At 70.4% G+C, this 57,671-nt stretch carries 41 protein-coding genes and 3 pseudogenes (2 of these 44 only partly in view); 22 read left to right on the plus strand and 22 right to left on the minus strand.

Annotated elements, in window-relative coordinates; all coding sequences use genetic code 11:
• The 8 genes from ABZ919_RS02605 to ABZ919_RS02640 all read left to right on the plus strand — a co-directional run.
• Positions 1 to 271 carry the final stretch of an MCE family protein gene (locus ABZ919_RS02605; RefSeq protein ID WP_361241620.1) on the plus strand. It extends 986 nt beyond the left edge of the window, so the window shows 271 of its 1,257 coding nt (coding positions 987–1,257); the start codon falls outside the window, past its left edge; it ends in the stop codon at positions 269 to 271.
• A complete protein-coding gene (locus ABZ919_RS02610; protein ID WP_361241623.1) occupies positions 268 to 1,308 on the plus strand; it encodes an MCE family protein in 1,041 nt (346 codons plus the stop codon). The genes ABZ919_RS02605 and ABZ919_RS02610 overlap by 4 nt, the downstream gene beginning before the upstream one ends.
• 257 nt (positions 1,309 to 1,565) lie before the next feature.
• Positions 1,566 to 2,546 carry an MCE family protein gene (locus tag ABZ919_RS02615; RefSeq protein WP_361241821.1) on the plus strand — a complete coding sequence of 327 codons (981 nt, stop codon included), beginning with the start codon at positions 1,566 to 1,568 and terminating at the stop codon, positions 2,544 to 2,546.
• On the plus strand, positions 2,543 to 3,652 hold the full coding sequence (locus ABZ919_RS02620; RefSeq protein WP_361241625.1) for an MCE family protein: 1,110 nt from the start codon (positions 2,543 to 2,545) through the stop codon (positions 3,650 to 3,652). Before ABZ919_RS02615 ends, ABZ919_RS02620 begins: the two co-directional genes overlap by 4 nt.
• Positions 3,649 to 4,941, plus strand: coding sequence for an MCE family protein (locus ABZ919_RS02625; protein ID WP_361241628.1), 1,293 nt, complete (start codon positions 3,649 to 3,651; stop codon positions 4,939 to 4,941). The genes ABZ919_RS02620 and ABZ919_RS02625 overlap by 4 nt, the downstream gene beginning before the upstream one ends.
• Positions 4,938 to 6,212, plus strand: a complete 1,275-nt coding sequence (locus ABZ919_RS02630) for an MlaD family protein (RefSeq protein WP_361241630.1) — start codon at positions 4,938 to 4,940, stop codon at positions 6,210 to 6,212. Before ABZ919_RS02625 ends, ABZ919_RS02630 begins: the two co-directional genes overlap by 4 nt.
• Complete coding sequence (locus ABZ919_RS02635) at positions 6,185 to 6,697, plus strand: hypothetical protein (protein ID WP_361241633.1); 513 nt, start codon at positions 6,185 to 6,187, stop codon at positions 6,695 to 6,697. The genes ABZ919_RS02630 and ABZ919_RS02635 overlap by 28 nt, the downstream gene beginning before the upstream one ends.
• A 34-nt stretch (positions 6,698 to 6,731) precedes the next feature.
• On the plus strand, positions 6,732 to 7,514 hold the full coding sequence (locus tag ABZ919_RS02640; protein ID WP_361241636.1) for a hypothetical protein: 783 nt from the start codon (positions 6,732 to 6,734) through the stop codon (positions 7,512 to 7,514).
• 143 nt (positions 7,515 to 7,657) lie between these two features.
• Here ABZ919_RS02640 and drmC read toward each other — a convergent pair whose 3' ends face one another.
• Genes drmC through drmA form a run of 3 tightly spaced genes read right to left on the minus strand, consistent with a single transcriptional unit; the run spans position 7,658 to position 14,141 of the window.
• Positions 7,658 to 8,422 (minus strand): DISARM system phospholipase D-like protein DrmC, encoded by a 765-nt coding sequence (drmC, locus tag ABZ919_RS02645; RefSeq protein ID WP_361241639.1) that lies wholly within the window; start codon positions 8,420 to 8,422, stop codon positions 7,658 to 7,660.
• Entirely contained in the window at positions 8,419 to 10,314 is a 1,896-nt protein-coding gene (locus ABZ919_RS02650) for a DUF1998 domain-containing protein (RefSeq protein ID WP_361241641.1), read from the minus strand. Before ABZ919_RS02650 ends, drmC begins: the two co-directional genes overlap by 4 nt.
• Positions 10,311 to 14,141 (minus strand): DISARM system helicase DrmA, encoded by a 3,831-nt coding sequence (gene drmA, locus ABZ919_RS02655; protein ID WP_361241644.1) that lies wholly within the window; start codon positions 14,139 to 14,141, stop codon positions 10,311 to 10,313. The genes ABZ919_RS02650 and drmA overlap by 4 nt, the downstream gene beginning before the upstream one ends.
• 182 nt (positions 14,142 to 14,323) lie before the next feature.
• Here drmA and ABZ919_RS02660 point away from each other — a divergent pair, with 182 nt between their 5' ends.
• On the plus strand, positions 14,324 to 16,495 hold the full coding sequence (locus tag ABZ919_RS02660) for a UvrD-helicase domain-containing protein (protein ID WP_361241647.1): 2,172 nt from the start codon (positions 14,324 to 14,326) through the stop codon (positions 16,493 to 16,495).
• A gap of 58 nt (positions 16,496 to 16,553) precedes the next feature.
• On the opposite strand, the gene ABZ919_RS02665 is transcribed toward ABZ919_RS02660, so the two are convergent.
• Entirely contained in the window at positions 16,554 to 22,427 is a 5,874-nt protein-coding gene (locus ABZ919_RS02665) for an AAA domain-containing protein (protein ID WP_361241650.1), read from the minus strand.
• Positions 22,428 to 22,824: 397 nt separating this feature from the next.
• Here ABZ919_RS02665 and ABZ919_RS02670 point away from each other — a divergent pair, with 397 nt between their 5' ends.
• The 3 genes from ABZ919_RS02670 to ABZ919_RS02680 all read left to right on the plus strand — a co-directional run bounded on the left by ABZ919_RS02670 (position 22,825) and on the right by ABZ919_RS02680 (position 26,283).
• Positions 22,825 to 23,226: a hypothetical protein gene (locus tag ABZ919_RS02670; RefSeq protein WP_361241653.1), complete on the plus strand. Its 402-nt coding sequence runs from the start codon at positions 22,825 to 22,827 to the stop codon at positions 23,224 to 23,226.
• 105 nt (positions 23,227 to 23,331) lie between these two features.
• Positions 23,332 to 25,878: a DUF262 domain-containing protein gene (locus ABZ919_RS02675; protein WP_361241654.1), complete on the plus strand. Its 2,547-nt coding sequence runs from the start codon at positions 23,332 to 23,334 to the stop codon at positions 25,876 to 25,878.
• Positions 25,879 to 26,088: 210 nt separating this feature from the next.
• Positions 26,089 to 26,283 carry a hypothetical protein gene (locus tag ABZ919_RS02680; RefSeq protein WP_361241657.1) on the plus strand — a complete coding sequence of 65 codons (195 nt, stop codon included), beginning with the start codon at positions 26,089 to 26,091 and terminating at the stop codon, positions 26,281 to 26,283.
• Here the strand turns inward: ABZ919_RS02680 and ABZ919_RS02685 are convergent.
• The gene (locus tag ABZ919_RS02685; protein WP_361241660.1) at positions 26,268 to 27,824 is read right to left on the minus strand and encodes a hypothetical protein; all 1,557 of its coding nucleotides are present in this window, start codon (positions 27,822 to 27,824) and stop codon (positions 26,268 to 26,270) included. The two genes, ABZ919_RS02680 and ABZ919_RS02685, sit on opposite strands and share 16 nt — an antisense overlap.
• Positions 27,825 to 28,393: 569 nt before the next feature.
• On the opposite strand from ABZ919_RS02685, the gene ABZ919_RS02690 reads away from it, so the two are divergent.
• Both ABZ919_RS02690 and ABZ919_RS02695 read left to right on the plus strand, forming a co-directional pair.
• Positions 28,394 to 30,406 (plus strand): serine/threonine-protein kinase, encoded by a 2,013-nt coding sequence (locus tag ABZ919_RS02690; protein ID WP_361241663.1) that lies wholly within the window; start codon positions 28,394 to 28,396, stop codon positions 30,404 to 30,406.
• Between the two features lie 90 nt (positions 30,407 to 30,496).
• A complete protein-coding gene (locus ABZ919_RS02695) occupies positions 30,497 to 31,510 on the plus strand; it encodes an EcsC family protein (protein ID WP_361241665.1) in 1,014 nt (337 codons plus the stop codon).
• A 219-nt stretch (positions 31,511 to 31,729) separates the two neighbouring features.
• On the opposite strand, the gene ABZ919_RS02700 is transcribed toward ABZ919_RS02695, so the two are convergent.
• Positions 31,730 to 33,385, minus strand: coding sequence for a hypothetical protein (locus ABZ919_RS02700; RefSeq protein ID WP_361241668.1), 1,656 nt, complete (start codon positions 33,383 to 33,385; stop codon positions 31,730 to 31,732).
• A gap of 181 nt (positions 33,386 to 33,566) precedes the next feature.
• Here ABZ919_RS02700 and ABZ919_RS02705 point away from each other — a divergent pair, with 181 nt between their 5' ends.
• Positions 33,567 to 33,935 (plus strand): hypothetical protein, encoded by a 369-nt coding sequence (locus ABZ919_RS02705; RefSeq protein WP_361241671.1) that lies wholly within the window; start codon positions 33,567 to 33,569, stop codon positions 33,933 to 33,935.
• A gap of 45 nt (positions 33,936 to 33,980) precedes the next feature.
• Here ABZ919_RS02705 and ABZ919_RS02710 read toward each other — a convergent pair whose 3' ends face one another.
• On the minus strand, positions 33,981 to 34,439 hold the full coding sequence (locus ABZ919_RS02710; RefSeq protein ID WP_361241674.1) for an ATP-binding protein: 459 nt from the start codon (positions 34,437 to 34,439) through the stop codon (positions 33,981 to 33,983).
• A 283-nt stretch (positions 34,440 to 34,722) separates the two neighbouring features.
• Here ABZ919_RS02710 and ABZ919_RS02715 point away from each other — a divergent pair, with 283 nt between their 5' ends.
• Positions 34,723 to 35,544 carry a helix-turn-helix transcriptional regulator gene (locus ABZ919_RS02715; protein ID WP_361241824.1) on the plus strand — a complete coding sequence of 274 codons (822 nt, stop codon included), beginning with the start codon at positions 34,723 to 34,725 and terminating at the stop codon, positions 35,542 to 35,544.
• Positions 35,541 to 35,747, plus strand: coding sequence for a DUF397 domain-containing protein (locus tag ABZ919_RS02720; protein WP_361241677.1), 207 nt, complete (start codon positions 35,541 to 35,543; stop codon positions 35,745 to 35,747). The genes ABZ919_RS02715 and ABZ919_RS02720 overlap by 4 nt, the downstream gene beginning before the upstream one ends.
• An 82-nt stretch (positions 35,748 to 35,829) precedes the next feature.
• Here ABZ919_RS02720 and ABZ919_RS02725 read toward each other — a convergent pair whose 3' ends face one another.
• The 4 genes from ABZ919_RS02725 to ABZ919_RS02740 all read right to left on the minus strand — a co-directional run bounded on the left by ABZ919_RS02725 (position 35,830) and on the right by ABZ919_RS02740 (position 45,914).
• A complete protein-coding gene (locus ABZ919_RS02725) occupies positions 35,830 to 40,029 on the minus strand; it encodes a DNA methyltransferase (RefSeq protein WP_361241680.1) in 4,200 nt (1,399 codons plus the stop codon).
• Positions 40,030 to 40,145: 116 nt separating this feature from the next.
• Positions 40,146 to 43,391: a DISARM system SNF2-like helicase DrmD gene (drmD, locus tag ABZ919_RS02730; RefSeq protein WP_361241683.1), complete on the minus strand. Its 3,246-nt coding sequence runs from the start codon at positions 43,389 to 43,391 to the stop codon at positions 40,146 to 40,148.
• 143 nt (positions 43,392 to 43,534) lie between these two features.
• On the minus strand, positions 43,535 to 44,797 hold the full coding sequence (locus ABZ919_RS02735) for a protein kinase (protein ID WP_361241685.1): 1,263 nt from the start codon (positions 44,795 to 44,797) through the stop codon (positions 43,535 to 43,537).
• Between the two features lie 175 nt (positions 44,798 to 44,972).
• On the minus strand, positions 44,973 to 45,914 hold the full coding sequence (locus ABZ919_RS02740; protein ID WP_361241688.1) for a serine/threonine-protein kinase: 942 nt from the start codon (positions 45,912 to 45,914) through the stop codon (positions 44,973 to 44,975).
• A gap of 143 nt (positions 45,915 to 46,057) precedes the next feature.
• Here ABZ919_RS02740 and ABZ919_RS02745 point away from each other — a divergent pair, with 143 nt between their 5' ends.
• Both ABZ919_RS02745 and ABZ919_RS02750 read left to right on the plus strand, forming a co-directional pair.
• Positions 46,058 to 48,046: an N-6 DNA methylase gene (locus tag ABZ919_RS02745; RefSeq protein ID WP_361241691.1), complete on the plus strand. Its 1,989-nt coding sequence runs from the start codon at positions 46,058 to 46,060 to the stop codon at positions 48,044 to 48,046.
• A gap of 579 nt (positions 48,047 to 48,625) precedes the next feature.
• On the plus strand, positions 48,626 to 48,871 hold the full coding sequence (locus ABZ919_RS02750) for a Smr/MutS family protein (protein ID WP_311700782.1): 246 nt from the start codon (positions 48,626 to 48,628) through the stop codon (positions 48,869 to 48,871).
• A gap of 375 nt (positions 48,872 to 49,246) precedes the next feature.
• On the opposite strand, the pseudogene ABZ919_RS02755 reads toward ABZ919_RS02750, so the two are convergent.
• Positions 49,247 to 49,753 (minus strand): annotated as a pseudogene (locus ABZ919_RS02755) (transposase); the annotation flags it as partial.
• Between the two features lie 215 nt (positions 49,754 to 49,968).
• Here ABZ919_RS02755 and ABZ919_RS02760 point away from each other — a divergent pair.
• Positions 49,969 to 50,511 (plus strand): nuclear transport factor 2 family protein, encoded by a 543-nt coding sequence (locus tag ABZ919_RS02760; RefSeq protein WP_236041762.1) that lies wholly within the window; start codon positions 49,969 to 49,971, stop codon positions 50,509 to 50,511.
• Positions 50,512 to 50,651: 140 nt separating this feature from the next.
• Here the strand turns inward: ABZ919_RS02760 and ABZ919_RS02765 are convergent, their stop codons facing one another.
• The gene (locus ABZ919_RS02765; RefSeq protein WP_361241695.1) at positions 50,652 to 51,089 is read right to left on the minus strand and encodes a cupin domain-containing protein; all 438 of its coding nucleotides are present in this window, start codon (positions 51,087 to 51,089) and stop codon (positions 50,652 to 50,654) included.
• 408 nt (positions 51,090 to 51,497) lie between these two features.
• Between ABZ919_RS02765 and ABZ919_RS02770 the strand changes: the two are divergent.
• A pseudogene (locus ABZ919_RS02770) lies at positions 51,498 to 51,740 on the plus strand (IS630 family transposase); the annotation flags it as partial.
• A 94-nt stretch (positions 51,741 to 51,834) separates the two neighbouring features.
• On the opposite strand, the gene ABZ919_RS02775 reads toward ABZ919_RS02770, so the two are convergent.
• Complete coding sequence (locus ABZ919_RS02775; RefSeq protein ID WP_361241698.1) at positions 51,835 to 52,767, minus strand: LysR family transcriptional regulator; 933 nt, start codon at positions 52,765 to 52,767, stop codon at positions 51,835 to 51,837.
• A 71-nt stretch (positions 52,768 to 52,838) separates the two neighbouring features.
• On the opposite strand from ABZ919_RS02775, the gene ABZ919_RS02780 reads away from it, so the two are divergent.
• Positions 52,839 to 53,828 carry a dihydrodipicolinate synthase family protein gene (locus ABZ919_RS02780; protein ID WP_361241701.1) on the plus strand — a complete coding sequence of 330 codons (990 nt, stop codon included), beginning with the start codon at positions 52,839 to 52,841 and terminating at the stop codon, positions 53,826 to 53,828.
• A gap of 142 nt (positions 53,829 to 53,970) precedes the next feature.
• Here ABZ919_RS02780 and ABZ919_RS02785 read toward each other — a convergent pair whose 3' ends face one another.
• From ABZ919_RS02785 to ABZ919_RS02820, 8 genes and pseudogenes are all read right to left on the minus strand, one after another.
• Positions 53,971 to 54,234 carry a hypothetical protein gene (locus tag ABZ919_RS02785; protein WP_361241704.1) on the minus strand — a complete coding sequence of 88 codons (264 nt, stop codon included), beginning with the start codon at positions 54,232 to 54,234 and terminating at the stop codon, positions 53,971 to 53,973.
• Positions 54,235 to 54,322: 88 nt separating this feature from the next.
• Entirely contained in the window at positions 54,323 to 54,589 is a 267-nt protein-coding gene (locus ABZ919_RS02790; protein ID WP_361241707.1) for a DUF4235 domain-containing protein, read from the minus strand.
• A 5-nt stretch (positions 54,590 to 54,594) separates the two neighbouring features.
• Positions 54,595 to 55,074: a DUF3618 domain-containing protein gene (locus ABZ919_RS02795; protein ID WP_361241710.1), complete on the minus strand. Its 480-nt coding sequence runs from the start codon at positions 55,072 to 55,074 to the stop codon at positions 54,595 to 54,597.
• Entirely contained in the window at positions 55,071 to 55,442 is a 372-nt protein-coding gene (locus tag ABZ919_RS02800) for a phage holin family protein (protein WP_361241827.1), read from the minus strand. Before ABZ919_RS02800 ends, ABZ919_RS02795 begins: the two co-directional genes overlap by 4 nt.
• Before the next feature lie 219 nt (positions 55,443 to 55,661).
• Positions 55,662 to 56,171 (minus strand): phosphatase PAP2 family protein, encoded by a 510-nt coding sequence (locus ABZ919_RS02805; protein ID WP_361241713.1) that lies wholly within the window; start codon positions 56,169 to 56,171, stop codon positions 55,662 to 55,664.
• 94 nt (positions 56,172 to 56,265) lie between these two features.
• A pseudogene (locus tag ABZ919_RS02810) lies at positions 56,266 to 56,481 on the minus strand (ribonuclease BN); the annotation flags it as partial.
• Between the two features lie 88 nt (positions 56,482 to 56,569).
• The gene (locus ABZ919_RS02815; RefSeq protein ID WP_361241716.1) at positions 56,570 to 56,857 is read right to left on the minus strand and encodes an STAS domain-containing protein; all 288 of its coding nucleotides are present in this window, start codon (positions 56,855 to 56,857) and stop codon (positions 56,570 to 56,572) included.
• Positions 56,858 to 56,972: 115 nt separating this feature from the next.
• A protein-coding gene (locus tag ABZ919_RS02820; protein WP_361241719.1) for a PP2C family protein-serine/threonine phosphatase crosses the window boundary here: on the minus strand, positions 56,973 to 57,671 show its 3' portion. It continues 525 nt past the right edge of the window; 699 of the gene's 1,224 nt are visible here — the last part of the coding sequence; its start codon lies off the right edge, out of view; it ends in the stop codon at positions 56,973 to 56,975.

Below are 57,671 nucleotides of genomic sequence, written 5' to 3' on the forward strand. Positions count from 1 at the left end.
GGTGTACGCAGAGCGGTCCGGCCCGAACTGCCGTGGCCTGCCGCATCCTCAGGTGCCCGGCCCGAAACCCCGTCTCGATGACGGTACGTCGGCCAAAGGTTCCGGCGGCGTACTCCCCGGAGGTGTCGACGTGTCCGCCACCCGGGCCGAACAGCGGGCCGTCGGCTCGCTCGTGGCCCCCGTCATGGGCGTCCCCGCCGACCAGGTGCCGCCCGTCGCGACCCTGCTGTTCGGCCCGCTCGCACGCGGAGCGGCGGTGAGTGTCGCATGAGCAGGTCAGGAGCCCGGCAGACCGCCGCCCCACTGATCAAGTTCAGCCTCTTCGCACTGGTCACGATCGCGGCGACGGCGCTGCTCGCCGCCACCATCGTCAACATCTCCTTCACCCCGAAGGACACCTACCACGCCGTGTTCACCGACGTCACCGGGCTGGAGACCGGCGACGACATCCGCGTGGCCGGAGTGCGGGTGGGAGAGGTCGAGGGCATCCGGGTCAAGGACCGGACCCTGGCGGAGGTCACCTTCACCGTCAGCACGGACCGGCCCCTGCTCGCGGGCACCCACGCGGTCGTCCGCTACCGCAACCTGGTCGGGCAGCGGTACATCGCACTCACCGAAGGCCCCGGCGACATCACCGCCCGGCTGCGGCCGGGCGGCACCATCCCGCTGTCCCGGACCCAGCCGGCGCTGGACCTCAACGCCCTGCTGAACGGCTTCAAGCCGCTGTTCGCCGCGCTCAGCCCGAACGACGTCAACCAGCTCGCCACCGAGATCGTCCAGACCCTCCAGGGCGAGGGTGGCACGGTGAACAGCCTCCTCGCGCACACGGCCTCGCTCACCACCGCCCTCGCCGACCGCGACAAGCTGATCGGCTCGGTGGTCGACAACCTCAACACCGTCCTGGACACGCTCGACAAGCGCGGCTCCCGCTTCTCCGGGCTGCTCACACAGCTGCGCCGGGTGATCTCGGGGCTGGCCGCCGACCGGGGGCCCATCGGAAAGTCGCTGGTGAGCATCGGCGACCTCACCGACGTGACGTCGGGGCTGCTGAAGGACGCGCGTCCACCGCTGAAGGACGACATCGCCGGGCTCGGCGATCTCACCGGAACGCTGAACAAGAACGAGCACACCGTGGAGGGCGTCCTGAAACGGCTGCCGAACAAGCTCAACGCGCTGACCGGGACGGCGTCGTACGGCTCCTGGTTCAACTTCTACCTCTGCGACTTCGACGGCCGGATCGTGCTGCCGAAGACCAAGCAGGTGATCACCCCGGACCTGCACGTGGCGCGGGCGAGGTGTGGCGGATGAGACTGCGTGTCCTGCGGAAGCGCCGTCCCGAGCCGCTGGTGAAGGTACGGGTCCTGCCCCCGAAGCTGCCGGGACTCCCCCGGCTGCTGGCGAAGCGCAAGCCCCGCCCCCAGCCGCTGGTCAAGGTGCGCGTCCTGCCGCCGAAGCTGCCGGGACTCCCCCGGCTGCTGCCGAAGCGCGAACCCCGCCCCCAGCCGCTGTTCACGGTACGCGTCCTGCCGCCGAGACTGCCCAGGATCCGGCTCGGGCGCCCACGCCTGAAGCCGTTCCGCGAGCGGAACCCGGTCGTCGTAGGGGCCGTCGGCCTCACCTTCCTCGCGCTGCTCACGTTCGCCGCCTTCAACGCCGACAGCCTGCCGCTGATCGGCGGCGGCGACACCTACAGCGCGGCCTTCTCCGAGGCCGGCGGGCTCAAGCCGGGCGACGAGGTACGGATCGCCGGGGTCAAGGTCGGCAAGGTCGAGGGCGTCGGCCTGGACGGCGACCACGTCAAGGTCACCTTCAAGGTGAAGGGCCACCCCGGGTTCGGCACCGAGACGGGCGCGGCGATCCGCGTCAAGACGATCCTCGGCGCGAAGTACCTGGCCCTGTACCCGAAGGGGCCCGGCCAGTTGAAGCCGGGCGGCGAGATCCCGCTCGGCCGGACCGTGTCGGCGTACGACGTCGTCCAGGCCTTCAGCGACCTGACGACCACCACCGAGGCGGTCGACACCGGCCGGCTCGCGAAGGCGCTGGACACCATCTCCCTCACCTTCCAGGACTCCCCCGAGGAGGTGCGGGCGTCGATCAAGGGACTGTCACGGATCTCCCGGACCGTCGCCTCCCGTGACCGGGCGCTGCGCGGGCTCCTCGACCATGCGAACGGGGTCACCAAGGTGCTCGCCGGTCACACCGAGGACTTCTCCGCGCTGGTGAAGGACGGTGACGCGCTGTTCAAGGAGATCGACAGCCGGCGCGCGGCGATCCACACCCTGCTCAAGAGTTCCGCGCTGCTGGGCATCGAGCTGTCCGGCCTGGTCGACGACGACAGCAAGGACATCGGGCCCGCACTGAAGAACCTCAACACCTTCCTGAAGATGCTCGAACGCAATCAGACGAGCCTCGACCGCAGCGTCCAGCTGCTCGCCCCCTACGTGCGGCTCTTCACCAACACCCTCGGAAACGGCCGCTGGTTCGACTCCTACGTCCAGAACCTGGTCGCCGCTCCGGTCACGCCACGGACGGGAGGCACCCGGTGACCCGCAGACTCCTGGCCCTGTTCACCGCGCTCGCGGTCGTCGCCGGCCTCGCGGTCGCCCTCTGGCCGGGCCCCGGCCCGGTCCGCGTCACGGCGTACTTCCCGCGCACCGTCGGCATCTACCCCGGCTCCGACGTCCGCGTGCTCGGCGTCCGCATCGGAGAGGTCAGGAAGATCAGGCCGGAGGGCGACCGGGTCCGGGTGGAGCTGGAGTACGACCGGGGGCGCAAGGTGCCCGCCGACGCACAGGCCGCCATCGTCAACTCCTCGGTGGTGAGCGACCGTTACGTGCAACTGCTGCCGGTGTACCGCAAGGGTGCGGTCATGCGGGACGGAGACGTCATCCCCGAGTCCCGTACGGCCGTCCCCGTCGAGCTGGACCGGATCTTCGACAGCCTGCACACCACCGCCGAGGCGCTCGGCCCGAACGGCGCCAACAAGCAGGGCTCGCTGTCCCGGCTGCTCGGGGTGAGCGCGGACAACCTCCGGGGGCAGGGCCAGAACCTCAACCAGACGGTGGACGACCTGTCCCAGGCGGTCACCACGCTGTCCGACGGGCGCGGCGACCTGTTCGGGACCGTACGGAACCTTCAGGTGTTCACGGCCGCGCTGGCGGCGGACGACACCAGCGTGCGGTCGTTCAACACCGACCTCGCCGACGTGGCCGGGCAGCTGGCCGGGGAGCGCAAGGATCTCGCCGCCGCGCTGAAGTACCTGGCTGCCGCACTCGGTGACGTGGCCGGCTTCGTGAAGGACAACAAGAAGGCGCTGTCCTCGGACGTACAGGGCCTGGCCAAGGTCACCAAGGTCCTCGTCACCCAACGGGCCGCACTGGAGGAGCTGTTGACCGTCGCCCCCACGGGCCTGTCGAACCTGCAGAACGCCTACAACCCGGCCGCCGGCACCCTCGACACCCGCAACAACGCGCAAGCCTCGCAGGATCCGTCGTCCCTTCTCTGCTCGATCCTGAAGACGACCGGCGACGACCACGACAACTGCGCCGGGCTGAAGAAGCTCTTCGGCTCCCTGCCCAAGGCGCCGTCGGCCCCGGTGTCGACGGGCACCGTCGACAAGACCCTCGGTGGAATCCTGGGGGCACCGGCATGAGCGTGAAGCGCCTGGGGCGGGTGGCCGCCTGGACGGCGACCGGCTCACTGCTGCTGACCGGCTGCGAGTTCAACGGCTGGTACGACGTCCCGCTCCCCGGCGGCGCCGCCTCGGACGGCCACGCCTACCACGTCACCGTCGAGTTCCGGGACGTCCTGGACCTGGTGCCGCAGTCGGCGGTCAAGGTCGACGACGTCACCGTGGGCACGGTCGAGAAGGTGGAACTGGACGGCTGGCACGCGCGGGTACGGCTGCGCGTCGCCGACTCGGTGAAGCTGCCCGGCAACGCGGTCGCCGACCTGAGACAGACCAGCATGCTCGGAGAGAAGTACGTCGCCCTGTCCGCGCCGACCGGCACCGCGCCCGTCGGACGGCTCCGCGACGGCGACCTCATCCCGCTGTCCCGCAGCGGCCGCAACCCGGAGGTCGAGGAGGTGCTCTCGGCCCTGTCCGCGCTGCTCAACGGTGGTGGAGTGGCCCAGCTGAAGACGATCACCGTCGAGCTGAACAAGACTCTCAGCGGCCGCGAGGACCGGGTCAGGTCCCTGCTGAAGCAGCTCGACACGTTCCTCGGCGGCCTGGACGGCCAGCGGGCGGAGATCGTGCGCGCGCTCAAGGGCGTCGACCGGCTGGCAAAGCGGCTGAAGAACGAGAAGAAGACGATCGCCCTCGCCGTCGACACCATGCCGCCCGCTCTGAAGGCCCTCGCCGACCAGCGCAAGGACCTGACGAAGATGCTCACCGCCCTGTCCACCCTCGGCAAGACCGGCACCAGGGTGGTGAACGCCTCCCACGACGACACCGTCGCCGACCTGAAGGAGCTCCAGCCCATCCTGCAGGAGCTGAACAAGGCGGGCGACGACCTGCCCGACTCCCTGGAGATCCTCACCACTTACCCGTTCCCGCGCAACGCGACGGACGCCGTCAAGGGCGACTACGTCAACCTGAAGATCACCGCCGACCTCGACCTGGCGGACCTGTACGGCAACGTCACCGGCAAGCCGGGCAAGGGCGGGAAGTCCCCGGCCCCCGGGGCCCCGCACCTTCCCGGCCTCCCCACTCCCACCCCTCTCCCGTCCCTCCCGTCCGTCCCGTCCCTGCCGGGCGCCCCGTCCGTGCCCCCCGTGCCCTCCACACCCGCCGTGCCCTCGACGCCCTCCGACGGCAGCACCCTGCTGTGCCCGCCCGTGTGCACCACGGCCTACAGCACCGCGGGCGGCTCGCGTCGCCTCCCGCCCGGGATCGATCTCGGCCTCGCCGAGCTGATGCTGAAGGGGATAATCCCGTGATCACACGTACGGTCAGGGCCCAGCTGCTCGCCTTCGCGGCCGTCACCGCCCTCGGGGTGTCGTACGTCGGCGCCCGCTACACGGGCCTCGTGGACGACGTCCTGCACCGCGGGTACACCGTGCGCGCCGACTTCGCCGAGTCCGGGGGCGTCTTCCCCGGCGCCGAGGTCACCTACCGGGGCGTCCCGGTGGGCCGCGTGGGTGATCTGCAGCTGACCGGGTCCGGGGTCTCTGTGGCGCTGAAGATCGAGGACGGCGCTCCGAGGATCCCGGCCGACACGCTCGCGGTGGTCGCCGACCGTTCGGCGGTGGGCGAGCAGTACGTCGACCTCCAGCCGCGGCGGTCGGGTGGGCCGTACCTCATGGACGGCAGCCCGATCCCGCGCAGCCGCACCCGGACCCCGCTGCCCGTCACCGACCTGGTCCTCAGCCTCGACCGGCTGGTCAACTCGGTCGGCAAGGACGATCTGCGGGTCACCGTGGACGAGTTGGGCAAGGCCTTCGCCGGCACCGGACCGAACCTGAGCCGGCTGGTGGACTCCGGCAACGCGCTGGTGGAATCGGCGTCCGAGTCGCTCCCCCAGACGGTCTCGCTGATCGAGGACTCGCGGAAGGTGCTCAAGACACAGGCCGACCAGGGCTCGTCCATCAAGTCGTTCTCCCGCGACCTGGCCACGCTCACCGAGCAGCTGAAGTCGAGCGACGGCGATCTGCGCAGGCTGATCGGCAACACCGCGCCCGCCGCCCAGCAGTTGGACTCCCTGCTGAGGTCCACCCGGCCGTACGTACCGGTCCTGCTGGCCAACCTCGTCAGCGGCGGTCAGATCACCCTGGCCCGGCTGCCCGGTGTCGAACAGGCCCTGGTCACGCTCCCGCTGACGGTCGCGGGCAGCTACACGGTCATCCCCGGTGACGGCACCACCCACTTCGGGCTGACCGTGAACGCCGACGACCCGCCCGCGTGCACCCAGGGCTACGGCACCCAGCGGCGCGACCCCGCCGACACCAGCAGGCGCCCGGCGGACACCGGCGCGCGCTGCACGGCACCGCGCGGCAGCACGACCTCGGTGCGCGGTGCCCAGAACGCGCCCGGCCCGACCACCGGTCGGTACGGCGCCGACCGGGCCGCGTTCGTGGCCCCGTACGACCCGGAGACCGGAACCGTGACCGGCCCGGACGGAACGCCCGTCGAGATCGGCTCGACGGGCGGCGAACAGACCTTGTTCGGAAAGGAGTCGTGGCAATGGCTGCTCGTGGGACCGATGGCCTGACAGGGGGCCGGGCGAGGCTGCTGACGGCGGGGCTCGCCGCCGCGACCGTGCTGACGAGCGTGCTGTGTGTCTGGCTGGGCCTGAAGCTGGCCGACCAGCGCGCGGCGGAGCATCGCCGTCAGGACATCCTGGCGGCGGCCCGCCAGTCGGCGCTGAACTTCACCTCGCTCGACTACCGGCACTACGACCGGGACAGCCGCACCGTGCTGCAGGGGGCCACCGGCGACTTCAAGAAGCAGTTCGCCGCGCAGACCGCGCAGCTGACGAAGCTCGTCGCCCAGAACAAGTCGGTGTCCGAGGGGCAGGTCCTGGAAGTGGGCATCGTGCGGTCCGGCGCGCGCTCGGCCCGGGTCCTGGTCGTGGCCGACGGCAAGGTGACCAACACCGCGGCGCCCGAGGGCCGGGCGCGCACCTACCGGCTCCAACTCGACCTCGTGCGCGTGGGCGGCCGCTGGCTGACCTCCGATGTCACGTTCGTGGGCTGACCCGGCCGTGAGGCGTTCAATGAGGAGAGACACCGTGGCGAACCCGACCTCCCGCACCCGCGGCACCGGCTCCCCGGCCCGCCGCACCATGACCGCGGCCGCCCGCGCGGCGGCCAAGCGTGCCGGGCGGCCGGCACGCCCGGAGCGCCCGGAGCGCCCGGAGCGCCCGGAGCGCGCTGCCCGCCAGGAAGAGGAAGCCTTCCCCGGCCGCACCCTGCTCGTCGAGCCTCCGGCGGACGGCTGGGAGGACCCGCCGGAGCCCGCGCCCGAGCCCTTCGAGGACGAGCCCGAGGAAAGCGCGCCCCCGCGCAGGATCGGACGGAGCGTGCTCACCGCGGTGCTTGCCCTCGTCCTCGTGGCGGCCCTGGTCCTGGCCGCCGTCCTCGGGTGGCAGTACCGGCAGGGGCGGCAGGCGGAGCAGGCCCGGGGCGAGGCCCTCACGGCCGCGCGGAAGGCGGCGCCGGTCGTGCTGTCGTACGACTACCAGCACCTGGACCGGGACTTCGCCCGGGCCCGCGCCCTGCTGACCGGGCACTTCCGCGACCAGTACGGCAGGACGACGAAGACGGTGGTCGCGCCTACGGCGACGGCGTACCACGGCGTGGTGAAGGCGACCGTGGCCACGCCCCCCGGCGGCGGTACCCCTGCTGCGTCCGTCGTGTCGGCCACACCGGGCAAGGCCGTCGTCCTGCTCTTCGTCAACCAGGTCACCCGGAGCACCCAGGTCCCGGAGCCCCGGCTGGACCTGAACCGGGTGCGATTGACACTCACGCGCACCTCCGACGGCTGGAAGGTGAGTGGCGTCGACGCCCTCTGACCAGGCGACCGCGTCAGATGCCTTGCCGGTCGGAGTGGCCGTGTCGTCGTACGCAGCACGCGGGTCAGCCTCCGAGGCGGTGTGCAAGGTGGAACAGGTCTGCCAGGTGCGGCACCCGTCCGGCGAAACCTGGAAGGGGCCGTTCAGCGCTGAAGAGGCTTCAGTACGCCCAGGCGTTGCAGCTCCACAATGTGTTCGGCCGCACGTCGGGGCGCTTCCCCGCCGGTGACCAGCACACCGGCTTCGATGTTGCGCCTGGCGGCGGACTCGGTCAGGTTGGCGCTGCCGAGGAAGAGGGTGTGGCGGTCGGCGACGGCGAGCTTGGCGTGCTGACGGGAGCGGGCCTGCCGGGCCGGATTCCGGGCCCAGGTCCACAGCTTCGCCCCGGGCGCCGACGCAAACGCGTCGGCGGGCTCCTTCCCCGAGAGAAGTCCGCCGGCGCCGGCCAGGGTCTCGACCACGACGTGCGTCTGCACGCCTCTGTCCAGGGCCTCGGTCAGAGCCCGGGTCAGGGCTGGGTAGGGACGGGCCGCGTACGTCATGGCCAGCAGCTCGTGCTGGGCCGCGCCGATGACCTCGATGAGCACCTGCGCGGTGGCGCGGACGGGTACGGCAGGCGTGGAGGGACCACTCCACACCGTGCGGACCCGGACCGTGTCCCGGGCCTTCTGCCGGGCGGCGACGTAGCCACGCAGATAGGCAGCCGCCTCGGCCGGCGGCACCGACTCCGACTCGATCACGTCGCACAGTCGCGCCACGGCCTCGCCGACCGCCGGTGTCGCCAGTGCGGTCAGTATCCGTTCCCTGGAGCGTGCCTGGGCGAGCAGCCCGGCGAGGTCCTTGCTGCGGGAGAGTCCGAGTGCCGCGACAGCGGCCTCGGCAGCGTTCTCGAACGCGGGGCGGCTCACGGCAGGAGACCGACCGGCGTCAGCACCGGATCCTTGTCCCCGGCCAACGGGACGAGGAAACGACGGTCCAGGAACCGGTTGCCGCGTTCGCACGTCGTCTCCGAGACGAAGAGGCAGACGTGGCACGCGGCTCCATGGAGGAAGTCGGCCGGATCGTGCGGCAGGCGCTCGGCGCAAAGCGGATCGGCCGAGCAGTGACCGGCGTCGGTCAGGGCCCGGCGCACGATCCGGTCGAACTCGCGCTCCTCGGCGAGGGAGACCAGACCACCCAAGGTGCCCTCGGAGTCGGGAACCGCGGTGTATATGAGGATGCCCGTCCTCGGGTTCTGCTCGTCTCCCGCGTATATACGCTCGGCGAGCGAGGCGGAGTTGTACCCGCATTCCAGGGCGATGGTGCGGATCAGCAGGTGGGACAGGGTGTGCAGGGCGATGTACCGTGCTCCGGGCCAGCCGTAGTAGGGGTCGAAGTCACTCGTCTTGCGGTCCGACTTCCGGTTGGCCCGGAATCGTGCGTAGGCCTCTCTGTGTGCCTCCATCTGTGCGGACTTCTCCATGCGGACGACCCACTCCGCCATCAGACCGTCCCGTACGCGCAGGAAGACACCCTCGCCGCGGACCTCACTCGCCGGCACCCAGTTGCGGACTCCGCGGGACAGTTCGACCCGCGTGGCGATCTCCGGGGATTCCGGGTCAGGAGCGTCGAGCCGGGTGAAACCGATCAGCGCCCGTGCCTCGCGCAGCCGCTCGACCTGCCTGATGTCGGCGAACAACTCGCTCAGACGGGCCGGCACCGGGACCTGCCGCAGCGCGAAGTCGTCACTGGGAGCAGGGACGGGTCCGGAGAGCGCGTCCCATTCCGGCCCGAAGAGGTCGGCCTGGACGTCGGGCGCGGAGGGAGCGGGTCCGGCCGTCCCCTGTTTGCGCGCTGCGATGGCCGCGACCGCTGCGTCGGCGTCGAAGTCCTTCAGGAAGGCGAACTTCGGCATGCGGGCCATGAAGTCGAACTGGTTCCGGTCCTCGATGAGTTCGAGGTCAGGCCAGTGGTCGTCGAGGAGCTTGTCGATGTCTCCGCCCTGGGCCTTGGGCAGGGCCAGCGCGCTGAGAGTCAGCGGGAACCACTGGTTGGAGGCGCCCGCCACCATCAGGACGGGCTCCTGCGCGCAGCCGTTCGACTCGAAGGTGCCCAGGTGCGGGTGCCGCCCGCGGCATGAAGGCAGGTTGCGGCGGCCCCGCTCCCCCATGGCCTCCCGGATGTTGCGCTTGACTCCGCAGGCGACGCATTCGATGGTGACGTTGGCGGCCTGGTTGCCGCCGTGGTCCTTCATGCGCAGCTTCGGCCGCGGTGTCTTGCCGCAGGCCTGGCCGTGGTGGACGTACGCGGTGTACGGGAACTCGTCGAGATGCCCTGCGGTGCAGACCACGGTGAAGCGGGCGGCCACAGCGAGTGGCTTGCCCCGCTTGCAGTCGTGGACGAACTTCGCCTCGTGCGGTGTCCGTGGGTTGGAGTTGAAGAACGCGAACTCTCCGGAGTCGACGGCCGCCAGCACGTTGCACGCGGTGCAGCGCAGCCACTGCGGGAAGGGCGTGACGGGCACGCCGACTCCCTGGGCCGCCCAGCCCTTCGGATCCGTGTCGGCCCCCTCGAGCCAGGGAGCGGCCCGCAACTGCTCGACCTGTCCGCGGCCGTAGCGCTGGAGGGACCGGTTGACCGCGGCGCGGAGGCGGGGCTCGTCGATGTCGTAGTCGGTGATCCCGGAATGGCTCCAGGAATCGATACCCCGGATGAGGACCGAGAAGTTCGGCAGGTCGACGAGGGCGCCGACACCGGCGGTGAACATGAGGTGGCTGGGCCGTACGGCACCGACCCTGCGGTTGCCGGCATGGGTGCTCATCGCTGTGCCTTCCTGGCCGTGTCGGCCGTGAGGGGCCCGTACTCGTCGCTGTCCACGGTGGTCACCGTGTCGGGGTCGGCCTCGGAGTCGGTCGCGGGCGTGCCGAACACCCAGTCGGGTCCGCCGCCCGAGGCTTCTTCCAGGAACGCTCCGCCGCCGGGCAGGAGCAGGTTGATCTCGTTCTCCGTCTCACGCATCGACATTCCGACGGTCAGCTCGGTCCACCGGGATCCGTCGGCCCGTCTGAGCAGTCCGTTCACGACGGTCGTCTTGTGCTTCTCCTTGCGGTAGCCGAGCGCCGAGCTGCTCTCGTCGCGCTTGCGGCGCCATTCGTCCTTCAGCCGGTCCAGCCGTTCGCTCAGGTACTGCCGCGGCCGGTCGCCGCCCACCCGTTCGGCGCGTTCGAGAAGCCGCCGTTCGACGTGCTGCGCGAGCGGTCCGTCGAGGTCGACGTGATGGGCGTCGAGGTTGCGGGAGGTGTCGTAGGCCGCGTGCCGCAGTGCGGCGACGTAGGTGGCGGCGACGCCCCGGTCGAGTGCGCGGCGGGTGTACGGGGTGACGGACAGGGCCTCCACCTGACGGTAGAACGTCGCGTGGTAGTGCTCGAAGTCCTCGTAGTGCGCGAGGTCGCGGGGTCGCGACCAGTTGTAGAGGGTCACCACCAGGCCTGGGCGCCTGGCGTCACGGCCGACCCGGGAGGACGCCTGGATGTACTCGGCGGTGTTCTTGGGCTGGCCGACGACCAGCATCAGGCCGAAGCGGGAGACGTCGACACCGACCTGCAGCATGGAGGTGGCGAGGACCACGTCGACGGCCTGCCGGACGGTCGGTGTCATGGAGGCGCGGGGCTCTCGCTTCTCTTTCATGGCGGCCGCGTACTCGCGGATGAAGGCGCGCCGTCGCACCGAGGTGTCACGCTCGGGGTCGAACTCGATCTCCAGCCGCTTCAGGGCGGCTCCGATGTCCGCCGAGGAGATACGGGAGGTCAGCTCCTGAATGCTGAGCATCCCCGTTCTGCTCACGATGCGGTCCGAGAGCGTGTCCTGGCCCTTGCGGCTGCCGTTGGCACGCACCCGGGTGGTGATGTCGTCGTCCATGTACCTTCGCATACCGGCGAGTTCGCGGGTCGCGTTGAAGTACCCGACGAGCGTCATGTACGGGTCCGCGGGGCTGCCGTAGTCGTCGAAGAGCTGCTGCCCGGCGAGCAGCAGGATCTCCGCGACGCGGATCTCGGCGGCTTTCAGTCGCGTGCCGTGCGCGCACACGCCGAGGTAGCGACGGCCCGGGTTCTCCCGGCTCAGTTCCACCTGCCGGGAGAAGAAGGTGTCACCGACGTCCAGCACCTGGGGCGGGAAGACGGCGACCTCACGGCCGAAGACACCGCGCACCTGGTCTGCGGCCCGCTTGGTGGTCGCGGTGGACGCGACGATCTTGGGGCCGGCCTCCTGCCGTCGTCCGTGGGCGTCGGTGAAGCTCCACGTGCACAACTGGTCGACGGCGCCTTCGAAGAGGCCCACGGTGGTGCCGAGTGCCCCGGATATCAGGTGCAGCTCGTCCTGGATGATCAGGTCCGGGGGCCGCAGGCGGGTGACGGGCTGGGCGGTGACGCCGGGCAGGGCGCCCCGGGCGTTGTGCCGGCCGCCGCAGCCGGTCTTGGCGTCCAGGTCGTCGTGCCGGTACCCGTGGCGGGGGCAGAGCTCGGTGACCCTGCCGAACAGCAGGCCCGCGTAGCCGTTCCACGGGAGCTGGGCGAACTTGTCGACCGTGGCGATCAGCATCGAGGGCGCCAGCCGGTAGATCTCCTCGTCGACGGTGAGGACCGGAATCCCCTCCCCGAGCGATTCGCGACGGGAGAAGGGGCAGCAGTCCTCTCCCTCCCCGCGCGGACAGTACAGCAGGATGCGACGGCGGCCTTCGTCGTACTCCATGTTCGAGCGGGCCGTCAGTCCGCTGCCGCACCAGGGGCAGGTGAGGACCTGAAGGACGCGGGCGTGCTTGTCGCTGGCGCTCTCCTTGGCCTCGGCGATCTGTTCCTTCGCCTCGTCGAACCAGTTCGGCGAGACGGAGGTGCCCACCCAGAGTCCGATGCGGAAGGGTGTCGAGCCCCAGCGCCGGTCCCGTGCGTACTCCGCGCGGCGCAGCACCTCGCAGGCGCTCACCAGGGCGGCGGCGCGCTGGAACTGCTGGGCAGTCAGCAGCCGCAGGGTGTAGCGCATGAGCACGCCCACCCCGGCCTCGCCGCTGCGGGCCTCGGCTCCCGAGCCGATCGTCCCCTGCAGGCGTCTGAGCGCGAAGGTGTAGGCGGCCAGGCCCAGATACGCCTCGGTCTTGCCGCCGCCGGTCGGGAAGAAGAGCAGATCGACGAGGGCTGCGCGGCCGGTGCCGCGGTGCGGGTGTCCGGGCTGGGTGAGGGAGGCGACGTTCAACAGTACGAAGGCGAGCTGGAACGGGCGCCAGCTGGCTGCCGCCTTGCCCTTGGCGTGGACCTCCTCCTGGGCCTCCCGGTAGGAGACGGGGTCGTTCTCGCGGCCGGCGCGGGCGGCCGCGACGGCGGTGTTGCGCCGCTGCAGGGCCATGGCCCGGTTGGCGAACCGGAAGGCCGCCAGAGCCGTTTCGTCGGCCAGGAGCCGGTCGATGCCGAGGGTGATGCGGTCACAGACCTCGAGTGCCTGCTCGATCGCGGCCTCCGCCGATGCGCGCAGGTCGCCGGGGAGTGAGCGGGCTGCCCGGCGCTGCTGTTCCAGCCAGGCGCCGTACCCGTCGGCCAGCGGAGCGAGGGCCGCGCCGAGATCGGACCGGCGGCCGGGCACGGCCAGCGCGGCCAGCTCGTCCATACCCAACTCCAGCCCCCGGAGCAGGTCCTGGTCCTCGAGTGCCGGGGCGGTCGTGGCCCTCACGTCGTACTCGGGGAGCCAGACGGTGGTCAGGCGATGGGCGTTGCGTTCGCCGTCACGGACGTGCGCGTGCACGGCCACGTTGCGGCCCTTCGCGTGGCTGAGACTGTCCCGGTAGAGGAGACGCAGCCGCCGCTCCTCGGGGTCCTCGGGCGCCTTGCCGGGGCCGGCCGTGTCGAGCGGATCGTCGACCGGCAGGAAGACCGCGGCCTGGTCGTCGGGGAAGGCGGTGACGTCGATCTCGGTCTGGAAGAGCCAGTGGGCGTCGCGTGCGTCCCGGCTGTCCTGCTGCCGGTTCACCAGGGCCAGCTCGACTATGCGGAGGTCTTCGGCGTCCGTGCGGCCAGTGTGCCGGCGTACCTGCACGTCGAGGACGACGGCTTCGCCGTCGAGTTCGACGGCCCGGCCGCTCCAGCCCGTCACATCGAGGTCCACCAGGTGCTCCACGGGCTCACGCGACCAGACCCTGCGGGTCGTCCCCCGCTCGGTGGCTTCCTCCGACTGCGTGTACCGCCCCCAGCGGACCACCGCACTGAGCGTGCCGACGGAGGCCGGGACGGTGAAGGACAGCCCCATGGACGACGCCCAGATGTGCCCGGCGGCCTGCGGGCTCAGCCGGTCCTGCAGGTCGCTGTCCTCACCTTCCTGCTCGTCGCCCGACTCGCCGTCCGCGCTCTGTGCCGCCGCCCGGGCGATCCGTTCCGTGGTGACGGCCTGCGGGCGGGGACCGAGCATGCCGACCAGGTAACGGTCACGCGGCCCGGAGGAGGCACTCGGCAGGGTCTCCGTCTCGCCGTCCCAGGGGCCGAGCAGGTCCCGGCGGATGTAGGTGACGAGTGCGTCCCGGACCGCGTAGGAGTCCCCCGCCCGGAACGTCTGGGGAACTTCGTCGAGGGGGTGAGGGACAGCGGCCTGGGCAGGCTGGGCCGGCATACGGTGGGTCCTTTCGGACAGTCCGTTGGGATTCGGGCGTGCGCCGATTGGTGTGACGGCATCAGAAATATAGATTGTTGACTGAGTTCACACAATGATTCCCGGAGGCTCCATCGCCCGGCATCCCGATCAGTCTCTAGTCTGGTGCTCGCCCGCCGCCGGCCCGTGACCCGAGGACGCCCATGCCCCGTCTCGCCCTCTCCGACGACTTCGTCGCGGATCTGATCTCGTTGCAGCGACCGGTTCAGAAGGACGTCAACGACGCGATTCAGATGTTCCGGGGCCTGACCGTGCCTCAACTGCACGCCAGCAAGGGAATGCACCTGGAGAAGCTCGAAGGAGCGCGCGACCCCCGGATCCGCACGATCCGGATCACCCGGTTCTACCGGGGGGTGCTCCTCGCCCCGGACGACGGGAGCGGGCTGTACACGCTGCTGCGGGTCGCACCGCACGACGAGGCGATCAACTGGGCCTGCAAACGCGCCTACTCGGTCAACGGGGCCACCGGCGGACTGGAGGTCCGCAATGTCGAGGCGCTCGAACAGATGGAGACCTACTTCGAGACGAAGGCGGTCGAGACACCGGCACGTCTGTTCGCCCAGCACTCCGACACCGTGCTGCGCGATCTGGGCATCGACGATCAGGTGCTGCGGCTGGCGCGGGTGTGCGTCACGGCGGACGACCTGACCGTCATGGCGCCGCCCATGATGCCCTCCGACCAGTACGAGGTGCTGGAGTACCTGGCGGCAGGCTACTCGCCCGAGGACGTCTGGGAGCAGCTGATCGCCCCGCGCGGGCAGACGGTTCGCACGGCCGAGGACCGGCCGGCCGTCACGCTCAGCGAGGCGATCCTCAACACGCCCAACCGCATCGTGGAAGTCACCGGCCCCGGTGAGCTGGAGCGCATCCTCACCGAGGATTTCACCCGCTGGCGCGTCTTCCTGCACCCCGCCCAGCGCCGGTACGCCTACCATCCCGGATTCAACGGACCGGCTCAGGTGACGGGCGGCCCAGGCACCGGCAAGACCGTCGTCGCGCTGCACCGGGTCCGGCATCTGCTGCGCTCCGGGCACGAGGACGACCGGATCCTGCTCACCACCTTCACCAACGCCATGGCGGCCGCCCTGCGGGACAGCCTCGCCCTGCTGCTCGGCGACGCCGACGCCCACCTGCTCGACCGGGTCGACGTCACGACGGTGGACTCGCTGGCCGCCCGGGTCATACGTGAGGCGAGGGGCAGTTCGCCGAAGCCGTTGTCGGCGGCAGCCGAGAAGAGCGCCTGGACCCGTGCCGCCGCCCGCGAGGACCTGCCCTGGTCCGAGCGCTTCCTCTCCCAGGAGTTCCGGGGCGTCGTCCTGGCTCAGGGCCTGCGGACGCCCGAGGAGTACCTGCGCTGCGTGCGCAGGGGGCGCGGGACGCAGGTCGGACGGGTGCAGCGGGCGCGGCTGTGGCGGGTGATGGAACGGTTCACGGCGGACCTGACCGCGCGCGACTCGGCGACGTACACCATGCTCTGCGACCAGGCCGCCCGGATCCTGGCCGAGAAGGGGCCGCGCTACCGTCACGTAGTGGTGGACGAGGCGCAGGACCTGCACCCGGCCCAGTGGCGGGTACTGCGCGCCTGCGTCGCCGAACAGGACGACGACCTGTTCCTCGTCGGCGACCCGCACCAGCGCATCTACGACTCCCGGGTCTCGCTTCGCTCGCTGGGCATTCATGTGCGGGGGCGCACGTCACGGCTGCGCATCAACTACCGCAGCACCGAGGAGATCCTGCGCTGGTCGGCGTCGCTCCTGGACGGTCAGCCGGTGGGCCGGCTCGGTGAGGACGACGACGATGAGGGCGGCCCCGACTCGCTGCGGGGCTACCGGTCCGAGCTGCACGGCCGCGTTCCGGTGGCCCGCGGCCACGCCGGCCAGGACGACGAGCTGCGGGCGCTGGTGGAGCAGATCCGGGTCTGGGTGGACCAGGACGGCGTCAAGCTGTCCGAAGTGGCGGTGTGCGCCCGGTTCAACACGCTGGTCGACGCCGTCATCACGCGTCTGCGCCGGGAGGGCGTACCGGCGGTCGCGGTCAAGGACGACCCGGGCCCGGACGTGTCGGGTGTGCGCGTGGCGACGATGCACGCGATGAAGGGACTCGAGTTCCGCTGCGTGGCCGTCGTGGGCGTGACGTCGAGCGTGCTCCCCTTCGCTCCGCAGGTGACGCCCCCCGACGAGGACGCCGTTCAGCACCGTTCCGATCTGCTGGCCGAGCACTGCCTGCTCTTCGTCGCCTGCACGCGGGCGCGTGACGCACTGGCCGTCTCCTGGAGCGGTCAGCGCAGCCGCCTGCTGGACCCGGTCGCCGACTGAGACACGCGCGGCCCTGTCACCAGCGCGGTACGTGTGACAGGGCCGACGGCCGAAGAGGTCAGGCCCTTATCTCCCGGACGACGACCGTGCGCTTCTTGCCCTGGGACGCGTCGTACGAGATCTCACGTCCGGCGGGCTGCCACATCAGCGCATGGCCGAGGGGGGACGACGGAGAGACGATGTCCGCCTCCTCGGTGGGCAGTTCGGCGACGGTGTACAGGGTGTCCCCTTCGAGTTCGCCGTCGAACTCCAGGACCAGCAGCGCGCCCGGGATCACCACGTCCGGGGCGGTCGGTTCCCGTCCGACGCCGACGGCGTCGAGGAACGTCCGCAGGAATGCGAGGCGCTTCGTGCGCCGGTCACGCTGGTCGGCCCGCGTCCTTCTGAGGAAGACGAGCTGCGCCGCGTCGGCCCCGTCGGGTGTCTCGTCGGGGGCGTCGAGGGCCGCCTGCAACTGCTGTGCCTCCCGCACCAGCCGCTGGAAGGCCGCGGCGGGGATCTGCCGGACCGGCAGTGAGCCCGGCGTGACCGGCGACGGCGTCACGTCGGGCTCCGCCGGCCGGGCCGGACCCTCGGAGGGTCCGGTGCCGGCGCGGTTCTTCGAAGACACCATGGACGGCTTCGCCGAGGCCGGCATCGCCTCCAGGGCCGGTCCACGCAGCGACTCGCGCGGATCCACGGGCGACGGTACGGCCTCCACGGCGACGGCTTCCGTCGCCGTCGCCGTACCGCCCGAGTCCTCGCTCGGTTCGCTCCCGCGCGCGGTCACCACGCTTTCGTCGTCCGGCTGCGTCCCGCCGCGCCCGGTGTCGGGTGCGGTGCCCGACGGCTCCGTCTCCTCCCGCACCGGCTCGATGCCCAGCCGTTCCAGCTCGGCCCACAGGGGCGCCAGCGCCTGCTCGCGGTCGAGGTGGAACCGGCTGCCCCGGATCCGGACGAACGTCCAGTCGACGCGTTCCAGGTCTCGCTGTCGGGCCGCCGCGGTGGAGGCGTCCTCGCCTTCGGCGAAGGCGTCACCGTCGCAGGCGACCGCGAGCCGGCGCGTCCCGCCCTCCACCACCAGATCGAGGGTGTGGCGCCCTACCTTGTACCCCGGACGGACGCGATAGCCCCGCGCCGTCAGTTCCAGGTAGACCTTCTGCTGGAACAGACTGTCGAACGCTTCGTGCCGGACGTCGGGCAGGACCTCGCCCTGGACGGCGGCGGTGTCCTCCTCCGCGGGCCGGGTGAGGTGGTCGAGCCACCGTCGGCGCAGGTCGTTCTCGTGGAACTGTTCCGCACGCGCGCTGTGGAACACCCACACCTGGTCCTGGGCGCGCGAGGCCGCGACATTGATCCGCTGCTCGTAGGTCTTGCCGTTGAAGCCGCCCGGGACGGATCCGCCGGCCGTGGAGGGTGAGTTGACACAGGAGACGAACATGACGTGCCGCTCGTCGCCCTGGAAGTCCTCGGCGTCGCCGACCCGGATGCGCCGCTCCTCCCGCTGCTCGTAGTCGAGGCGGTCGGTCAGCAGGTTTTCCAGTTCCGCCAGGTGGCCCTTGCCGGCGCGGAGACTGATGACCCCCATGGTCTTCCCGTCGTAGGCCGGATCGGCGCAGCACCGCACGATGGCGTCGACGAGCGCCTCGGCCTCGGCGGGGTTGCACAGCCGGGAGTTGGCGCCGAGGGCTTCACCGTGTTCGACGTGCACGGTGCGGACCGGGGGCAGCCGGTCGGCACCGTACTGTCGCAGGGGCAGCAGATCGCGGTTGTAGCAGAGGTCGTTGGAGAAGGAGATGATCTCCGGCATGCACCGGAAGTGCTCCTTGAGCATGAGCGTGCCGCGGCCCGCCGAGAGGGCTTCGGTGAGGTCGAAGAAGCTGGAGTCGGGGCCGAACAGGCTGCGGACGTCCGGTTCCAGCGCGGTGAGCAGGCGGTCTCTGAGGTGGAAGTACTCGTCCTGCTTGAGGCCGACGTTGGACGGGCTGACCTGCTTGCTGTCGCCGACGACGACCATGCGGTCGGCGAGCCAGCTCAGCAGCATGGCCTCCAGGCCGGACTGGCTGGCCTCGTCGACGATGACGACGTCGAACATGCCGGGCCGGTCCATGGGCACTGTCTCGGCGACCTGGTGCAACGGCATGATCCAGGCCGGCACCGCCGTCTGTGCCTTGCGGAGGGCGGCCTGGGCGTCGCGCCGGTAGCGGTGCTGGTACTTGCCCTTGATGCGCCGGGCGGCCTGCTGGTAGGCGCTGAGTGCCCGGGACTGGTCGCCGGTGAGCAGGCCGAGGCAGCGGTGCCAGGCGCGGGCGGCGGCGAGCCGGGCGAGCATGATGCGGGCCTCGTCGTCCGCCTCCGTGAGCCGTTTGCGCAGGGCGCGTTCGGCCTCGGGGTCGGTCAGCCGCTCCATGCGCTCTCGCCACGCGGACCAGGCCCAGGCCTTGGCGAGCGCGGGCAGCCGGGTGTCCCAGGCGGTGTCCTCGTGGGTGGCCGTGATGCGCTCGGCCAGAGCCGGGAACGCCTCGCGGACACAGGTGAGGGCCGTGTCCTGTTCGGCCCGCCGCCGCGCGGCTTCCCGCACCTCGGCCATCTCTTCGCTGAACGATCGGTAGCCGTCGGGGTCCCGGTCGCGTACGGCTTCGAGGGCGCGCACGACCGCGGGTGCGGCACTGGGCCGGTCGCTCCAGGCGCGCAGCAGTTCCTCGGTGTCCGCGATGACCTTGCGGGACTCTTCGGCCGCGCGCAGCGTGGTCGCCGCGCGCAGCGTGGTCGCCGCGCGCAGCAGGGTGCGCACGGCGTGCTCGACGGAGGCGTCGTGCCAGGTGGCGACGGCGAGCGCCGGTGAGGTGGCCGCGGCGGTCAGGACGTCGGTACGCGCGGCGGCGACGGCGAGCAGCGCGTCGAGCACCTCCGCCTCCTGACGCAGTCGTGCGAGACGGGGCCCGTGTCCGTGCCAGGCGGTGGCGGGAGTGCCCCACTCGGACTCCACCTGGGCCAGGCGCAGTTCGAGCCGGATGCGGGCGAGGACGACAGCCGCCGTCGGGACGTCCTCCGGAGTCCGTCCGTCGACCCGTACGGCGTCCACGAACGCGCCGACCGTCTTCGCCAGCTTGGAGCGCATGCCGAGGGGCCCGCGCAGCTTCTGGCCCTGACCGAGCCCGTCGTGCAGAGCGGTCGCCTGGGCGAGCGCCGTGGCCGGGTCGTACCGGTCCAGGCCGCTGACCATGGCCGTGCCGAGCGTGGCGAGCGAGGCGTCGACGGCGGCGAGGGCAGCGGAGACGGCGGCCCGCCGGCTGCGCGCCTGCCAGTCCTGGCCCTCGGTCACCTCTTTCAGCAGCACCGTGGCCCAGTCGCCGGCCGGAGCGGCGAGCGACGCGGCACGGGCGCGGGCGGCGGAGAAGGCGTCGAGCGCCGAGGACAGCCGCTGCTGTTCGGCCTCGCTCAGGCTCCGCACCGCCGCGTCGTGCTCCGCGCACAGGGGATCCCGGCGCGCGGCGGCATGCGCGTCCTCAGCCGACCGCACGACCCGCACGGCCTCCTCGAAGTCACCGGGACTCGGCAGCTCGGAGGGTCCGGGCACCTCGGCGGCCAGGGCCTGGTGGTCCGGGGTGTACGCGCGGGTGGCGTGCAGCAGGCGCAGGGCCTCGTCGGCGGTCAGGGCGGGCTGCTCCTGCGGGACGGGGCCGAGCCAGTCGTATCGTCCCGTCTCCGCGGTGAGCCGCTCGGCTATTTCCTGGAGGCTGCCGCTGTAGTCGCCGATCTCCGCCTCGAAGCGGTGGGTTTCCTGCTCGCGCAGCACCGCGAGGTCGCGCAGCATGGCCTGCTGAGCTGCGCGGGCCTTGGCGAGTCGTGACTGGAGCGCCTTGACCGCCTTCCAGGAGGCCTTCTCGTCGTAGCCGGCGTACTCGCTGAGTATCCTCTGCACGGACGCCTCCAGCTCGCGCTGGGCGGCCGCGCCGTCCTCGGTGCGGCTCACGCACAGGTCGCGGACGGACGCCGGAAGCTTGTCCCGCAGCACGCGCAGGGCACGCGGGGTGTGGCTGGTGATGAGGACCCGCTTGCCCTGGGCCAGCAGGTCTGTGACCAGGTTGGCGATGGTGTGCGTCTTGCCGGTACCGGGCGGACCCTGGACGACGACGAGCCGGTTGGCGCGCAGGCGTTCGGCGATCGTGCGCTGCTCCTCGTTGGCGGGCAGGGCGAAGTACATCTCGTCGCCGTCGGTCGCGGTCCCGCCCTCCGCCGCCGCGAGGTCCGCCGCGGTGAGCGCGCCGTCGCGGCCCGCGATGTAGCTGAGCAGTTCGGTGGGCGGGGTGCCCGCGTCGATCTGCCGGGCGATGGCCTTGAGCGCGTCCATGGTCGAGCGGCGGCTGCGTTCCCGCAGGACGAGCGCGGGGGTGAGTCCCACCTGCGGAACGTCGAGGCTGCGCGGCTTGGCGCGCTCCACGGTAGGTGCGTAGCTGCCGGCGCTGTGCGCGGCGTTGACCCAGCTGCGCAGGGCCGTGTGCACGAAGTCGAGGTGTTCGGGGTCCGTTACGTCCGAGGCGCCTTCCAGTACCTCGACGATCTTCTCCCGCACGGGACCCGGCACGTGCTGGGCCCCTTCGAGCATGCCCTCTTCGAGTTCCAGTCCGGCGCCGGTCGGATCGGGGGCGGCGGTGAGCGTGCCGGTGGACGGATCGAGCCGGAGGGTGGCACGGTGGGTGACGAGGTGCCGTTCCACCCGCTGCCCCGCGGCCGTCTGCCAGGTCAGGCGGCCGAGACCGAGCACGAGTTCGTAGGCCTCGCCGAGGTTGGCGGCGTCCTCGTGCATCTTGTGCAGCCGGTCGTACAGCCTGATGACGGGGTCGATCGCGCGGCGCCGCTCCGCCCACGCGAGCCATTCCTGTGCCCAGGCGGCGTACAGCTTTTCGATCTTCTCCCGCTGGGGGTGCTCGTCCAGCTCGTGGTAGGTCTTGTCGAGCGGTATGCCCTGCGACCAGTCGGGAAACTCCGGTTCGATGCGCCGGCGCAGGTGTGGGGCGCGGGTCTGCTTGAAGTCGCGGATGCGGTTCTCGTCCACCCACGGGGCGAGCAGAGCCTTGGGGTGCGGCGCGTCCTCGCGCTCGGGGCGGGTGACGGTCAGCCAGGCCGGCTCGTCGGTGCCGAGCATGCCGTCGATCATCACCGCGACACCGTCGTCGTCGGGCAGTTCGTCGAACCACACGGTGCCGGCCGCGCCGTCCAGCGTGCGCACGGGGCGCGTCTTCGACTCCTCCGCCTCTGCGAGGAAGCGGAAGATCTGCCGCACGCGCGCGGCGTCGAGCTCGTCGACGGAGAGTTGAGGTGCGGGTGACGGCGTGACCTGGCGCCCCGGGCCGGACGGTTGCGCGGGGACGGCGTCGAGCGTGTCACGGGCGCTGTGCTGCCGCCCGAATCCACCGGTGCGGATGCCGGGGTCGCCGGGCTCCGCCTGTGTGCCGCTGTCACGGGACAAGGACGCGGCGCCGGTGCCCAGGGTGGCCGGCACGGCGGTCGCGGCCGTGGTGAAGGTGACACTCTCCCGGTCGTGTGTCCCCCGGAAACGGACCTCGATGTCCAGGTCGTCGGCGGTTCCGGCGGGGATGCTGTAGGCCCACGTGGCGGAGAGCCTGCGTCCCGTGCGCAGGGTGCCCTCCAGCTCGTCGTCGAGCAGATCACCGCTGTGGTCCTGCACCTGACGGGCCGTCTTGCCGTACGGGCCGCCGCGCACCAGCAGGGTGATCCCGTCCACGTCGACGGGCCGCCCGGTGCCGTTGCTCAGGTGCAGGGTGCAGCGCACCAAGTCGTCACCCGGCCGATACCCGTGACTGTCGTCGGCGTCGGCCAGTTCGTAGGGCATGACGTCGTCCACCCGTACGTACAAGCCGTCGTCGTACTGGTAGACGGAACCGACCGGCCGCAGGCCGTCTCCCGGCACGCTCTCATCCTGACTCACACGCCCCACCCCACTGTGTGCCGAGGGCCAGCTCATGACCCGTTCAGTGACATCTCGCCCAGCCGCCTCAAGCCGTCCACAAGGCGCCCCCCGACGCCCAAACTTGAGTGTGAACTGAGCACACGCGGCGAGCGTATCAGCAACTCCCGACGGCACACGCCGCCTTGAGACCAGCCGGGCCCGCAAGCTCAACGGTGACCGATCCAACAGCGACCCGCGCCCCCCGGCGTCACGACAGATGCCAGTACCGGCACTGAAGGGTCATTGACACAGTTCACATCTACACAGCAGGATCTCAGGGCGTCACCGGTGTATTGCGCGTGACGTCGTTCCCGGAGAAGGGCAATCGCGCCATGGACATGCAAGTGGTCGACGTCTCGCCCCAGCTGGCGGCACAGTGGCTGACCCGCAACACCAACTCCGCGACGCCTTGCAGCACGGCATCGCCTTCAACCGCGGATGCCGCATCACCGTCACGGCCGCGACGATCGGCTGGTACGTCACCACCGAGGCCCGGCCCGACATCGATCAGTCCGCCTGGGAGGAGGGAGTCGTCACCGGCGCGCGTCTGGAGCCGGGCGACCCGCGTCTCACGCTGCGCAACACCATGCTCAACCTGGCACTGGGCAACGCACACCGGCGTCGCGACGACTCACGTGAGCACCTGCTCTACTACCTCAAGGCGTGGAACGCGTGGGTCGAGGGCCGCAGCATCAAGCTGCTGCGCCGCTCCCCCAACGAGATCATGCCCCGCATCTCCAGTCGCTCGGCCCTGGCATCGGCGGACAACAGCGCCTGACTAGGCATAGATTCAGCGGACAGCCGCCCCAGGCGCGAGCAACGCCGGGACAGGGATGGGCCGGGCCTGTGGCACTCGGCAGGGGAGACATGGGAAAGGAGGCGCATGCGCGCCCAGGAGATCACCTTCCTCAAGCTCGTCCAAGGGGACAAGCAGTTCCAGGTGCCGCTCTACCAGCGCACGTACAGCTGGGGCAGGGAACAGCTCCAGCGGCTGTGGGAGGACGTCGGGGAACTCGTCGAACAGCATTTGGCCGGTGAGACGGCGGCACCGCACTTCCTGGGTTCTGTGGTACTCGCGCCGGGCCAGATCCAGGCGGGCGGGGTGCAGAGGTGGCTGGTGGTGGACGGACAGCAGCGGCTGACCACGCTGATGCTGGCGTTCACGGCGCTGCGTGACCACCTGAAGGAGACGGGTGACGCGCGCGGTGTGGACCGGGTGCACCGCCAGATTCTGGTCAACGAGTTCCACGAGGGTGCGGACCATTACCGGTTGCTGCCCACGCAGGCGGACCGTGAGGCGTACACCGCCTGTGTCCAGTCCCGGGCCGACGCCGGCGGTGGCGACAACATCGGGGCGGCCTACCGGTTCTTCCGCGGTGCGCTCGCCGAGGGTCACGAGGCGGGCGACGAGCGGTGGACCGCCACGGTCGAGACGGTCCTCAAGGACCTGCTCTCCATCGTCGAGATCACCGCCGAGTCCGGCGACAACGTCTACCGGATCTTCGAGTCGATCAACAACACGGGTGTCGGGCTCAGCCAGAGCGACCTGCTGCGCAACTACGTCTTCATGCTGCTGCCCAAGCGAGGCGAACGGATCTACCAGGAGCTCTGGCTGCCCATGCAGCAGAGCCTGGGTCCGAAGAACCTTGAACTGCTGGTCTGGCTCGACCTGGTGGTGCGTGGCCACTACAAGACCAAGCAGAGCGAGATCTACCGGGAGCAACAGAAACGACTCCAGCCGCTGGCCGGCGACGAGGACGCGCTGCAGCGCGAGATCGAGCAGCTGGCCGAGCGGGCCGGCCGGTTCCTGCGCATCGTCGAGCCCAGCCGTGAGCAGTCCCCTGCCCTGCGCGCGGTCCTGGAACGCCTGGCCTCCTGGGGTGGCCAGACGCACTACCCGCTCGCACTGCACCTGCTGGACCTGCTCGCGGCCGGCCGAACGACTCCGGACGACGCGGCGCAGGCGCTCGGCTACGTCGAGTCCTACCTGGTACGGCGTCTGATCTGCCAGACGCCGACGACCGGCCTCAACCGAATCTTCATGGAGGCGCCGAAGGAGCTGGAGACCGACCGGCCCGGCGCCGAGGCGGTACGACGGTTCCTGTCCGGCCGTCGCCGTCGCTGGCCGAGCGACGAGGAACTGCGCGAGGCGATCCGCACCAAGCCGTTCTACTGGAGCGGCCGTCCTCCACAGCGCAGTTACATCCTCCGCCGGCTGGAGGAGAGCTACCGTCCCTCTGAGCCTGTGGACTTCGCCAAGGCGTCCTTGAGCGTGGAGCACGTCCTGCCGCAGCGACCCGCTCCGGCGTGGTTCGACCTCCTCTCCGAGGAGACCGAGCCGAACCAGACTCCGCAGGAACTGCACGACCTGCTGGTGCACACCCTCGGCAACCTCACACTGACCGGCGACAACGGCAAGCTGTCCAACCACCCCTTCGAGCGCAAGCAACAGATCCTCGACTCCAGCGCCCTGCGCATGAACCTCGAGATCGCCTCGGCGCAGCGCTGGGGCAAGGCGGAGATCCTGGCGCGCGCCGACCGCCTGTCCGAGCGCGCGGTGAACCTGTGGCCCGGCCCGATCGGCGGGGTCAGGCCGACCGGTGAGGAGTCCCCGGGCTGGGCCGAGCTGCGGGCCGCGCTGGTGGCGATGCCGAGCGGCACGTGGACCACGTACGGCGATGTCGCCGAGCTGATCGGCAGCCACCCGGTGGCCGTCGGAGCGTACCTGGGCGGCAACTCGACGGTGATCGGCGCCTACCGAGTGCTCACCTCGGAAGGCAAGATCTCCCCTTCCTTCCGCTGGGCGGACGGCGACGACCGGCAGCCGCCGCAGGAGCTGCTGGCGAGCGAGGGCGTGCGCTTCGACACCTGGGGCCGGGCGCACCGCTCGCAACGCCTGACCGCGGCCGAGCTGGCGACGCTGCTGGGTAAGGACGTGGCACAGCCCGCGGCGCACGACCCGCTCCCCGAGGGGGAGGACGCGGCTGCGGCCGAGCGCTTCGGCGCGCAGCTGCAGGAGCACTGGCCGGACGCGCGCCCCGGCGTCTTGGGGGCCCTCGACTTCTGGCGCCGGCAGGGCGGATACGTCAACTACGGCCGTCATGAGGAGACCAGTTGCTTCCCGATGCTGGACGCCGGGACGAGCCGTAGCCCGCACCTGCTCTGGCCGGTCGCGATCTACCCGGTGAGCGGCACGGTCGAGGTGGTCTTCCAGCACCTGAAGTCCCGCACGCCCTTCGACGACACCGAACAGCGCCGGGAGCTTCTGCACCGCCTGAACAAGATCGCGGGTATCGACCTGCCCGAGGCGAAGCTGGAGCTGCGCCCGTCCTTCCCGGTGACCGTCTTTGCCGGGCACGGTGACGAGATCTGCGAGGTGCTGGACTGGTTCGTGGGGGCGGCGGCGCTAGATCTGGCGCGGCGGGACTGACTGTGGTCGGACACACCGCGGGCAGCCGCTCCGGCGGTGGCTCTGCGCGGATCCCGGAGGAGGACCGGACCACCGGCCACGAGGGAGCGGAGGGCACGGTCGGCGAGCGGGAGCGGCCCAGGGAGTTCCTGCTTCCTTCCTTCCCCGACCCAGCCGAGGTGGGCGCTGCGCTTCGCCGCCGGAGCTCCGGACGGCGACTCGGTCGCCTGCGTGGCCGGGGCGCTGCTCGGAGCGCTGCACGGCGCGGAGGCGCTGCCCGTCGATCTGATCAGCCGCCACGAACTGGCCTGGGTCCTCGACACCCTGGCCCGCGACCTCGTCGTCCAGCTCACCGACTCCCCCAGCGGCGGCGAATACACCGCCGGCTGGGACCAGTACTGGTGGGACCGCTATCCCGGGTGGTGACCAGCGGCACCAGCCCTGTCGGCGGCGCTCTGGTCGTCCGATGGCAGGAGAGCGGCAGCCGCGGTGCGCAGCAGGCGGACGAGTTCAGGTGTGTCGGCCGCGGGGTCGTGCGCGTACAGGAGGTTGCTGGCGAGCATGGCCCGTTCCGCGGTCGTGCCCTGCAGAAAGTCCGCCGAGCCGGCCAGCCGCTCCGCCCAGGCCGGAACGGCGGCCCTCCATTGCACCCGCCGCTGCTCGAGAGCGAGTTCGGCCCGCCTGGCCCGCGCCTTGGTGAGGGCGCGCCGGATGTAGACGGACTGCACGGGGCAGTCGGAGCCGAACATGCTGCGGGCGAGGTCCCTGCCCCGACGATCCTGAGCCGCGGGCGTCCGAGCCGCCAGGTACTGCTCGTCGTTCAGCAGGGCCTTGCGCAGCTGCTTTCCCCACCGCTTGAGGTGGGGAAAGCAGGCCTGTTCTTCCCGTACGGCCCTGATGTCCCGCTCCCACGCCTTCAGCCGGCGGCCGAGTTCCTCCGCCCAGTCGGCCTGGACCTGGTGACGATGCACCTGGTGGCGAGAGCGGAACAGTGCGGTGAAACCGCTCAGTTCGTCATCGCGCCGCGCCGCCTCCGCCCGCACATGCTTCAGACCGCGCAGACCGGGATGCGTCAGGTCGCGTGCTCCGTCAAGGCGCCTGGCCCAGCCGCCGTGATACCGCTCGATCAGAACTTGGTCAGGCTGCTGGTCAGCGACCTCCAGCAAGAACAATTCGCGGTCGTTCCAGTCGACGATCGATGTGCGAGCGCCCTCCGGAGCCCGGTCCGGCCCGCCGGGACGGAGCTCCGCGATGACCTCGATTCCGGGCCGGTCGCGGCCTGCCCGGACAGCCGCCGGATCGTCCAGCAGACCGTGCAGCCCCGCGAGCAGCAGGTCGAGCTTCTCCGCCACCGACCGCTGGTCCTCGAGCCATTCCAGGGCGCGATCGCTGGCCTGCACCTGGACGCTGAAGGTGCCGTCGCTGCCGAGGAAGTCGGATCCCGGAATGCATCCGTAGGCGGCGAGTTCTTCGGTGGCCGCCTTGATGACGCAGGCGTCCCGGTCCCCCGGAGAACCCGCCACAGCCGGCACGGGCAGGGAGAAGGTCAGAGTGTCCACGTAGGTGGCGTTGCCCGGCAGCCCCAGATCGTCGTACAACTCGATGGTGTACTCACCTGGGCCGACGCTGCCGATGTAGGCACTCACCCAGCCATGGACGCGACAAGCGCCGTCGCCCTCGTCGTACTCGTCTCCGTCATCCTCGCCATCCCCTCCGCCCATAGAACCCTCCACGGAGTCCATCGCCCAGGCCTTCCATGCCTCATCCGGATCGCCACCTGCGGCCTCCAGCCAGCCGTTGGGTTCAGCCAGACCGTGATGGACGGCAGCGGAGGCGAAGGGGACGGCGTCACGGGCACGCGTTCCGACGATGTCCGGGTCGATGCCCGCACGAACCAGGGTGTTGGCGTCTTCGAGACTGCACCCCAACTCGAGGAATCTCACTCTGGCGGCGTCGTTCCCACCCATGCCCAAGCCCTCCCACTCTGCTGATGCGGACGACCTGCTCGGTCGCCCGATGACCGGGTAGCCCGCCACCCCCATGAGGCAACCGTTGTCAAAGGCCATATCAGTATGGGCTGTCGTGCGCTAAGTTCACAACGATTCGCTACCTGAATCGACGCCCAGGCTGTCCATCGGCGCGCGGGAGGCATAGGCTCGCCCAGCAGCACATGGCCCACGGGGAGGGGACCGCCCATGCGGAAGGGCAGCCACGCATACCGACAGGCGCTGGACGCTCTGGTCGGGATTCTGCGGAACCGAGCGCGCCAGGGGTCGGAACCCTTGCAGTCCGGCCGGCTGAGCAACGAACTCCGGTCGACGAACTGAGGGCCCTCGCGGCGTATCACGCCCGCCGTTGACGCCTCACCCCGTCAGCACACAGAAGCATTGCGGCCCTGCCTGCCCGCCGTGGCCGAGGTGCCGCGCCGGTCAATCCGCTCCTGCTGTGCTCGCCGCGTCTTCGGACCTCCGATTCCCCTGACATCCCATCAGTCCGCTGGCCCGCTGGGGCAGACCAACAGTTCAAGGAAGTGTTCGTGAGCGAGAACGGCTCCGGCGGAAGAGTCCAGCCCGCCCGCCCCGGCGATCCCACCGGCATAGGCCCGTACCGCATCGTCGGCCGTCTCGGTGCCGGAGGCATGGGCACCGTCCACGCCGGAGTCACCTCCGACGGAATGCGGGTGGCGGTCAAGGTGGTCCACCCCGAGCATGCCCAGGATCCCGAGTTCCGGGCCCGGTTCAGGCGTGAGGTGGAACTGTCCTCCCGGGTCACCGGGCCGCACCTCGTCCCGCTGCTCGCCGCCGATCCGGACGCGCCGACGCCGTGGCTGGCCACCGCCTACGTGCCCGGGCCGACGCTGAACCAGCACGTGAGCGCGCACGGGCCCCTCGACGAAGGAAGCCTGTACGCCTTCGCCGCCGCCACGGCACAGGCGCTGGCCGCCATTCACGCCGCAGGGGTGGTGCACCGCGACGTGAAACCGCAGAACGTCCTCCTCACCCCCTCCGGGCCCCGTGTGCTGGACTTCGGCATCGCCCATGCCGCCGACGGCACCAGCGTCACCCGGACCGGGGTGATGACCGGTACCCCCGGCTGGATCAGCCCCGAGCAGTACCGTCAGGGCACCGCGGGTCCGGCGGGCGACGTGTTCGCCTGGGGAGCGCTCGTGGCCTACGCGGCCACCGGACGGCTGCCGTTCGGGGTGGGAGCACCCGACGTGGTGGCCTTCCGTGTGATGTCGGGTGAGGCGGATCTGGACGGCGTCCCCACCGCCCTGCGCGGAATCGTGGAAAAGGCACTGTCCAAGGAACCCGGTGACCGCCCGTCGGCCGCCGAAGCCGCCCGTGAGTGCGCGGTCCGGCTGGCCTCCGAGGCAACCCAGGTGGGGAGCACCGGCTCGAGACCGGTGACGGCCGTGGACATGGTCGCGGCGGTGTGGCATGTGCCGGCCGGGGATGATCCCTCATGGCACCTGACCACGGGCCGGAAGCAGCCGAAGCGGCTGGTCGGCGGCCTGGTCCTCGCGGCGGGCGTCATCGGCGGCCTGGCCGGAGGAGCGGCTGCGCTGCTGCCGGGAGACACGGGCACCGACACGCACGCGTCGTCGGTGGTGGCCTCGGCCTCGTCGTCCTCTTCGGCCGGATCCGCGCAGCCGTCCACGAAGGCGGTGCAGGGAGACGCGGCGGCGAAGCAGCAGACCGCGAGCGGCGACTCGGCGACCGCGGAGAGCTGGAGCCAGGCGCGGGAGGCTCAGGGCGCGGGCGAGCACGACGTGGCGCGCGCGGTCCTGCACGACGAGGGTGTCGTCGCGCAGGAGCTGAGCGACGGCGCCGACTTCTCCCCGGAGACCGTGCGGTTCCACGCGTCGCGCCAGGAGGTCTACCTCTCGTACACGCTCAGCTCCGACGAGCAGGGCGCGATGTACGCGGAGACGGAGATCGCCAGGAACATGTGTCTGACGGCGCGGGATGTCGTACTCCGTCTGCACCCGGATCTTCCGTACCGCCGTTACGTGATGGTGAAGGACGAACCGGGCCAGGACCCCGAGGTCACCTGGCAGGACGACTTCGTCACCAACTCCAAGTGCCAGGTGGCGGCCGACGACGGCAGCGGGCAGGCCCCGGACGGCAACGCGCAGGACTGGGCACCGGACGAGGACGGCCTCGGGCAGGCGATGATCCCCAGCACCGACGGCGACGAGATCCGGGTCGCCGACCACCTCGCCCGGAGGATCATCCAGCGGAGCAACTCCATGCGCCAGGCCCTCGGCACCGACCGGGTGCTCGGCAACGCGGAGATCAAAGTGGGCTTCGACCCGGGCAACTCGGTGATGTACGTCTGGTCGGACTACGCACCGTGGACCGAGGGCAAGGCCGAGTCATGGGCGGCCATGGCCGCCGGCGAGGCGTGCCGGGCTCTCGTGGACCAACGGGAGAGCGCGGGTAGCGCATGGCCGTACTCGCGCTACGCCGTGGCGCAGATCGGCGGGAACCACTACCTGATGATGCGTTGGGGCGACGCCACCACCCGGGCCGCCTGCCCTGCCTGAGCGATACACCTGAGTTGTTGCCGGGGTTGACCCGCGACCTTGTCGAGGCCCGCAGTTCACCAGCGATCACAGTCGAAAGGGACAAGTTCAATGAGCGCTTACGCCGACCCACTCGTCGACGGCGCAACCCCGATGAGCGCGTACGAGAAGCAGGTATGGGACACGCTCGACGAACACTGGCAGCGCCGCAACAACCGCCGTGGTCTGCCGAACTGGGCGAGCGCCGCGCTCGGTCGCACCGGTGAGGTCGCGGGAAACGCCGCGAGACGGGTCAAGGACGCCGTGCCGGAGGCGGTCTCGGAACCGATCCGTCGCGCTGGCGACGCCGTCGCCGACAAGGCCGTGCGGCCGGCGCTCGCAGGCGCGGCAGCGCTGCTCGAACTGGTCAACGACTGGGCCATGGAGCTCAACGACCCCAAGAACGTCGAGGAGCTCGCGCGCAAGCGAGGCTTCGACATCGACACTTTCACCGAACTACGGGAACAGGACCTCAAGGTCTGCGACCGGCTGCTGACCCGCAACACCCTCAAGTGGCGGACCACCGGCGCATTCGAAGGCGGCGCCATGGGCCTGCTGGCCATGGTGCCCGTCGCCGGTATCCCCGCCGCGATGACAGCGGACATCCTCGTCGTCCAGGTCCTGAGCGCGTCGATAGCGGCGCGCATCGCGTACTCGTACGGATACGACGCCAAAGACCCCAAGGAGCAGGACTTCATCCAACGCCTGGTGCAGCGGTCCTTCATGACGCAGGCGGCCAAAGCCAAGCCGTTGCGTGATGCCGCACGGGCGGCGAACGCGGTCAAGGGACGCGTGAACTGGTCACAGAAGCTCCGCCAGGACCACCGTCTCCTGGCCGCCCTCGAGAAGTTGATGCAGCAGCTGGGCCCGGCCGGCTCCAGGGTGCCGGTCAAGAACGTCGCCAAGGTCGTGCCGGTCGTGGGAATCCTCATCGGTGCCGGCATGAATTCCGCGGTCCTCGGCAGGGTGGCCGCCGACGCCCAGCGGTACTGCCAGACCCGGTTCCTGTGCGACAAGTACGGGCTGCCACTGCCGGCCGCACTGACGACCGACCAGGACGACGACCCCGAGACCGACGCCACGTAGGTGGTGCCGCCGGGTCTCCGCCGGCCGCTCGCGGACCTCGGTCAGGGTCCTGGGAGGTACCCGAACCACCGGCTCCCCCCAGCGAAGGCGAGTACACCGTCAGCTGGGGCGAGTACTGGTGGGCACGCTACCCCGGCTGCAGGCCGAAGGGCGGGGCGAGGTGGCACGGGCTGTGTCGGCACGAGGGGGACCCGGCGGCACTCATGGCGGGAACACCGCTCACCTCGGCCTCTTCGCCCTTCGCGGGTCGCCGCCGGGCAGGGGCCGTGCGCCCTGCAACGGGTTCTTCCCCTTCTTCCCCTGCTGGGTCTTCTTCCCCTGCTGGGTCTTATTCGCCCGTGCCGACTGCTTGGCGGCCGCGGTTTTCTGCGCCTGCGCCGCTTTGGCGGCGCGCCGGCTCTTCCTGGGCTTGCCTTCCGGTGTGTCCGGTCGGCTGTCCAGCCAGCGGCGGGTGGTCACCATCTCGGCCACGAGCTCGCTGTATTGGGGTTCCGGCAGCCTCGTCAGCGCCTCCTCCGCCCGCGCCATGAGAGCCGTGGCATACCTGGTCCTGGGGCCGCTCGTCTGCCGCGCGTTGCGCAGGGCGTGCCGGATCTCCGTGTCACGGAGCAGGGGAACACCGGCGAGGTGCGCCGGCTTCGGCCGGGCCGCGGACTTCTGAACCTTGCCGCCCTTGACATGGACGATGGTGTGGCGCTCAGCGGGTTCCGCACTCTGCTGCGCGGCGAGCCGACCGTCCGGGGTGAGCGGCAGCCGCGGCGGAGGTGTACGGGACGGCCCCCCGTACACGGCGAACGCCCGGTCCGCCTCGCGCTGGCACCATCGCTTGAGTACCGCCGCCGTCGCGGGAACGCCGCAACCGACGGCGGCGACCACGTCCCTCACGTAGGGCGCAGGATCGTTCTCCTCGGCCCTGATCAGCGACGACAGCAGCGGGCTCCCCTCACCGCCGGCGGCCCGCTCCACGGCGACCAGCAGGCCGATCCGGTCGGGGACCGACAGCCCGAGCAGGTCACTCCCGGCGGTCCGGGACAGTGCCTCCCAGGTGGGCCGGGTCCGGAACCTGGCGGCGCTGACCAGTGCCTCCTTGAGCGCGAGCACCTGCTCTTCCCTGGACCGCCGCCCCGGCGTCTCCGCGCGCCCGGTTCCCGCGTCGGCGGCCGGGCGGGGACCCGGACGCCTACGCGTCTGGGCTCCCGGAACCCGGAGCCCCTCCGGGGTCATCGCACAGGCGTCGAGGGGCACCCAGTCGGTACTGCGCCGGGGGTCCTCCGCCCTCAGACGGATGCGTCGTACGGCACCGTGCGTCTCGAACCGGAAGCGGAGCAGGTACCCGTACTCGTCGTACAGCTCTTCCATGGTCTCCGGCTGGGCCGTGCCCGGACCGAAAACCCAGTCGAGGGTCGCCGATTCGCTGGAGAGCCTTTGGCGGGCCTGCTCCCACTCGGTGTGCGCGAGCCTGCTGAACTGGAAGCGCACATGCTGCCTGGCCGCGCCCACCCGGAAGTCGACGGCGTCTGCGGGACCGGTTCCGAGGTCGCGTGAAGTAGTCCGTGCCTTCAGCTTGTTGCGTCCGGCCCATGCGGCGAGGTCGTCCTTGATGAACAGGTGGTCCGCGCTGGCCGCGCCGGTGGCCGTACGGTGGCAGGAGGTGTGGGGCCGGTGAGCGAAGTGGCAGACCTTGTCGCGGTACAGCCGGTCCGACAGCTCGTTGCCGCAACCGCCGAGCTGGGTACCGCACCAGTAGGTGTACGCCGGGTGGCGCCGGCGCCAGCGGGTCAGTTCGTCCGCGTCCGTGGGCAGGATGATCGCGCGTCCGGAGTCCGGGCCGCCGATCACCGCGGTCTGCACGAGTCTGCCGTCCGAGCCGATCACGTATTCCTCCCCCGAGCCACGCGTGCCTGCCGGGAAGGCGGGCAGCGGTTGACCACCGTCAGTATCTGACCCATGCACTCAGTTCACAAGAGAGGAGGTTCTATTTCGGGTGTTCGGGTGCGGTGGGGTGGGCGGCGGCATAGGCTCGGCGGCCGTCGGAACACGAGGCCGGGAGGGGCACATGCAGAAGGGCACGCTCGAGTACGAGCAGGCTTTGGACGCCGTGATCGAGATCCTGCGTTCGCGAGCACGGCAGGGGGCGGCGCCCATTCCGTACGGTGACCTGAGCAGGGAGCTGGCTCGGCTCGGTCATCACGTCCCCGCCCACGAGGGCCCCATGCCCTACCTCTTGGAGGACGCCTCGGCGCGGGAGAGCCCCGATGGGTCACTGCCCCTGCTGTCAGCGCTCGTAGTGCTGCAAGACAGCGGCCGGCCGTCCGGCGGCTTCTTCAAACTGGCCAGACGCGCACCGTACAAGCGGCCGGGGGATGACACGTTGCTGTGGGTCCGGGAGATAGAGAAGCTGGCGGAGCACTACGGCGGACGCTGACGGTCTTGCTCGTCGGGGTTGCGGCGGCTTTCGCGGACGGGTGGGTCACGAGCCCGTGGTGTGGAGCGGCACTTCCGCCCAGATGGTCTTCGTGTACGCGTCGCGGGCCTCGTATCCCCAGCGGTCCGCGTAAGCCTGGACGAGGAGAAGTCCGCGGCCCGATGTCGCGTCGGCGGACTGTGCCGTCGCGGGCGACGGCAGGCGCTCGGGGCGGGTGTCCGTGACCTCGATACGGAGGGCCTGGCGCAGGTGGAGCAGGGTCAGGCGGAAGTCGCGGCCGGGGAGGCTGCCGTGGCGGACGGCGTTGGAAGCGAGTTCGGCCGTGACCAGGGCGACGGTTCGGGCGGGGTCGGAGTCGTACGGCAACCCTGTCCACTCGGTGAGCTGCTGGACGGCGAGTTGGCGGGCCAGGCGGGCGCCGCGTCTGGTGCTGCTGAAGCGCAGGGTCAGGTGGTGGGTGGGGGTGCGGGGCTGCGCCTCGTCGGCGAGGTGGGGCTGTGTCACGTGGTCAGCGTGGAGGGGAGGGTAGGGCGGTGACCAGGTACAACGGCCGTACGTCGGGGGCGTCGTACGGAGGGGGCGGTGTGGGGTGGCGTCGGTTGTACTGGGCTTGTACGGCCGTTGTACGGGTCCCGGGCCGTGTCCCCGTTTCTTCGGGCCGCGTTGGACATGGCCCCAGCGGCGTGCCGGGTGACGCGCGTGGCCGGGGTGGTGTGGCGGGGTCTGCTGCGGGACGGAAGGGCGTGAGAGCGTGACGACGGTACGGGATGCGCGCAACAGGCGGGCGGTGAAGGCGAGGGAGGAGGGGCCCGACCTGCCGGGCGTGTGGGCGGCGTACGGGGTGCTGCTGCAACATCTGCGGAAGCGGGCCGGGTTGAACCAGCAGCAGCTCGGGGATGCGATCGGCTACTCGCCGGAGCAGGTGGCCTCGGTCGAGCAGGGGCGGCGGCCGGCGAAGGCGGCGTTCACTGTGGCGGCGGAGCGGGTGCTGGAGGCCGGTGGGGTGTTGGAGGTGCTCCAGGACGAGGTGGACCGGGCTAAGTTGCCACGGTTCTTCCGGAACTTCGCGGTGATCGAGGCGGAGGTGGTGAGCCGGTTCTCCTACGATCCCCTGCTGGTGCCGGGGCTTTTGCAGACGGAGGCGTATGCGCGGGCGGTGTTCGCCGGGCACTGCCCGCCGCTGAGCGAGGAGATCGTCGACCAGCACACAGAGGGGCGGCTCAGTCGACAGAGGCTGCTCACGCGGGTACCGCTCGCCGAGTTGTCGTTCATCATCGGTGAGGAGGTGTTGCGTGATCCGGTCGGCGGCCAGGAGGTGATGCGCGAACAGTGGCAACGACTGCTGGAGGTGAGCGCATCGCGGAACGTGGAAGTCCAGGTCATGCCCGCCGGGCGAGGGTTTCATCCGGGCAAGAACGGTCCGTTCGTGGTGGTGGAGTCCCACGAGCATCGGCACCTCGGGTACTTCGAGTCCCAAGGAGTCGGGTGCGTCGTCTCAGAACCCGCCGAGGTCAGTGCCTTCGCGTTGCGGTATGGCAAGCTGCGATCGCAGGCCCTGAACGTCGAGGAGTCTGCGCGGCTCATTGAGCGGATGGTGGGAGAGACATGAGCGTGGAGCGGGTGGCCGAGAACGGGGACGGGCTGCACTGGTTCAAGAGCAGCTACAGCGGATCGGACGGCGGCGACTGCGTGGAGGTGGCCGCCGGTGTGAATGCCGTGTACATCCGGGACTCGAAGGCCGTGGGTGGCGGGCCGGTGCTGCGGATCGGCCGGGGCGAGTGGGCGGCGTTCGTGGCGCTCGCGGTGGAGTAGAGCCGAACAGGTCTCTGAGCGGAACAACGGGCTCCTCGCGTCGCTTAGGGTGACGCGAGGAGCCCGTTGTCATGCCGCCGGCTCAGAAGAGGGCGCCTTCAGCGCCCTCACCGAAATCCGAACCACCTCGTGCGGCGAGCTGCTCCTTGCGCTTACGGATGGCCTCGGGGGACGGCTGGGGCAAGTCAGGGTGCTTCTCCCTCGCCTTCTTCTCCGTCACTCCCTTGTGCAGGCCGAGGTGAACCTCATCGGCGTACGCCTGGTGGTTCAACTGACGCAGCCGGTCGATGATCTCGGTCCGGGCAAGCAGGCTGATGGTGTAGCGGGTGCCCTGGCCGGTCTCGTGGAAGCCGTGGTCGAGCGGGAAGGTGTCGTGGGTCGGGTCGCGAGGCAAAGTCTGGCCGGAGTCGTCCAGAAGATCGTGCCAGCCGTAAGCCTCGATGGTCGCCAAGTCGATCTCCTCATGGATGCGACGGAGCTCAACGATGTCCTTGTCCTGGCAGCCGGGATTGTGTAGCAAGTTGTACGTATCGGTCAGTCCCATGTTGCGGCCGAGCATTAGGTCGCGGCGTTGGATGTCAAGGTTCGCTCCTGCGTCCCGGAGGCGAGGGGTCAGCGACGGACGGACGAGTGTCTCGAAGACGTCGGTGGGCGTATAGCGAACCCGCGTTTCCAAAGTGGATGCACGGTCGATTGCCCACCAGTAGTGCAGAGAACTGCTTAGCACGGCAAAGAGTGCCGTGTTGTCGGAGACAAACACGCCGAGGGTGTTGGAGAACACCTGACCGGTGGGCACCATGGCTGGCATGACAGCCTTACTCACCAGAGCGATGACGATGCACCGATCTAGAGCTGTCACGGCCTTCACCATGGCAAGCTGCTTCTCAGCGAACTGCCACCAACGTTCCCGATACACTTTACGGTTGCTCCGGTCCCGCTCCGGCTTCACTTCGGCCAGAACCTGCCGATAGGCCTTGTCATAGACCTGAGCCCTCTCCACGGGCCAATCGCGAAAGTTGATAATCCACCGCTCAGTTCCGTGCTGCACATCGGTGTTCACATCCTGGCCGTTGAGGAACGGGTACAGGACGTCGCGGTACCGCGCATCCTCCGCGATCAATGCGTGAGCCTCATACTCGGGGAGTGTGAAACCCAACCCCAGAACCACGGATCCCTGGAAGCACATACCGCGGCTTACGGAGAGGGCTTCGGCCCAGTTCCGTTCCCGACTCGCCGGATTCAATGACGTGGAGATGCCACCAGGCACCGCAATGCCGTCCAGTACAGTCATGGCTCGGCTGGCAGGCACCGTTCGGCTCGTCCATACGGCGCAGTATTCAAGGAGGGCGGATCGTGAAGGCCAGGGAGCACTCTTGACGGCCCTCCGGATCGCCACGCCGCGACTCTCCAGTTGGTCAAGGCTCACCTCACGCGTGTCACCCTGAGCCAGGGTATTTGTGGCGATCAGCCCCGTATGCCCAGCAGAGTTCAGTAGTGAATCCGCGCGCAGCGCGAAGTAAGCAATGAGATCGGCGCTGCCTCGCTTGCCTTCTGCAACGTGGTCCACCAGGTGCTCTCGATACGCTTCACCCAGTGGCCCTGTGAGCTTCTTTCCACCGAGGAATGGCGGGTTCCCCACGATCGCATCGAACCCACCCCGCCGAGTAAACACCTCCGGAAACACCAGCGGCCAATGCACAGGCCGCCGCTCCAGCGCCCCCTCCGGCAGCTCAGCCCCCAGCCACTCTTCCGCCCTGGCCCGAGCCTCCCGCACCACCTCGGAGTCGTCCTCGACCCCGTCCTCCATGATCCGCTGGACGATCCACGCCGCCTGCGGGAACAAGTCCCGGACCCGCTCCCCGCCGTCCTCCGCGTACCACGGCACCCGCCCCGAAGCACAAGTGCCCAGCGCCGCCCCCGCGAGAAGGTCCCCCACCAGCCGCAGCCGCCGAGAATGCCGGTTGACCTCCTCCAGCCGCTCCCGCTTCCTCTGCAGCGCCGGCAGGTCCACGCCCTTGATCGCCGTGATGGCCAGGCGCTCTCGCGTCAGCTGGTCCACCAACTGCCGGGCCTGCTCGGCCAGGATGTCGGCCTGCTGCTCCGGCTTCATGTGGACGCCCTGGATCTGCTCCATGCTGTGCACGCCGAGCAGCGAGTCGCCGCACACCAAGCGGTCGTCCAGGAACGTGAACGGCCGCTCCGGGTCCATCGACACCAGCCACAGCGACAGCTTGGCCATCTCCACCGCCATGGGGTTGATGTCCACCCCGTACAGGCAGTGCTCGATGATCTGCCGCCGGGCCTCGACAACCACCGGGTCCTGCTCCGCGTCGGCAGCAGTCACCGCCTCGACAGCACGCCCCGCCCGGTACACCATCGCGTCCGCGCGGCCCTCGTTCTCCCAGGCCTCTATCAGCCGGTCGCCGAGGTAACGGCAGGCCGCCACCAGGAACGCCGCCGAACCCATCGCTATGTCCGCGACCTTCAGGTCCAGGATCTGCTCGGAGGTCTTCAGCCGCCACTCCCCCGTGTCCGCCGTCTGGAGCGGGCCCGGCTCGTACACCAGGGGCTCCAGCGCGTGCAGCACGACCTCCTCCGCCAGGAAACGAGGCGTGTAGTGCGTGCCGGTGTTCTTGCGGAGCGATGACTCGGTGACGTACAGGGCGCCGTTCGGGATGACCGTCGGCAGGCCCCGCAGATCGTCGCGGAGGATGCCGGCGAACGGCAGCAGGCGCTCCGTCAGCGCCGGGTCCTTCGTCACCGCGTTCAGGCGGCGACGCGTCTCCGCCGCGGCCTCCGCCCCCACAGGCGCGAGCTTCTTCTCCAGCTGTCCCGCCGTCGCGGGCGGCTTCGGGTCCTTCCACTTCTCGTGGATGGACTTCGCGAGCGTCTTCAGCGAGCCGCCCGACTTCGCCGCCAGCGACTCGAGCTCCCGGAGCGGGACTTCGTGCTCCAGGCCCTCGGGGCCGATCAGCCCCACCATGTGCTCGGTCGCGCGGCGGCCGTCGTAGGACAGCAGGCCCTCGTAGACGTAGCCGATCTGTTCGACGTCCAGCGCGCGGAAGCTGAGCGTGCGGACCTCGCGGTCCTTGCCCTTGCCGACGCGGACCTCCTGCACCGCCTGGAGCATGTGCAGGACCGTGCGGTCGTCTATCGGGAGGAGCGGGGTGGTGCGTTCCAGCCAGGGGTAGGCGTCGGGGTCGAAGATCGAGCCGTCGTAGGCCGGGAGGTGGAGGCCGGAACCGGGGTGGTCCACTCCCCCGTGGACGGCGTGGAACAGGGCTATCAGGCGGTGCCAGGCCGACCTGGTGTGCTCCAGCGACGCCTCGCCCTCTTCGTCGGCGCGTGCCTTCAACTCGTCGCGCAGGAAGCGGGCGGAGTACGACCGCGCGTAGACCTCGTTGTCCGCCGGGAGCAGGCCACGCTCCTCGGCGAAGAGCAGGAACACGATGCGCATCATCACGGCGACCGCGGCACGGTACACCTCGCCGGCGCTGACACCCGAGGCGTGCAGGCCGGGGGCGCCGTCCTCCATCGCCCGTACGTCCGCGCGGCCGATCGCGTCCACCAGCAGTTCCACCGCCTGGCGGACCTGGACGCCCAGCGCCTCGGTGACGTCCTCGCCCGCCGCGAGGCTCTCCTTGAGCAGGCCCACCAGCGTCTCGGGCTCGTCGTACTCGAAGAAGCGGCGGCGGCGCAGCAGCGAGACGAAGGCGCGGACGACGTTGCGTTCCGCCGCCTCGTTCCAGCCGATCGCGTCGAAGACGGCCGTCGTCGTGACGCCGCCCAGCGGGGCCCACACCAGGCACCACCAGCGGCCGTCCGTCACCAGGCCGAGCGGCACGCCGTGGTGGCGGAGGAGACGGGCGAGGCGGTCGGCGGGGGCCGCCGCCCAGTCGCCGCCTCCGCCGGCCCGAGCGGTGGGCGCGGTGCCCGCCGGGACCGTCATGCCGAGCAGCCGTACCCGCTTGGCGGCGGCCTCGGTGCTGGGCTCGGTCGCCAGGTCGGTGCCCGGGTCGACGAGGACGAAGTCGGGGCGGACCTCGGTGTTGTGCTCGGCGACGCGCAGGGTGAGGCGGTCCAGGCCGTGGTGCTCCGAGTCGCCGACGCGGAGCGTCAGGGCGTCGTTCCAGCCGAGGAGGCGGCTCAGGATGTACGCCACCCACTCGTCGCGGCCCGCGGTCGTGTCCGTCTGCCAGTCGGCGTGGCGGGCGCGCAGCCGGGCGCGCTCCTCCTTCTCCAGGGCGTCGAGCTGGGGCCACGCGCGCAGCAGGACGGGCATGGTGAGGAAGGGGCCGGAGACCTCGGTGAGGTCCAGCCACTCCTGGTGCTGGCGGCGGCCGTCGGCGGCCTTGGCCTTGGCGGCGGCCATGGCGCTGCTCGCGGCGGGGCGGGGGCTCATCGGCGGGCCTCCTTTGCGGGAACGACGAAGACGACGGCGGCGGGGAAGAGGTGGGAGCGGGGCTCGCGGTAGCGGGCAGCGATGGCGGCGAGTTCGCGCTCGCGCTCGGCGGGGAGGCCTTCGAGACGTTCGCGCCAGCGGCGGCGGTCGTCCTCGAACTGGCGGCGCTCGTGGCCGGTCAGCTCGTGGGTGGACAGCAGGGCGAGCTGTTCGCCGTCGCCGTCACCCTCCTCCCGGAGCTTGGCGCGCAGGGTGGCCTCGAAGCGGTCGAGGGTGGCGGTGATGCGGCGCTCCTCCTCGGCCCGGCGGTCGGCGAGCCGGCTCTCCAGCTGGCGGCCGAGTTCGGCGGCGCGGGCCTCCAGGGACCGGTAGAGCGGGTCGCGGAGCACCGGCCAGGCCTCGGTGAGTTCCTTGCGTAGGTGCGGGGCGGCCTCGGCGCCCTCGGTGAGTGCCTGGGAGAGGACCCGGCCCTGCTCGTTCACCGACTCCCAGCGGCGGAAGCGGCCGGTGTCGCCGAACCAGCCGCCCGCGTAGAGGACTTCCTCGTGCAGGCGGGTGCCGTCGGTGCCGACGAGGACGTAGCGGGCGTAGGCGGAGACCAGGGTGGTCGTCACCGCCGGGTCGTCGGTCACCACGGCGGTGACGCGGCTGAGGCCCACCGAGTCGGCGTTCCAGACGGCGGCGGTGAGCAGGCGCGTCGACAGGGCGACCAGGGGGTGCTTGAGGTGGCCGAGGACCACGTCGTCACCGGCCTGCGCGGCCACCACCGGGGAGAACGTGAGCGGGCGTTGCTCGCCCTCGCGGAGTTTGTGCGCGAGGCCGCGGGTGGCGCGCTCCCAGCTGCCGGAGAGGGGCTGCACCTCGAAGAGGTCGCCGGGCTCCAACTGCTCGGCGCGGAACGTGGAGGGCAGGAGGGGCGGCTGGTGGTCGAGCGCGAGGGCCGTGTCGACGACGCGCTTGACGTTGGCCGGGGTCAGGCCGAGGGCGGACACAGTGCCCTCGTACTGGTCGGCGAGCCGCTTGGTCTGGGCGGTGACGTTCTGCTCGGGCGCGACCTCGCCGCCGGTGCGGCGGCCCTTGATCGGCTTCGGCTTGGCGTTTTCGATGTCGACGGGCGCGGTGTCGCCGGTCATGCGGCGCTGTACGGCGTCGGCCAGGACGGCGTTGACGGAGCCGAGGTCGTGCTCCATGCGCGCGACCTTCTTGGCTACGCGGGAGAGGAACTCCAGGTCGGCCTCGTAGGAGCCGGCCTGGGCCTGCTGCCAGCCGGAGCCGATGAAGTGGGTGATCTCCGGGTCCCGCTTCTGGCCCCAGCGGTCGATGCGGCCGATGCGCTGTTCGAGCTTGTTGGGGTTGAAGGGTATGTCGTAGTTGATCAGGCGGTGGCAGTGGTTCTGCAGGTCGATGCCCTCGCCGGCGGCGTCGGTGGCGAGGAGGATACGCACGTTGCCCTCGGGCTGGGTGGGGTCGGCCTGGAAGCCGAGGCGGATGCGTTCGCGCTCCTCGGTGGACAGGCCGCCGTGGAGGCGTTCGACACGGCCGCCGTCGGTCAGTTGTTCCTGCTGGAGGAGGTCGTGGAGCCATTCCTGGGTGTCGCGGTACTCGGTGAAGACGACGACCCGCTCGTTCGTCCAGTGCTTGCCGTCGGACGTCCGGCATATCGCCTTGAGCGCGCGTATGAAGGCCTCCGCCTTGGAGTCGGGGGCGGCCTCGTGGGTGAGGGCCCAGCGCTCCATCTCCTGCAGCAGGTCCAGTTCCCGGCCGTCCTCGGCGGGCGTGAGCGAGGTGGAGCGGGTCAGCGCGTCGTCCTCGGCGTCGACGAGACCGGTGTCGTCCAGGTCGGCGACGAGGTCGGCGAACTCCTCCAGCCACTCGGGGACTTCGGCGGCGGCCGCACGTCCCTTCGTGGGGCCGGTGTCCTCCAGGTGGGAGAGGTAGACCTGGACGGTGTGCAGGAAGGCGGCCGGGGAGGAGAACAGGCGCTTCTTCAGCAACAGGGTCACCAGGTCGGCGGCGCGGCGCCCGCCCCGGGCCTTGGGCGTGAGCTTCCTGCGGCGCTGCTCGGCGAACTCCCCGAGCAGACCGTGGATCTCGCGCTCCAGGGGTGTGTAGTCGACGGGGAGTTCGCGGGTGCGGCGGGTGCGGAACCGGGGCGTGCCGTCGGCGTTGGTGACGGTGGACTTCAGACGCCGTACGACGGTGTCCCTCAGGGCTTCCTTGTCGGGGTCGACGCCGCGGGCGAAGCGCTGGTCGTCGATGAGTTCGAGCAGGGCGGTGTAGGACTCGGGGTAGCCGTTGTGCGGGGTGGCGGAGAGGAACAGCCGGTGCTCGAAGTGCGGGACGAGGCGCCGGATGAGCTTGGTCTGCTGGGAGTCGACGGCGTACACCTGCTTGGGCGCGGCGGGCGCGACGTGGTGGGCCTCGTCGAGGACGAGCAGGTCGAAGAACCGCTTGTGGTCACCGTCACCGCCCTCCTCGGGGGCGCCGATGACCTCGTCGAGCAGGCGCTGGGCCTTCTGGCCGCGCAGCCAGGGCAGGGAGACGATGGTGAGCGGGTGGACGCGGAAGGGGTTGGCCGCCGTGCCGTGGGTGCGGCGCAGGCGGGCGCAGTGCTCGGAGTCGACGATGGTGAACTCCAGGCCGAACTTCTCGGCCATCTCGTCGCGCCACTTGAGGGTCAGGCCGGCCGGACAGACGACCATGGCGCGGCGCGCCCGGCCGCGCAGCAGGAGTTCCTGCACGACGAGTCCGGCCTCGATGGTCTTGCCGAGGCCGACGTCGTCGGCGAGGAGGAGGTTGACGCGGGGTGCGCCGACCGCGCGCGACACCGGCTCCAGCTGGTACGGCTCGACGGCGACACCGGAACGGAAGGGCGCCTGGAGGGTCCTGGCGTCGGCGGAGGCGACGGCGGACCAGCGGACGGCGTCGAGGAACGCGGCGAGGCGGTTCGGGGAGTCGTAGGAGTCGGTGGAGGCGTCGGGGAGGGAGCCGGCGGGCAGCACCCGGCGGCCGGGCTCCACCTCCCAGATGACGGAGAGGGTGTCGCCGAACCGGCCGTCGGCGACGGACTGGAGGTGGACGAGGGTCGCGCCCCGACGGTCGTCGTCGCCGTCACCGGCTCGTGGAGAGGGCTCGACTCGGGCCACCACCCACGACTGTCCGCGGACCTCGACGAGATTGCCTTCCGTGGGGAGCTGTTCGGCCCCCGTCCGCTCGGTCGCACGCTGAACTGCCGACGTCATGGGCGCTGATCCCCTCGGTGTCTCCTGTGCCGTCCGTAGACCGTGATCTGTCTCCCCACCGGAACGGCGCGACGGAGCGTAACACGATCCGTCAACTGTGAACAGAGCTCACAAAGTTGAGTTGCGGCTGAAATGCGGCCGCTTCAGCCCAACCGCCGCAACCGCTCCAGCAGTGCCCGGCTGCGCCCGTGCCCGGCGCCGGCAGCGGGCAGGACCGCGTCCTCCTCGTCGGCCAGGCGCCGCAGCAGTTCCTCGGCGACATGTCTTTCTCCGGTGCGGATCAGCAGTACGGCGATCTCGTAGCGGGTGTCCAGCACCGCGGGATGGCCCGGTCCGAGCAGGCTGCGCTGTTCGGCGAGGACCGACTTCAGCTCGTCCAGGGCCTCCCGGGTGCGGCCGAGCGCGCCCACGCACAGGGCGGCTCCGGTCCGCGCGGCGAGCGTGCCCGCGCGGTCGAGGCCGGGGGCGGCCATCAGTTCCCGGTACTCCTCGAGGGCATGAGCCGGGCGGCCGGCGCGGCGCAGGGCCTCGATCTCGGCCAGACGTGGATGAGGGGGCGCCGACTCGGCAGCACAAGCCGGCCGGGGCGCCCAGGCGGTGAGCAGGGCCGCCACCTCGGCGGCCGAGCCGGGCCGGTCCTGCGGCCTCTTCTCCAGTAGACGCTCGACCAGGGTCCGCAGGCCGTCGGGCACGTCGGGGCGGCGGTCGGCGAGCGGCGGGGCGGGTTCGTTGGCGTGCCGGTGGTACAGCATGAAGGGGCTGCCGTCGGTGAACGGCGGTGCGCCGGCCAGGAGCTCGTACAGGACACAGCCCAGCGAGTAGAGGTCGCTCGCGGGCACCGTGCGGCCCACGGCCTGTTCGGGCGCCATATAGACGACCGTGCCTGGGGTGGCGTTGGAGGCGGTGAAGTGCGTCTCGCCGGACTGCGGTTCCAGGGCCGCGGCCACGCCGAAGTCCAGGACTTTGATGTCTCCGTCCGGGGTGACCATCAGGTTCGACGGTTTGAGGTCGCGGTGCACGACGCCCTGACCGTGGGCGTAGGAGAGCACTTCGGCGGTGCGACGGGCGACGTCCGCCGCCCGCTCGATGCCGAGCGGTCCGTCGTTCTTGAGGACGGCGTCCAGGGCTCGGCCGGGGACGAGGTCCATGACCAGGTAGAGCTCGCCTTCGTGGTTGCCGTGGTCGTGGACGGCGGGGACACCCGGGTGGCGCATGCGGCTGGTCAGGCGGATCTCGCGCAGGAAGCGGCGTTCCAGTGTGCTGGGTTCGGCACCACGGCCGCGGGTGGCCAGGAGCTTGACGGCCACGTCACGGTGATGGTCCCGGTCGTGCGCCGCCCAGACGACGCCCATGCCGCCCCGGCCCAGTTCGTGCGTGAGCTCGTACCGCCCAAGGCTTCGCCCCATCGCGCCCCGTCCCCAGTCCCGGCGCTCCCCGCGCCCGCCGCCTCTCGGCAGCCGGGGACGTCACGGCACCCGGCCGACGCGATCATTGTGGCACCGGCTCACGGCACTTCCAGCCTATGGGTACCCAGAAAGATGATTTCTACAACCACCCCCGGAGCGGCCAGGAAGGCACACCTCACAGCGGCATCGGGCCCTGCGGAACCAGGAACGGCCGCCGGGGATCCTCGGGTACGGTGCGCCTGACGGCCAACTCGGGTCGCGGCTGCGGCAGGTGGGGCGCGAGAGCCGCGTAGACCTCAGCCGCGGAGGACGGGCGGTCCTCGGGCCGTTTGGCGAGCAGGGCCGTGAGCAGGTTCTGCAGGTCGCCGGGCACGGCCACCCCGGAGTCGGCGACGAGGGGCGGGGGCGAGGCGAGATGGTGGGAGGACAAGAGGGCGGGCTGATGGGTGGGGAAGGGAGTCTCGCCCGTCAGCATGTGGTGCAGCAGGCAGCCCACGGCATACAGGTCGCTGCGGCCGTCGAGCTGGTCCCGCCCCGCCAGCAGCTCGGGTGAGGCGCAGAAGAGGTTGCCGATGCCCTCGCCGGTCGCCGTCAGCCGCGGATCCGTGTCCCTGAGCAGCTTGACCAGCCCGAAGTCCAGGATCTTCACGACGCCGTCCCGCCGGATCATGATGTTCTGCGTCTTCAGGTCCCGGTGGACGAGGTCGGCGGCATGGACCGCCGACAGTCCCGCGCAGAGCTGGGCCGCGACGGCGACCGCCGAGGCGAGGTCGAACCGCCCGTCCTCCTGCTGGTCGAAGAGGTACTCGAGAGTGGTGCCTTCGATCAGTTCCATCACCAGGCAGCAGGTGTCGTCCGTGAGCGATGCGTCGAAGACAGTGGCGACGTTCGCATGGTCCAGGCGTGCGGCCGCCCGCGTCTCCCTGCCGAACCGGGTCAGGGCCGCGTCGCGGCTGCTCGCCACGGCCATCAGTTCCGTTGCCACGGTCTTGACCGCGACGGGCCGGCCGAGGGGCAGGTCCCGCCCCTGCCACACCTGCCCCATCACACCTCGGCCCAGAACCGACTCCAGCCGATAGCGGCCGCCGAGCACCATTCCCGGCGTGAGACCCGGCATCTTCCCCGACCTCCACATCTCCCACACATCACGGCGGAACGTAAAATCTGTGAACAGAGTCAATGAGCGTAGTAGCCTTTCTTGTCATCGGTTGCTGGGGAGCCGACCACCCGCCAGCCACCAAGTACCTCGGAGACTGATCGATGAGTACCCCCGACGTCGTACCCGTCAGCCTGGCCGAGATCGCCCGGATCGCCGGCGTCGGGCGAGCCGCTGTGAGCAACTGGCGCCGGCGCCACGACTCCTTCCCCACACGGATCGGGGGCACCGACGTCAGCCCGCAGTTCTCGCTCGCCGAGGTCGAGCAGTGGCTGCGCGACAACGGGAAGCTGAGGGATGTCGGCGGCAAAGAACTCCTGTGGCCACGCTTCGAGTTGCTCGGCAGCCGGAACGAGTCGGGGCTGGCCGTGGCCGAGGCCGCCCGCCGCATGCGTTCGTCCAGGGCACGGATCTCCCATGCCGAGCTCTCTCCGCAGGCTCGTGAGCTGGTGGCCGAGGCTGCGAAGCTGGGGCGGGCTGAGGGGCCGCGCGCCACCTTCGAGTTCCTGCTGCAACGGTGGCTGGAAACCCATGTCCGACAGCTCAGCACCACACCACCACCACTCGCCACGCTGATGACCCGGATCGCCCTCACCGCCCGTCTCGGTCCGCAGGATGGCGGACTGACCGTCCTGGATCCAGCGTGCGGCACGGGGCACCTGGCGGCAGCTGCCGCTCAGGAGTACGACGGCCCGGGCCTCGAGTTGCTCGCGTGCGAGCGGGATCCGGCGCTGGCCGCGCTGGCGTCCGCCCGGCTCGGCTTCGTCGCGGACGACCGTCCCGTCCGTACGCGGATCGCCACGGCCGACGCGCTGCGGGAGGACCCCTTCACCGGGGCCACGGCCGACATCGCACTATGCAACCCGCCGTTCAATGAACGGGACTGGGGATACGAGGAACTCGCCACCGACCAGCGCTGGACCCATGGGCTGCCCCCGCGGACCGAGCCCGAACTGGCCTGGGTGCAGCACCTCCTCTCCCACCTCAAGCCCGGCGGAGTCGCCGTGGTGGTCCTCCCACCCGCCGTGGCGTCACGCAAGGCGGGTCGGCGTATTCGTGGGTCGCTGCTGCGCACCGGAACACTTCGGGCGGTGGTGTCCCTGCCTCCGGGCAGTGCCCAGCCCCACAGCGTGTCACTGCAGTTGTGGGTCCTGCGAGCAGCGGCGGACGGCGGCCCTGCCGCCCCTCCTCCGAGCCAGGACGCCCTCCTGGTGGACGCCACGGGCTTCGCACGACCGGGAACGCGCGAGCCGAGCCCGGACTGGGACGCTCTCGGTTCCTTCGTCCTCACCGCGCTGGCGACCCTAGACCATTCCGGTCAAGAGCCGCCGGAGAGCGCTGTGCGCGTTCCCTTGCTCGACCTTCTGGACGACGAGGTGGACGTCACCCCGGGACGCTACACCGCGTCGGCGTCCGAACCGTCGTCGAAAGAACTTGCCAACCAGTGGAGCGAGTTCGGGTCGCTGCTGATCGATCTGGCCGATCAGGCACAACATCTGTCCGTACTCGACGTCGAGACCGGCACCCAGCAGACCACGACGACAGTGGGAGACCTGGTCAAGGCCGGCGTGCTGACGCTGCGCGCCGGTCAGCAGCCTCCGGAGAAGCCGGCACCTGTCAGCGGGAACGCCGTACCGCTCCTCACCATCGCCGATCTGCTGGTCGACGGTGCGCCCAGCGGGCTGCTGGCCACCCAATCGGCCCACACCATTGCCGAAAAGGGCGATGTAGTGGTCGCTGGAGTGATCAGGGCCTTCAAGGCGTGGGTGCATGAGGGCGCACCGATGGCTCTCGGCCCGCAGCTCTACACCCTGCGGGTGGACTCGGAGAAGCTCGATCCCCACTTCCTCGCCGGCTGTCTGCGCGCTCCGGCCAACGGGCGCCAGGCAGGCACCCACGCTTCCAGTTCCTCCCGAGTCGACATCCGGCGGTTGCAGGTACTCCAGCTTCCCCTGGAGAAGCAGATGGTGTACGCGGATACGTTTCGTCGCCTCAGGGCCTTCGAGGCGCTCGTCGCAAGAGCCGAGCGTTCAGGTAAGGGGTTGGTGAGCGACATGAGCGATCGCCTTGCGGCAGGTGGACTGGCTACCTGACCCTTACCGGCCCGTCGGGCCCGGGTCAGCGATCACCGGTGACGACCATGCGGTTGTCGATCCGGAACCCCCCAGCGGCCGCAGCGACGCGGCGCTGCTGCCTCGGGGCCACGACTGCACGGGAAGTCCTCGTCACCGAGTCATGGCGAAGGTCACGGCGGCGAGTGCCGGCCGAGCGCGTACAGCGGCATCTGTGCGGCAGGTCGTACGGGTCGACGCACCGCGGACGTGGAACCCTGGGCGTTGCCAACCCAGCGGTCGGGGCACGAGAGCCAGCCTCGGTACAGCCGCACTCGCCCGCGGGCCAGAGCCTCGCCCAGCCCGGCGTACGCCGGTCAGAACAGCGTTCCTGCGCACTTCGGCTTGTGCCTGACCAAGCCCTGTCGATACGGCTACGTCGGGCTGTCCCTGTCGCGGCTGCCGCAGGTTCACCCGCACGCCGACACGCCTCCGGCGGTACCACCAGAAGTCCGCAGCCACCAGTGTGGGACGGGGCGGGGAGGACGACGTACGCTGCCACTGCACGGCCCATGGGGACCCGGCGTCGGCCGGTGACCGAGCGCATCGGAGGCGATTGTCCTGCTCACGTTGGATCTGCACCCGATCTTCCGCAACAACCGCGACATCGACGTCGCGCTGCGCCAGACCCTGTTCAAGGCCGCCGCTACTGGGGTCGACGTCGTGCAGATCATCCCGGGCAAGGGGACGGGCCAGCTGAAGAAACGGGTGCTGGCCCTGCTGGCACAGAAGCACATCAAGAAGCTCTACGTCCGCGTGGAGACCGACGCGACCAACGCCGGCCGGGTCCTGGTCCACCTTCGATGACTCCGCGGCCGACGCGACGGGCACCATGCGTCGGTGGAACCTGCACCTACCGAGATGTCATCCACGCGGCTCAGGGGCTTGTTCGGTCAGGTCGCGCTCGCCGACGACTCCGATGTCTTCACGTGTGCAGACGCGGACGGCATCATCATCGGTCGTGTTGCTGCTCCAGATCATCCCCGCAGCCGAGGATCACTTGCCACGGCAGACGGGCGCCCGTGCCGCACGGCCCCCTCGGCCGTAGTACAAGCTTGCTCAGTAGCTGACGATGACGACGATGTTCGTCAGCCACAGGAGCGTGAGGACGGCGAGGACCGAACGGTTGAACCTCGGGACCGTCGCCGTGCCACAGCGGCGACCTCTTCGGCCGTCCTTCCTTCAGGGCGCGGGTGATCCCGCCATCGGCCTGTTCCTACCCAGATCGCCACCAGGGTCAAGACGATGTAGACCGTCCATTCGCCCAGTCGGTACGGCGTCACTTGTGGGCTCCTCGTGTTGGCGCGGCGGAGAGCCTAGCGCGGCAGCGGGAGACCACATCGTCCGGGGCGGGTATGTGGTCCCGGGGCCGTCTCTGGACCGTGGAAGGGCTCTCAACGATGACCCGCGTCGGCAACGGCCGACAAGAAGCCCCTTTTCCTCGGCGACGGCCTTCTCCAGCGTCTCCAGCAGTTCCGGGTCTGGCATCATCCCGGCGGCGTGGTGGCGGGCCCGGGCAGACGTGGAGTCCACGCTCACCAGCCCGAGTTCCGCCTGCCCCCGGGCGGCGGCCTCAGCGATCACCGCTTCCATCAGCGCCTGGAAGACCCCCGCACCGGCCCACAGGTGGAACCGCCTGTAGACGGTGGACCAGGACCCGTATTGCTGGGGCATGTCCCGCCACGGACTGCCCGTACGGAACCGTCCGTGAGATCACCCCGAGCCATCCCGCCTGTCTGCCGCCCCGGATCCAGCCAGGGCAGCAGAACGTCCAGACTCGTGATCCGAACTCGGTAAACGCCAAAGAGTGCGCGCGGACCCAGACCTGCCTATCCTGATTCTGCGCTGTCTTCCTCGCGTCCAGAAGAAGGGGATGCGGCGCAATGGGCCTGTCAGGAGCGGGCATGGCTGATCGCGCAACGATGGAGCGTATCTGGGAAGCCCACACCGCCGGCGAGTTCGTGGCGCAGGACGTGGAGGCCACGATGGCCACGATGGACGACGACCCCATCGTCGTCCATGTGCCGACCGCCATGGGCGGTAGTGGGTACGACGGCGTCAAGGACTTCTACGCACGCTGGTTCATTGGACGGAACCCGGACGATTTCACTGTGCGTTCGATATCCCGCACGGTGGGAGACGACAGTCTCGTAGACGAAATGATCGTGTCGTTCACCCACGACATCGAGGTGCCCTGGATTCTGCCTGGATTGGCACCCACCGGGCAGCAGGTCCGTATACCCGTCATCGCCGTCGTGGACTTCCGAGGCCCGCGTGTGCGGAGCGAGCGCATCTACTGGGATCAAACGGCGGTGCTCGCGCAGACGCAGTTGCTGAACGACGACATCGTCCGGCGCCTGCCCGTGGTCACCACACCGTTGGACGTACTGGACGGCAGGGTCCCCCTCAACCAGCTGACGTCGCCCCGCCTCGATGTCGAACCGTGAAGGTCAATCCCCTCGAACCCGGAACCGGTCGTAGATCGTAGCTGCGCAGGTCAGGGATCGGCCCACGTTCGCCCGACAGCAGATGCGGCTCGGTCAACTCCCATCGGCATCAGTCACATCACCACGTGTGATCTCGCGGGTCAGTATTCGGAGGGACGCGGGGCGCGCAGGTGCGCCCGTTCCTTCAGCTCCTTTTCGTCGACCAGCGTGAGCATCGGTTGACCCGGCGCGCACACCATGATCACCACGAACTTGGTCGGTGCGTCCGACAGAGCGTTGCCGTCCTGGTAGTGGATCACGTCACCGCCTGGCTCCCAGAACGTCTTACCGGCCTCGACCACACGCTCCGGCTCACCCTCGAGCTCGAACCGGAGCGCGCCCTCCATCACGTAGCCGAACGACGGGCCCGAGTGGCGATGTGGAGGGAGCCCGGGGTGACCGGGAGGCCACTCGACGAGGATGGTCATTCCCGAACCACCTTCGGGAAAGAAGGGCGGAGTGACTTCCTGCAGCAACTTGACTTCGGGCGGCAAGGAGACCTCGTGGGCGCTCCCGTGCTCTGGGTTCTTCGCCGACATGCACCACACCTCCGTAAGCCCGCCCGGAATGGGCGATCTCGCATCGGCCACCGCATTCCGGACCGGTATACCGACTCACTCGTTCGGCGGTGACCAAGTCGCCGGATCCCGGCTCACACAACTCGCTTCGCGATGAAGACAAGCCACAGGCCGCATCCATGACAGGCGGCATCCGTGACAGGCCGCATCCGTGACAGGCCGTATGGCTTCTGCTTCGCCCGAACGGTCTCGACACCACCCTGCCTCCCGTCGGCGGCCGCCACAATCCGGGAGCCAGCGGCATCGAGACCGCACAGCGCCATGTCATCGGCGGGCATCTAGCGCCGTATCAGGCAGCGTCTGCTCTGTTGCGATCTGACGCACCGCTCGGGTGCTGGCGCAGGCAATGTGTCACCATGAGCCTGTCCGGTGGCAGAACATGTACCGGTTCGTGAGATCGATGACGATGAAGGCCGGAGGTTGCTGCGGATCATCCGCACAGGCACCGGCTCGGTCGTGACGTGGCGGCGGGCCCAGAGATACAAGGGCGGTCGTTCGAGGACTCTTACGCTGCCCGAGCGGCACGAGGTCAAGAAGATCGCCAAGTCCGAGCCGGCCGAGCACGGCCCGCCGTTCCCGACCTGGAGCCTGGCCAAGCCGGCCGACTTTGTCCGGTCCGCTCAACCTCCAGCCGCACCCGGCAGGCAGTGGGCCGAACGCGGCGGCAAGCAAGTCGTCAACAGGGCAAACGTTGCCTGATACGGCGCTAGGAAGCACCGCCTGTGGGGCCCACCGCTGTTCGCGCCGCCGCCACGAATGCTGCGATCGCCGGGTGCGTGCCGCCGCCCGCGCGGAAGGCGACCTTCGAGCGACGGAAGAGGGGCAGCCGGGTCAGGACCACGCCCTCGGGGGCGTGTGCGGTGGCCATCTCCGGTACGAATCCGGCACCTTGCCCGATGGCGGCCAGTGCCAGGACCGTACGGAAGTCGTTGACCTGGTGGCGGATGCGCGGCTGGAATCCGGCCGTCTGACAGGCACGTACGGCCATCGCGTGACCGGTCGTACCGTCTCGAGCCGTGATCCATGGGGATGCGGCCCACGGTCCCAGAAGCTCCGCCAGCGTGTCGCCGCAGGCGGCAGGACCGGTAGCGAGAGCGCTGTCGGTGGGGCCGCCCGTGGCCAGGTACACCGGCTCCTCCAACAGGGGCACCTGGTCGACCGTGGTGTCCGGTGACGCGGGCACGAAGTCGTAGTCGTGGACGAGGGCCACGTCGAGTTCGCCGGCGCGCAGGCCGTCGGAGACCCGCGCCGAGTCGATCTCCTGCACCATCGGCTCCAGCTCGGGATGGCGCCGGGCAAGTTCGGCCAGCGTGGCGGGCACGATCGCGGGGCCGCCAGAGGGAAACGTCCCGATCCGCAGCGGCCCGCCGATGCCCTCGCGCGCCCCGGCCAGCTCGGAGACCGCCAGTTCGAGGCGTTCGAGGACCGCGTCAGCGTGGGTGACGAGGGTGCGGCCTGCGGGCGTCAGCACCACCCGTCTGCCACTTCGTTCCAGCAAGGGCACGCCCGCCTCGCGCTCAAGCACGCCCAGCTGCTGGGAGACGGCCGAGGCAGTGAAACTCAAAGCCTCGGCCACGGCCGCGATGGTCCCGCGCCGGTCCAGTTCGCGCAGGAGGTGGAGACGCCGGACATCAAGCATAAGGTGAGCTTACGCATAAGCGAAGAAACATGAACTGGATCTACTGGGTTTGCGTCGGTCAGGCTGAGCGAATGAAGCCCGAAGCAAACCTCACCGGCCTGTTTGTCCCCTTGGTGACCCCGTTCACCGACGACCTGCGCCTTGCCCCGGACGCGCTCGCCTTGCTCGCCGATGAGGCGCTGTCAGTCGGCGGAGCGCGCGGGCTCGTTGCCCTGGGCACCACCGCGGAGGCGGCCACGCTGACCACCGAGGAGAAGCAGGCCGTGGTCCGCATCTGCTCGGCCGCCTGCCGGGCACACGGAGCTCCGCTGATCGTCGGCGTCGGCACCAACGACACCGCCTCCGCCATCAAGACGCTGCGAGAGCTCGCCCAGAGCGGTGACGTGACCGCGGCGCTGGTTCCCGCGCCGCCCTACACCCGGCCCGGTGAGGCGGGAACGCTGGCACACTTCACGGCACTCGCCGAATACGGGGGCCTGCCGCTGGTCGTCTATGACATCCCGTACCGCACCGCTCAGCCCCTCAGCACCAGAACCCTGAACGCGCTCGGGCACCTACCGGAGGTCGTCGGGGTCAAGTACGCGACTGGCGCGATCGACGCAGCCGCGATGGAGCTGCTCGGCTCGTCGGCACCGGGCTTCGCGGTGCTCGGCGGCGATGACGCCGTCATCTCGCCGCTGCTCGCGGCGGGCGCCCACGGCGGCATCCTGGCGTCGGCCAACGTCCGCACCGCTGACTTCGCCGAGCTGATCTCGCTGTGGCAGCGCGACGCTGCCGGACCGGCCCGCAAGCTGGGAACCGAGCTGGCCCGGCTGTCCGCCGCGCTCTTCGCCGAGCCGAACCCGACCGTCATCAAGGGGGTGTTGCACGCCCAGGGCCGCATCCCCAGCCCGGCCGTCCGGCTGCCGCTGCTGGCCGCCTCCGCCGATTCGGTCCGGCGAGCGGCGGACCTGGCCACCACCCGGACCCACCAAGCCCACCAAGAGACCGCAGTCGGGCCGCGGTGGTCGGCGCGCGCGACGGGGCGAGCATGTCGCCGTAGCGGGCGGCGTGGAGGATGATGCCTTCGACACCTTGTCCTGCCTCCCAGGCGTCCGCAGAAAGCGGGCTCAATGCGGAACCTGGGCTCATGCGTGAGGCTGCAGCCGATCGCCAGATCCGCGTACTTGCGCTGGGGCATCGCCGACTGCGTCCAAGGGCGGGTCACTCGGGTGGGTCGGCGCGTGTTTGGAGCTGCTGCCAGCAGTGGTGGACGTGCTGTTCAGCCTCTCGCACGGCGCAGGAGGCGGCATTCGAGAGCGCGGCCACGGTCTTTTCGGCGCTAGGTGACGTGTGACCGCGGATCGGGTGGGCCAGGCCGGTGACGCGTCCTCGGACGCCCTGGTGGACGACGGCTGCCCGGGCGACCAGGATTGCGGCGACGACTGCTGCAGCGGTCAGCGCGACAGCTGCCTGCTGATCAGACACGGCGGTGAGGGGTCCTTCGTACGGGTACCGATCGGCAGGCGGGAAGCCGGTATTGGTGTCCTACCGGCTTCCCGCCTCCTCATGCGCGTCAGCCGGGCCAAGTTCCGGTCAGGCGGCGGACGGCGGTGGCGCCGGCGCGGTCGACGGCCGCTTTGACTCCGGCGAAGAGCGCGCCTTGGAGCGTGGCGGCGAGCAATACCTCGCCCCAGGAGCGCTCTTCGTCGGTGGCGTCCGGGGCGTCCTCGTCGTGGCCGAGCATCTTCCACGTCTGCTTGAACAGCGCTCCCGCGGCCATGCCGCTTACGGCGCCGAGCGCGAGGCCGACCGGCTTGTAGGCGATCTTCGACGCCTTCACCCGGTTCACCCCTTCCGGCGGCGGCAGGCCAGCCACACCACCACCGCACCCGCTGCCGCCAGCAGCACCTTGCGGTTGTCACGCGCCAGCTGCGCCCCCCGGGCAGCCTTCTCCCTTGCCGGCTCGGGTGCCTTCTCCTGCCACAGCTGACCGGCCTGGGCCGCCGTGGCCCGGGCCTGTCCGGCGGCCTGGGCGGCCTTGTCCTTGACCGGGTCGGGCAGCCGGTCCTGTGCCTGGTGGGCCAGGTCGGCGGCCTTCGCCTTCAGTTCCCCGGCCTTGAGGGCGGCCTGCTCCTTCAGCTCGCTGGCTTTCGCTGCAGCCTGTTCCTTGACCTCGGCGGCCTTCTCCTGGGCGCGCGCCTTGACGTCGGTCTTCGCTGCGAGCGCCTCGACCGTCTCTCCAAGCTCGGCCCGGGTCTCCTCGACCTGCTCGCGCAGTTCCTCGGGGCTGGAGGCGGTGGGTTCGTCGTGAGGCGGCTGGGTCATCGGTGTGCGCTCTCCTTGATCTCGGCCACGTCGGCCTTCACGTTCTCGACCGTCTGCTGGGGCGTGGGCGGCGCGGCCTGGTCTACCTGCTTCTTTCCACTCATGGCCATCACCGCGGCGATCACACCCAGCACCGCTGTGACGATCAGCCCAGCTGCCCACACCGGAAGCGCCACCGCCAGTGCGGCGATCACGGTGGCGACCAGCGCCTGCGCCATCAGGAAGCCGACAACGCCGGCGCCGCCGAACAGGCCGCCGCCCTTGCCATAGCGCTTGCCCTTCTCCTTCATCTCCGCCTGCGCCAGGCGCAGTTCGCCGCGCACCAGCTCGGTCAGCTGCTGCGAGGCCCGCTGCACCAGCTCGCCCACCGGCTCCTGGCCCAAGCGATCCGCGCTGGGGCCGGCATGGTGCGGTTGCGTGCTCGACACCACGGCCACCTCCTGTCCCTCTGAAGTTTCTGCAGGCCGCGCGTCATGCGCCCGACCATCCGATGAGGGCGCGAGTACCCCGAGCAGGCGAGTTCAGGACAGGCTTGTGGCGAGGTGTCTGCCTGCTCTCGCCAGTCCGCCCGGCTCTCCCTCGACCTGCTAAGGCCAGTGGCGCAGGATCAGGCGCGGAGCGCGCCGGCTGAGCCAGGCGCTGGCCAGGCCGATGGCGGCGCCGGTGACCACGTCGCTGGGGTAGTGGGCGCCGCTCTGCACCCGCTCGAGCGCCACCATGGCAGCCGGCACCGCGCATAGTGCGCCGGCGGCAGGCCAAGCGGTCACCACGGCGGCGGTGAAGGCCACCGCGGCGGCGGTGTGCCCGGAGGGGAAGGAGGAGGAGTCGGGGCGGTCGTCGACCTCGTCGTGGGGAAACCACTCCTTGGGCGGTCGGGGACGGTCGGCCACCTGCTTGCACACGCCGTTCGAGATCAGCTGGGCGACGACCAGGGCGGCCAGGCCGGTGGCCGCTGCTTTGCGGCCGCGCCACCCGCCCAGCCCCGCCATCGCGGCCGCGGCGCCGCACCACAGCTTCGTGCTCTCCGCGGTCTCCTCCGCCACCGAGAGCACCTTGCCGACTCGGGGCGGGATGCGGGAGGCCGCCTGCTTGGTCAACGACCGATCAGCATCACGCAACCCTGCCAAAAGCCTCATGGAGAGCAGATATCCCGCAGGTCATCGACCTATGCCCAAGATCGTCGGGTGGCAGTCAGACCTCCCCCGGCCGACGTCGGTCGTCCTCGTCCCATTTCCGGGTGCCGCGAGGCTGCGTGTACGGCGCGGTGTCCGGTGGCAGGCCGCCCGCGATGGCCCGCTGGCGTACGGTCTCGGCGTCGAACTCCAGACCCAGTAGGACGGCCAGGTTGGTGATCCACAGCCGGACGAGGAATACGATGACGCCGGCCATGGTGCCGTGGGTCTTGTTTGTAGGAGGCGAACCATGCGCCCTCGGGTGCCTCCACACTCGCACCGCTACTCGCATGACACGCGCCGGGCAACGGTTCCTCGCCCGGTCAATGCGGTGCGGCTTCCGGGGAGGGGTAGCTGTCGAGGACCTGGTCGACGCCGGTCAGTTGCAGCATCTTCCGCACCGGCTGGCTGGGGGCGATCAGTGCGAGGCGGGCGCCGGTGCTGCGGGCCGTGCGGTATGCGGTGATCAGACAGGTGAGCCCGGTGGAGTCGAGGAAGGTGACGCCGGACAGGTCCACCAGCACCGTGTGAGGGTCGCGGTCCAGCAGCGGTTGCAGTGCGTCAGCGAGGTGGTGGGCGGTGTGCAGGTCCAGATGACCCGTGACGGTCACAAGACGACGGCCAGGGGCTGCGGTATGCACTTGTACGTCCACAGGGTCGGCATGTCGCTTCTCGGGAGCGGGCGGGCCGGTGCTCACGTGATCCTCCTGCCGGGGCTGGTGTGACTCATGGGGTCAGCTCGTCCTGGTGGCCGCCGCGCCACTCGGTGAGCAGAACGGTGGCGTCGTCGGCGAGGCGCCCGTCGTTGTGGTCCATGACCGCGGCCATGAGCCGGCGCAGGGTTTCGTGCAGGGTGTGCCGCCCCGCGTGGTGGCGGCGGATGAAGCCGACGAACCGGTCCCGGCCGAACTCGTCACCGCGGGCGTCACGGGCCTCGATGATCCCGTCGGTGTAGAACAGCAGGCGGTCACCGGGTTGCAACTGCTCGGTGCGCTCGGTCACCGACAGGCCCAGATCGGCCCCCATGGGGCCGGCCGGCGGGCAGGCCAGCTCGGTCGTCCAGCGGTTGTCGCGGATGAGGATGGGCAGGGGGTGACCGCGGTTGATCCAGGCCAGCCGCCCGCTTGCCATGTCGAGGTCGGCCAGGATGCCGGTGACGTAGCGGCTGGTGCTGAACTGCCGGAGCAGCGCCTGTTCCACATGCTCGCTGGTCTGGGCCAGGGACGCGCCCTGGCGGCGGGCATTGCGGCAGGCGGCGACGGCGACGTTCGCCGTGATACCGGCCGTGGTGTCGTGGCCCATGGCGTCGAAGACGCTCAGATGCAGCGTGGTGCCGGCGACGGCGTAGTCGAAGGCGTCGCCGCCCATCTGATAGGCCGGCTCCATCACCGCACCCACCGTGACCCCGCATCCGGCGTAGGCGGG

Origin of the sequence: Streptomyces sp. NPDC046759 (genome assembly GCF_040645475.1) — a bacterium.
Taxonomy (GTDB): Bacteria; Actinomycetota; Actinomycetes; order Streptomycetales; family Streptomycetaceae; genus Streptomyces.

What these genes read in the sequence shown, in the direction of transcription:
- ABZ919_RS02610 (WP_361241623.1), top strand. Translation starts at nt 268, where the DNA reads ATGAGCAGGTCAGGAGCCCGGCAGACCGCCGCCCCACTGATCAAGTTC.
- ABZ919_RS02745 (WP_361241691.1), top strand. Translation starts at nt 46,058, where the DNA reads ATGAGTACCCCCGACGTCGTACCCGTCAGCCTGGCCGAGATCGCCCGG.
- ABZ919_RS02780 (WP_361241701.1), top strand. Translation starts at nt 52,839, where the DNA reads ATGAAGCCCGAAGCAAACCTCACCGGCCTGTTTGTCCCCTTGGTGACC.
- ABZ919_RS02775 (WP_361241698.1), bottom strand. Translation starts at nt 52,767, where the DNA reads ATGCTTGATGTCCGGCGTCTCCACCTCCTGCGCGAACTGGACCGGCGC.
- ABZ919_RS02675 (WP_361241654.1), top strand. Translation starts at nt 23,332, where the DNA reads ATGCGCGCCCAGGAGATCACCTTCCTCAAGCTCGTCCAAGGGGACAAG.
- ABZ919_RS02735 (WP_361241685.1), bottom strand. Translation starts at nt 44,797, where the DNA reads ATGGGGCGAAGCCTTGGGCGGTACGAGCTCACGCACGAACTGGGCCGG.
- drmA (WP_361241644.1), bottom strand. Translation starts at nt 14,141, where the DNA reads ATGCCGGCCCAGCCTGCCCAGGCCGCTGTCCCTCACCCCCTCGACGAA.
- ABZ919_RS02635 (WP_361241633.1), top strand. Translation starts at nt 6,185, where the DNA reads ATGGCTGCTCGTGGGACCGATGGCCTGACAGGGGGCCGGGCGAGGCTG.
- ABZ919_RS02740 (WP_361241688.1), bottom strand. Translation starts at nt 45,914, where the DNA reads ATGCCGGGTCTCACGCCGGGAATGGTGCTCGGCGGCCGCTATCGGCTG.
- ABZ919_RS02685 (WP_361241660.1), bottom strand. Translation starts at nt 27,824, where the DNA reads ATGGGTGGGAACGACGCCGCCAGAGTGAGATTCCTCGAGTTGGGGTGC.
- ABZ919_RS02650 (WP_361241641.1), bottom strand. Translation starts at nt 10,314, where the DNA reads ATGAGCACCCATGCCGGCAACCGCAGGGTCGGTGCCGTACGGCCCAGC.
- ABZ919_RS02695 (WP_361241665.1), top strand. Translation starts at nt 30,497, where the DNA reads ATGAGCGCTTACGCCGACCCACTCGTCGACGGCGCAACCCCGATGAGC.
- ABZ919_RS02660 (WP_361241647.1), top strand. Translation starts at nt 14,324, where the DNA reads ATGCCCCGTCTCGCCCTCTCCGACGACTTCGTCGCGGATCTGATCTCG.
- ABZ919_RS02725 (WP_361241680.1), bottom strand. Translation starts at nt 40,029, where the DNA reads ATGCCCGTCCTGCTGCGCGCGTGGCCCCAGCTCGACGCCCTGGAGAAG.
- ABZ919_RS02795 (WP_361241710.1), bottom strand. Translation starts at nt 55,074, where the DNA reads ATGACCCAGCCGCCTCACGACGAACCCACCGCCTCCAGCCCCGAGGAA.
- ABZ919_RS02760 (WP_236041762.1), top strand. Translation starts at nt 49,969, where the DNA reads ATGGCTGATCGCGCAACGATGGAGCGTATCTGGGAAGCCCACACCGCC.
- ABZ919_RS02705 (WP_361241671.1), top strand. Translation starts at nt 33,567, where the DNA reads ATGCAGAAGGGCACGCTCGAGTACGAGCAGGCTTTGGACGCCGTGATC.
- ABZ919_RS02720 (WP_361241677.1), top strand. Translation starts at nt 35,541, where the DNA reads ATGAGCGTGGAGCGGGTGGCCGAGAACGGGGACGGGCTGCACTGGTTC.
- ABZ919_RS02765 (WP_361241695.1), bottom strand. Translation starts at nt 51,089, where the DNA reads ATGTCGGCGAAGAACCCAGAGCACGGGAGCGCCCACGAGGTCTCCTTG.
- ABZ919_RS02625 (WP_361241628.1), top strand. Translation starts at nt 3,649, where the DNA reads ATGAGCGTGAAGCGCCTGGGGCGGGTGGCCGCCTGGACGGCGACCGGC.
- drmD (WP_361241683.1), bottom strand. Translation starts at nt 43,391, where the DNA reads ATGACGTCGGCAGTTCAGCGTGCGACCGAGCGGACGGGGGCCGAACAG.